The organism is Staphylococcus hominis subsp. hominis (assembly GCF_002901845.1).
GTDB lineage: Bacteria > Bacillota > Bacilli > Staphylococcales > Staphylococcaceae > Staphylococcus > Staphylococcus hominis.
This window is the reverse complement of sequence record NZ_PPQE01000025.1, coordinates 476343-521392: the sequence shown is the minus strand read 5'-3', so window position 1 is coordinate 521392 and position 45050 is coordinate 476343. Positions and strand designations below refer to the sequence as shown.

Here is a 45050-nt window from a genome sequence, read left to right as displayed (position 1 = left end):
AACGTTTTTTACGTTTAGGTGTGTATACATTATTTTCACTTGCTTGAAATTTATGATGATTGATAATAGGAATTTGCATCGTTTGCGCTATATCTTTTTTATGAGTTTCTTCTTCGAGTTTATTTTTTATTTCTTTTTTATCAATGGGTACTGTTTGGGTGGTATCACTTATACGCGTATGCTTTTCTTCATTTAATCTGCTTGTAACAAGCACACTACTCAAATCATTATACATTTCTTCTATCGTTTGATAACGATCTTTAGGATTTTTTTCAGTCGCCTTAAGTACCACATTACTTAAAGATTGTGGAATATTTGGATATTTTTCAGTAATATTAGGAACCGTTTCTTGAATATGTTTAATAGCAATACTTACAGCTGTCTCTCCACTAAAAGGTGGTTCACCAACTAACATTTCATACAACACTATACCAATTGAATAGATATCGGTTGTTTCATTCGTTTTATCTCCTTTAGCTTGTTCTGGAGATAAATATTGAACCGTTCCAAGCACATGATTGGTTTGAGTCATTGATGTCTCACTTAACGCTTTTGCGATGCCGAAATCAAAAATTTTTAAAATTTTATCTTTATTAATTAGCACATTTTGAGGTTTAATATCTCTATGTATAATACGTTGCTCATGCGCTTGTTTTACTCCATTTAAAATTTGCTTAATAAAATCAATAGCTGTTTCTATATTCAATGGACCATGACTATGTATATACTCAGATAGTGTCGGCCCATCAATATATTCCATAATAAGATAGAAATTATCATCATCTTCTTCAACATCATATACTTCCACGATATTTTCATGAACAATTTGTGTAGCACTATTTACCTCTCTGTAGAAACGTTTCATAGTTTCATCTTTTTCGCTTTGGGGAATAGAAATTGCTTTAATAGCCACTTTACGTTCAAGTATAGTGTCTTCAGCAAGATAAACCATACTCATTCCTCCGCCACCAAGTTTATCTAAGAGTTGATAGCGATCATTAATTAGCTTGCCATTCATACATTATTACCCTCAATTTCAGCTAATAGTACACTCACATTATCTTTAGATTGATGATCTAAGGCAGCTTGTATCAGTGCTTCTCCAAGTTCATTTAATGATGTAGACTGATTCATTAACGTTTCTATTTCGTGATTTCTTACATAATCTGACAGTCCATCAGAATTAAGTAATATATAATTATAGTAACTGATGCGTTTTGTAAAAATATCAGGACTTACTCGGCGATCGGTACCCATTACTTTAGTAATTATATTACGTTGAGGATGATTAAACGCTTCTTCTTCAGTAATTTGTCCTGTCATAAGCAAATGATTAACAAATGAATGATCATAGGTAATCTGTTCAATTTCTCTTGAATTAATCACGTATGCTCTAGAATCACCAATATTTGCTACTACAATTTTATTATCAAATATGAGGGCACATACACACGTTGTGCCCATACCACGATATTCTTCATTCGTTGTAGCATATTCAAATAATTCGAGATTAATATCTTTTAATGTTTGACTTAACCATGATTCAGCTCGGTCTAATTCAATAAAATTTTCTTTTTCAAAATAGTCTTGTAATTGATTAGTAACAAATTGACTTGCAACTTCACCTGCTTTATGACCACCCATTCCATCACACAACACTAACAATTGTTGATGTGTTTGGTTATAAAATATACCTCCCGCGTCTTCGTTCTTTTCTCGATGTTGTCCAGTATCTGTGAAAAACTGTGCGTTAAGCATGATGATTACCTCGTTTCTACTTGTCGTTCCTTAGCTCTTAATTGTCCACATGCTGCATCTATATCTGAACCTTGTTCTCTTCTAATTGTTGCATTGATGCCTAAACGTTTCAATTCTTTTTCAAATTTAAAAATATCATCTTTGGGTGTTTTAACATAATTACGTTCAGGAACATGATTGACTGGTATAAGATTCACATGACAGTTTAAATCTTTAATTAAATGTGCTAAATCTCTTGCATGTTCAAGTTGATCATTTACGCCTCCAAACAATCCATATTCAAATGTAATTCGACGATTCGTTTTTTCTTGATAATATTTAATTGCTTCCATTAATTTTCCAACATTATACGCTCTATTAATTGGCATTAATTTTGAACGAATTTCATCTTTAGCAGCATGTAAACTTACTGCAAAATTAATTTGAATTTGTTCATCAGCAAAGTCATAAATACGTGGGATAATTCCTGACGTTGATACTGTAATATGTCGCGCTCCAATGTTTAAACTATTATCATCATTGACTATTTTTAAAAAGTCCATCATTTCATCATAATTTTCGAAGGGTTCACCAATTCCCATAATAACAATTTGTGATACACGTTCATTAGTAGCATCAAGTGCTTTTTGAACTGTAAGTACTTGAGATACAATCTCGCCAGCCTCTAAGTTACGCTTTAAACCACCTAAAGTTGAAGCACAAAATGTACAACCAATTCGACAGCCAACTTGAGTCGTTACACATACAGAATTACCGTAATCGTGTCTCATTAATACCGTTTCAATAGTATAACCATCTTGTAATTCAAATAAAAACTTAATTGTTCCATCTTTACTTTCTTGTTTAACTACGGTAGTTAACGTTGTCATAACAAAGTTATCTTTTAACAATTGTCTTAAGTCTTTAGATAAATTAGTCATCTCATCAATAGTGTCTACACGCTTTTGATATAACCATTCAAAAATTTGTTTAGCTCTAAATTTTTGTTGTCCGTGCTCAACTAACCAATTTTGCATTTCATCATATCTTAACGAATATATTGATTGTTTTTCAAAATTTGGTAAAAATTTATTTTTTTTCTTTTTTTCAGCAGTTATCATCTTAACTTTCCTTTCTTTTTATTTTAGTAATGAAAAAGCCATCTGAATTAAAGTCTTGTGGCAAAATTTGTAGTGTTTTTACTTTTTCACCAGTAATAGGATGCGTTATTAATTCAAATTCAAAATCTTTATTTTCCTTTAAAAATGTATAAATTACATTTTCATTTTCCATTTGTTCAATTGTGCAGGTTGAATAAATAAGTGAACCGCCTGGTTTCAAGTTATGTTTAACATTATCTAATATACTTAATTGAATTTCTACAAGATTATTAATACTATCCTTAGATTGTACATATTTAATTTCAGGCTTATGTTTTAATACACCTAATCCACTACAAGGTGCATCTACTAAAATTTTGTCATATAGTTCTGAATATGGTTTTGTTGCATCATGGTCGAAAGTGGACACATTCTTTAATTTTAACTTTTTGATATTTTCTTTAATTAAACCAATTTTATGCTTATGAATATCTGTAGCATCTACATGGCCAGTGGATGCTAGTAATTCTGCCATATGACAAGCCTTACCGCCAGGAGCACTGCATGCATCTAGTATGGTATCGTCTTTTTGAACATCCATTAAATACCCTACTAACATTGAACTTTTATCTTGGATGGAAATAAGTCCATCTTTAAAAGCTCGAGATTCAATCACTGGTTTACCTGTAAGATGTAAACAATATGGAATGAGTTGATCGATATCCACATGATAGCCTTCTTGTAAAAGCGCCTTACTTATTGTTTCAACATCCGTACGACTTGTATTCACTCTTACTGTACTTGCAGATTGTACTAGAAATGATTTTGCAATCTTATGTGTCGTTTCTATTCCGTAATGTGTAATCCAATGCTCAATAATCCATCTTGGTATACTATACTCAATCGTCATGCGTTGCTTTTCATTCTTAATTGTTTCCAATGTCGGTAAGTCACTTTTAAATATATGACGAAGTATAGCATTAACAATGTTCCCATTATGCTGGCCACCACGACGTTTAGCAATATTAACTGCTTCATTTATAATTGCGTGATTAGGTATTTTATCTAGGAAGACATATTGATATAAACTCATCCATAATAATTGACGTACCCAACCTTTAATTCTAGTCTTAACAAAGGGTTTTAAATAAAAATCTAAAGTCATTTTACGCTTTATTGTTCCATAAACTAATTCTGTAAACAATGCTTTATCGACAGTTGCAATATTATATTGGTTAATGACTTCGTTAATTTTTAAATTGCTATAAGCATTATCGTTTAAAATATCTTGAATAGACTGAAATGCAAGGTCTCTTACTGATTGTGTCATACTAATTTAGTCCCCACTAATGAATCTTGTACACCACTTAAATATTGAGCAGCAAGCATTCGTTTTTTCCCAGATAATTGAATATCTGTTAATGCAATAGCATCCAAAGAACCAGTTCCTACAATAATTGCAGTCTTAGTGATTTCTATAATTTCACCTGGTTCTCCGTTTTTTCCTTTTTCAATATGAGATTGATATAGTTTTAAATTTTTATTATTCATAGTTGTATAAGCCACTGGCCATGGTGATAATCCGCGAATATGATTGTGTATCTCTTTAGCACTTTTAGTCCAATCGATACGTTCGTCTTCTCTGCTAATATTAGACGCAAACGTTGCTTTTGAATCATCTTGTGGAATACTTTCATTTGAACCATCTATAATAAAAGGTAATGTTTCTTTTAATAAATCTGCACCTAAAAAGCTTAATTTATCGTGCATTGATCCTACATTATCATCATCTTCAATGTCGATGGCCTTTTGAGAAATAATATTACCTGCATCTAACTTTTTCACCATATACATGATTGTAATACCCGTTTGTACTTCCCCATCTATAATGGCTTGGTGAATAGGTGCTCCACCGCGATATTTTGGTAATAATGAGGCATGTACATTTACAGCACCTAACTTAGGGAGCTTTAATAGACTTTCAGGTAATAATTGTCCAAATGCTGCCGTTACAATTAAATCAGGATTTAAATCCATAAGTTCATTTAACTCATTAGAATCTTTTAAATTTTCAGGTTGATATACTGGAATGTGGTATGTTTCTGCCACTTTCTTTACAGGAGGAGGCGTTAATACACGCTTACGTCCTACTGGTCTGTCTGGTTGAGTAACTACTGCGATGACTTCATGTTCAGCGATTAACATCTCTAGTACTTTTGTTGAAAAATCTGGTGTTCCCATAAAAATTATCTTACTCATTGTCAAAATATGCCTCCACTTCTTTTTCAGTCAATATTTTTATAGCACGTTCGGTAAATGGAATACCATCTAATTGATCAATGATGTGTAGTATCATCCTAGCTACATCATCATAAGCAGTTAATTCAATCTCGTGACCTTCTAAATCATTTGCTTCTACAGTTATCATTTTACTACGTTCTACCTCACCAAATACATTAGGAAGATTAACCGAACCTTCTAAGTCAATGATTTTCTCATTAGATTCTGTTTTGATTTTAGGATTGATTAATTGCAAAAGTCCTTCTGCTTCCATGTCAATCATAGCAACACGTTGACTTACACCAATTTGTGGCGCTGATAAAGCTGATGCTTCTTCAGAATATAAAGTGTCTTCAATATCTAATAATAAACGTTTTAAATTTTCATCAAAAGTTGTTATCTTTTTTGCTTTTTTAAATAAAACAGGATGAGTCGATGGAACTAATTTCTTTATTGCCACTTAGAACGCCTCCCGAAAAAAATTCATCATATTATTATAACGTAATTCAAATTAAAATGCGACCTTAGTCTTACCTTCACTCTTCTTAGATAACTTTAATTGCTTTTAATTTTTTTCATATCTAAAATAATCATGAAGACATTAATATATTAAATAGACTAAGGAGGTATAAAGAATGGAAGTCAATAAAGTGATTTACATTATCCTAGCTGTCTTTTTAGGTGGCTTTGGCGTACACAAATTTTATGCTGGTAAAATGATGTCTGGTCTTCTTCATTTATTATTTTGTTGGACAGGAATTCCTCATATTATTGCAATCATCAGTGCGATTCTGACATTACTAAGACCAGCAGATGAAAATGGAAACGTAACAATGTAACCTGTAAATACAAAAAGAGTTACACCACGCAGCTAAACGCAAATGGTGCAACTCTTTTTTTACATTAATATTTGAGGATTGATATCAATCTTTAATGATAATTTATTTTTAATATATGCTTCATGATAATAATCATCTAAGTACTGTAATGCATGAATTAATTCTGGCTCTCGCTTGTATTTAACCAATATTTGAAAACGATGTTCGTTATTAATTCTAGCAATTGCCGCTGGAGAAGGTCCAAGTACGAGTGCTCTTTCTGAAAGATGTTGCAGTAAAATTTGATGTACATGTTTAGCAGCTTCCATTACTTTTTTCATATTTTTATGCGCAATAGTAAAATTAATTAAATAATAATAAGGTGGATATTTACCTAATTTTCTAAATTGCATTTCTTTATGATAAAACGTTAAATAATCATTTTTTTGAACATCTTCTATTGCATAATGAGTTGGATTATATGTTTGAATAATCACTTTACCGGGTTTTTCATGACGACCAGCACGACCTGAAACTTGTGTAAGTAACTGATACGTTCTTTCACTCGCTCTAAAGTCGGGCAAATTTAACATTGTGTCGGCATTAAGCACACCAACTAATGTTATATTTGGATAATCTAAACCTTTTGCAATCATTTGTGTGCCTAATAAAATATCGCCTTTTCCATTTTCAAAATCAGTCAATAGCTTTTCATGTGCACCTTTTCTTGACGTCGTATCTACATCCATACGAATAATACGTGCCTCTTCAAATTCTTGTTGTAAAATTTCTTCTACCCTTTGTGTACCTGTTCCAACCTGTCTGATATGTGGGCTTTCACAATTAGGACACAGGTTAGGAGGCAAGTCTTGATAGCCGCAATAGTGGCATTTTAGTTGGTCTGTCGTCTTATGATAAGTTAACGAAATATCGCAATGTGGACATTGTGGGACATATCCACAATCTCGACATAACATAAACGAAGCATAACCCCGTCGATTTAAAAATAAAACGATTTGTTCATTTTTATTCAGTCTATCTTGAATCGCTTGTCTTAATTCTTCAGAGAACATGGAACGATTACCTGAACTTAGTTCTGCTCTCATATCAATGATATCTATTGAAGGTAAAGCTTGTTGATTCACTCTTTCAGGTAAAGTAAGTAATTGATATACATTTTTTTCTGCCCGTGCATAAGATTCAAGACTTGGTGTCGCACTTCCTAATATTAATGGGCATTGATGAAATTGACTTCTCCATTCTGCTATGTCTCTAGCATGATAACGTGGATAATCTTCTTGTTTATATGTTGATTCATGTTCTTCATCAATAATAATAATGCCTAAGTTTTTAAATGGTGCAAAGATACTTGATCTAGCACCTACACTTACACGTGCTCTGCCATCTCTAATTTTTTGCCATTCATCATATCGTTCACCATTTGACAAACCTGAATGTAAGACAGCTACATCATCACCAAAACGTCGCTTAAAGCGTAAAACCATTTGTGGTGTCAGCGCAATTTCTGGAACAAGCATCATGGCTTGTTTATCCTTTTTTAATACTTCTTCAATGGCTTGCAAGTAAACTTCAGTTTTTCCTGAACCTGTGACGCCGTGTAATAAAAATGTACGTTGTGCATTGTGATCTATTTTTTCTTTAATTTGTTGAAATGCATCATTTTGAGCAGAGGTTAACGTTCGTTTTTCTTCTTTTTCAAAGATACGATTTGCAAAAGGATCTCGTTCAATTTCTGCATCATATTTTTCTAGGAAACCTTTTTTAACTAGACCATCTATACTTGATTTAGAAAATCCCATATCTTCAAGTTCTTTTAAAAATACATTTCTATGATGTTCTTCTAAAAGATAAGCATACACATCATATTGTTTTAATTTCTTTTCTAGTAAAGCTAATATATCATCTGGATTGTATCCTTCAACAACTCGTACTGCACGCTGTGTTTTTCTTTTTGTATGTTGAGATAATATTGTTTCTTCTTCTATTAAGTGTTGTTCCAGTAAACGATTTAATAGATTTAAATGATTATTTTTTTGCGCATCTTTATACTTATAATATCCGTTGTTATCAAAGTATTTTAATATATCATCTTCAATATCATTGTGACGGACTATTTTAAATACTTTAGTATATTTTGCTTTAATCGCACTTGGAAGCATTGCTTCTAACACAGAAATACGTTTTGAAATATGATAATGACTCAACCATTCACTTAATTGAATAAGTTCAGGTGTTAATTCTGGTCGAATATCTCGAATTTCTTTAATTGCTTTCAATCTATCTATATTGACATCTTCACTTGGTTGTTGTTGTATATCCATAACATATCCTTGAATTGTGCGTGGACCAAACGGTACAACAACTCTTACACCCACTTTTATAAAATCTTTTAAATGGTCAGGTATGAGATAATCGAATTTAAAATCAACACTCTTAGAAGGAATATCTACAATGACCTTCGCAATCATTATTGCCACCTAGTTTCCAGTTCATCTAAAATTTGTTGTGCAAGTTGCACTTTCTTTCCTTTTTTTATATTAATACGTTGTCCATCTTTAAAGTGCATAGTGAGTTCATTATCATCAGATTGAAATCCAATGGTTTGATCTCCTACATTATTCGAAATAATGACATCAGCATTTTTACGTTTTAATTTATCTTGTGCATAAGCATTAATATTTTGGGTTTCAGCTGCAAATCCGACCAAGTATTGATGCGTTTTATGTTCACCTAAATATTTCAAAATGTCTTTTGTTCGTTTAAAAGTGACAGAAAGATTGCCATCTTGTTTCTTCATTTTATGATTCAATACATCGGCCGGCGTATAATCTGAGACGGCTGCTGCTTTAACAACAATATCTTGTTCTTCATATCGACTTATAACTGCATTAAACATTTCTTCTGCACTTTCTACATGAATGACTTCTACATTCTCTGGATTATCAAGTTGCGTTGGTCCTGCCACAAGCGTCACCTTTGCACCTCTTTTAGCTAAAGCTTCTGCAATTGCATACCCCATTTTTCCAGAGGAACGATTAGATACAAACCTTACTGGATCAATCACTTCAATTGTAGGGCCTGCAGTAACTAAAGCATGTTTCCCTTCAAAAGAAGTATGAGATCTATGTGATAGTTTATTCTTATTTTTAAAATAATCATTGATTATTTTGACAATTTGAAGAGGTTCCTCCATACGTCCCTTTGCAATGTACCCACATGCTAAAAAACCATCTCCAGGTTCAATGAAACGATATCCATCGTTTTTTAATACAGAAATATTATGTTGCGTACGTTTATTTTCATACATATGAACATTCATAGCTGGAGCAATAAATTTAGGGGTTTCTGTAGCAAGTAGCGTTGATGTGACGATATCATCAGCAATGCCTACACTTAATTTGGCAATAGTATTAGCAGTAGCAGGTGCAACAACGATGCAGTCTGCCCAATCACCTAATGCTACATGTTGAATTTCTTCAGGATTTTCTTCAATAAATGTATTGGTATATACAGGGTTTCTACTAATGGCTTGAAAGGCTAAAGGTGTAACAAATTCTTGTGCATGATTCGTGAGCATTACTCTTACATCATAATTCGCTTGAGTAAGTTTACTAGTTAAATCAATTGCTTTATAAGCAGCAATGCCTCCTGTAACAACTAATAGAATGTTCTTCATGATTCGACTCCTTTAGTTATATTTATAGTCTTCACTTTTAAATTTATTATACACAACTAAGATGAAAAACTAAAAACACGGGAGTAGAACAGATTTTTAATTCACTGTTCTACTCCCGCAAGATTAACTGATTCTAAAAACGCTTATATAAGTATATTTTCAATTGAATCAGAGATTGCAAAAATGTTTAAAAGTCTGAAACACATGATAACTTATATTTCAGAACAACATCTTAACTGATAACGAAATAATTTTATTTATGCTTGAAATTCTTCAGGTACAACAGGTGAAATTTTTCCGCTTGCGATTTCTTCTAGTGCTTCACCTACAGGTTTTGCTGAATGATAACCATTTAGTAATGCAGTTTCAGGCTTTTCGTCTAATTCACGTGCACGTTTAGCAGCTGTTGTTGCAATTAAATATTTTGAATTAATTTGTGATTGTAATTGATTTAACGGTGGGTTTAACATTATTTTTTTGCCTCCAATAACATTTTTCTATATATCGCTTCAACGCGTTCTCTTTTTAAGTGCTCGGCTTCTACAATTGATTGAATTCTTTCTTTAGCTAAATGAACTTCATCATTAACAACGACATAATCGTAAAGATTCATCATTTCTACTTCTTTACGTGCTTCATTTACTCTGCTTTGAATCTTTTCATCTGTTTCTGTACCGCGACCAATAAGACGTTCTTTCAAATGATCTAAGCTTGGCGGTGCAAGAAAGATAAATAATGCGTCAGGAAATTTTTTTCTTACTTGTTTCGCACCTTCAACTTCAATTTCTAAAAATACATCATGACCTTCAGCCATTGTATCTTTAACATATTGTACGGGTGTCCCATAGTAATTTCCTACATATTCGGCATATTCAATAAATTGATCTTCTTGAATTAATGCTTCAAATTCTTCTTTCGTTTTAAAAAAGTAATCTACACCGTTAACTTCTCCTTCTCGCATTTGACGCGTAGTCATCGAGATTGAGTATTTATATGATGTAGTTGGATCGTCAAATATCTCTTTACGAACAGTTCCTTTACCTACTCCTGAAGGACCTGAAAGAACAATTAGTAATCCTTTTTCATTATCCATGCCTTACGACCTCTCTAAGCTATTCTTCTATTATTTAAATATGATATCACATTGTTGTTTACATTGTATAGAGTGTACTAGGATAAACTTAACTCATGACGCTCTATTGTTACCATGTTACAATATAATGAATGACAAAACTGAAGGTGGAAAAAAATTATGGCTTATGATGGCTTATTCACAAAAAAGATAATAGAATCACTACAATTTTTAGTAACAGGTAGAATTCACAAAATTAATCAACCTGAAAATGACACGATCATTATGATTATTCGTCAAAATCGTAAAAACCATCATCTATTATTATCCATTCATCCCAACTTTTCAAGAATGCATCTCACCAATAAAAAGTACGACAACCCCTTTGACCCACCAATGTTTGCACGTGTCTTTCGTAAGCATTTAGAGGGAGGTATTGTTAAATCAATACGACAAATAGGTAATGATCGTAGAGTAGAAATTGACATTGAAAGTAAAGATGAAATTGGCGATACGATATATCGAACAGTGATATTGGAAATTATGGGTAAACATAGTAATTTAATACTAGTAGATGATCAATATAAAATTATAGAAGGCTTTAAACACTTGACGCCAAATACAAATCAGTATCGTACAGTGATGCCTGGTTTCAAATATGAAGCTCCTCCTACTCAAAACAAACGAAATCCATATGATATTTCAAGTGATGAGGTGCTCAAATTCGTTGACTTTAATGCCGGAAAAATTGCTAAACAATTACTCAATGCGTTTGAAGGCTTTAGTCCTCTAATTACAAATGAAATTACAAATCGTTACCCATTTATGAATCAAGATACGCTTCCTCAAGCTTTTGAAGAAGTCATTGACCAAACATTAAAAGTACCCGTGCCAGTATTTCATAAAAATCATGAAACAGGTAAAGAAGATTTCTATTTTATGAAATTAAAACAATTCTCGGATGATATTGTTATCTATGATTCTTTACATGATTTATTAGATCGTTATTATGATGCTAGAGGTGAGCGAGAGCGTGTAAAGCAACGTGCGAATGATTTAGTACGCTTCGTACAACAACAATTACAAAAATATCAACACAAGTTAAGTAAACTTATAGACGAATACGAAAGTGCTAAAGATAAAGATACACAACAATTATACGGTGAACTCATTACTGCTAATATTTATCGTATTCAACAAGGTGACGCGTCTATAAACGTTCTAAATTATTATACTAATGAAGAAATAACGATTCCATTAGACCCTACTAAATCACCATCTGTGAATGCTCAATACTACTATAAGCAATATAACCGAATGAAGACACGAGAAAAAGAACTCGATCTTCAAATTGCTCTTACACGTGAAAATATTGACTATTTTGCCAATATTGAACAGCAATTAGAACATATTACAGTTGATGAAATTGATGACATTCGTGATGAATTAGCAGAACTAGGATTTATGAAACAACGTAAAAATACTAAAAAGAAAAAACAAGATAAAATCCATTTACAAACATATATATCTTCAGATGGTGACACGATTTTAGTAGGTAAAAATAATAAGCAAAATGATTATTTAACAAATCGTAAAGCTCAAAAATCACATCTATGGTTCCACACTAAAGATATTCCAGGTTCGCATGTTGTCATTTTAAATGATGCACCGAGTGAGACTACGATAAAAGAGGCAGCAATGCTTGCGGGCTATTTCTCTAAAGCTGGAAATTCTGGTCAGATACCGGTAGACTATACAGAAATTAAAAATGTCCATAAACCTTCTGGCGCTAAACCAGGATTTGTCACATATGATAATCAAAAAACGTTATATGCAACACCTGATTATGACCAAATCCAGCATATGAAGCAGGATAAAAATTAAAAAAATAAAAATCCGTAGATGCTTTTTTCAAGTCATCTACGGATTTTATATATCATAGCGTCTATTTTTCTGGTAATGCAAGTTGGAAACTTACTCCAAATTTATCTTGCACCCATGCAAACTCACGAAATGGTGGCATAGGAGTTTTAGGCATAAGTATAGCGCCTTCTTTTTTTAGACCATTAAATAAACGTTCCATTTCCATAACATCTTCAACAGTGACATATAAAGAGATGGAAGGATTCATTGGTAATTCTTCACCATTATCGGCATCTATCGCCATGAAGACTTGACCATTTAATGTGAAAATAGAATGTTGAACTGTCCCAGGTTCTCCAGGACCGTCTTCTCCGTATTTTACCATTGTTAAAATCTCACTGTTTTTAAATAAGCTCGTATATAAATTGACTGCTTCTTCAGCCTGATTATTAAACATTAAAAATGGTGTCACTTTAGGTATTTCCATTGTAATCCTCCTATAATTTATAATTAATGTCTATTTTAAACTATTTTTAAAAATAATAAAAAGTTAGCTATTAAGAACTTTGAATTAAAAGTAGCTTTAATTTTGAAAACTTTCCATAAACAGTTAAAATTAAATAAAAGTATAATAGGAGGCACTTAATATGATGCATTATATTCTACCACTATTAGCAATGGTCATCGTTTTATTAATCGGATGGGTGTTAATTAAAATCTTTATACGTTAAGTTAATTATAGATTGATATAAAAAGATACATATAAACATGTTGATTCATTATTTATATGTATCTTTTTTCTATATTTAGATTTTATCTTTTTGACGTAAACGTGCTTTGGCTTTTTTAAAGAAGTCACTTGTATGCTCAAAAGATTCCATTTGTGCGTGATGCATATGTTTAATACTTTCTTTAATAGTTAATACATGTGCTGTTTGTTTAAATTCTTTTTCACTGTATAAAAATTGATTCACATGTTTTAAATGATTATAAAATGCATTATTATCTTTGTCTTTAGCCAACTTTATCACCCTTTAAGCGATACTTAGAGATTATCGCGCCAATCCACTAATGTTTGAATATCATTTTCTGAAATTTTGCCTTCTTCTTTAGCTACTTCAATAAGTTCATTATAATTACTTAGCGTATAGAATGGTAGATTCGCTTGTTTGAACATGTCGTCTGCTTTAGCTAGACCATAAGTAAAGATTGCAACTACACCTACGACTTCAGCCCCTGCTTCTTTTAAAGCTTCCACTGCAGTAATTGATGACCCCCCTGTTGAAATTAAATCTTCAACGACAACGACTTTTTTATTTTTACTTTGTGCGCCTTCAATTTGATTTTGTTTACCATGACTTTTACTTTTAGATCGTACATAGTTCATTGGTAAGTTTAGTTTTTCAGAAATATAAGCAGCATGTGGAATACCAGCAGTGGCTGTTCCTGAAATAACCTCTACATTACCAAAATGTTCTGTAATAAGTTCACTTAATCCATCACGAATGTCTTGACGTACTTTAGGGTAACCTAATGTAATACGATTATCACAATAGATAGGTGATTTTATGCCTGAACTCCATGTGAATAAGTCATTGGGTGATAAACTTACTGCTTCAATATCTAATAATGATTTTGCTATGTGTTTTGACATATTAACCTAACCAACTTTCCTTTATTTTTGTATAACTCTCTTGTGGATGCTCACTTTGAGTTATTGGACGACCCACTACAATGTGTGTTGAACCTAATTGTTTCGCGTCTTCTGGAGTTGTAATACGTTTTTGATCATTCACCGCTGCACCTTTAGGTCTGATACCAGGCGTCACTTTTAAAAATTCAGAACCCAGGGACTTTGTCAGTAATTTAGCTTCTAATGGCGAACATACTACGCCATCTAATCCTGACTCTTGCGCTAATTTTGCATAATTCAACACTGCTTCTTCAATAGACGTTTGGATATTTTGTTCTTGATGAAGCATTTCTTCAGTCGTTGATGTTAATTGAGTCACTGCTATTATTTTAGTAGTTTCATTATATTTACGTAACCCTTTTACAGCATGTTTCATCATTTCAGTTCCACCAGCAGCATGCACGTTAACTAAATCAACATTTAACTTACCTAAACCCTCCATAGCTTTTTGAACTGTATTAGGAATATCGTGTAACTTAAGGTCTAAAAATATATCATGTCCACGTTCTTTTATTTTCTTAATTAAAGCTGGTCCAGTTTGATAATATAATTCCATTCCTACTTTTACAAAAAGTGGTTCATCAAATTGATCTAAAAAATCAAGAACATGATTCTCAGAATCAAAATCTAAAGCTATAATTGGTAAATCTCTCATTCATTAAACTCCTTTAAATAACTCACTTTTATTTTAAAAAGAAGCGACTTGTGCTTAAACATAAAGCAAGTTAACACATAAGTCGCTTATAATTATGGCATTACATATTTCTCATTGAAAATGTCATACTTTCAATGACATTTGTTAATGCACTTGCAGTATCTAATGAAGTTAAACATGGCACTCCGTTTTCTACAGTAGTACGTCGAATTTGGAAGCCATCTCTTTCAACTTCTTTACCTTTTGTCATTGTGTTAATAACAATTTGTACATCCCCATTTTGAATACGTGTTAATAAATCATCTTCTCCACCGATTTTACCCACAACTTCAACAGGGATATTGTGCGCTTCTAATTTTTGTGCAGTACCTTGTGTAGCTAAGATTTTATAACCTACTTCATTTAAACGGTGAGCAATATCAACGATTTCTTCTTTATCTTTATCGCTTACTGTCATTAATACTGTACCATGATCTTTTACTTCTACCCCACTACCTGTTAAACCTTTATATAAAGCTTTTTCAAGTGTTAAATCTTTACCCATCACTTCACCGGTAGATTTCATTTCAGGTCCAAGTGTAATGTCAACATTTTTTAATTTATTAAAACTAAATACCGGTGCTTTAACAAACACACCCTCTGAATATGGTTGAATACCTTGTTGATAGCCTAAATCTTTAAGCTTTGTGCCCATTATCGCTTGCATGGCAAGTTGTGCCATTTGAATATCAGTAATTTTACTTAAGAAAGGCACTGTACGACTTGCACGTGGGTTAACTTCTAATACATACACACCATCATGTGCAATAACGAATTGAATATTGATGAGTCCTACAATGTTTAATCCTTTAGCTAATTTAATTGTATAATCTTCGAGTGTTTTTATTTCTTCATCGCTCAATGTTTGTGGTGGATACACTGCAATTGAATCACCGCTATGAACACCTGCACGTTCAATATGCTCCATAATACCAGGAATAATAACTGTTTCACCATCAGAAATTGCATCGACTTCTATTTCTTTACCTGTTAAATATCTATCCACTAATACTGGATGTTCTGGACTTGCTTTAACAGCTTGCTCCATATAATTTTCTAATTCTGCATCACTATTTACAATCTCCATGGCACGACCACCTAATACATAAGAAGGTCTTACAACTACTGGATAACCAATTTCACGTGCATTTTCTAATGCTTCTTTAGGAGAAGTTGCTGTTTTACCTTTAGGTTGTGGAACATCAATTTTTCTTAAAAGTGCTTCAAATTCTTTTCTATCTTCTGCACGATTTAAATCTTCTAGTGATGTTCCTAAGATTTTCACACCATGTTTAGCTAATTTATCAGCTAAATTGATTGCTGTTTGACCGCCAAATTGAACTACTACACCTTTAGGTTGCTCTAAATTAATAATATTCATTACATCTTCTTCAGTTAGCGGTTCAAAATATAATTTATCTGAAATTGAAAAGTCTGTTGATACTGTCTCTGGATTATTATTAACAATAATCGCTTCATATCCGGCATTTTGAATTGCCCAAACGGCATGTACTGTCGCATAATCAAACTCTACACCTTGTCCGATACGTATTGGTCCAGAACCTAATACTAAAATTTTCTCTTTATCTGTAACTACAGATTCATTTTCTGTTTCATATGTTCCGTAATAATATGGTGTAGATGATTCAAATTCTGCTGCACACGTATCTACCATTTTATATACAGGTTTAATATCATTATCTTGACGTAATTGATATACTTCTTCTTCTGTCATATCAAAGCGATGAGCAATCACTTTATCACTGAAACCATAATCTTTTGCATATTTAAGATATTCTAAGTCTCCTGGATGCGCTTTAAGTTCATGTTCAATATGAATAATATTAAGGAATTTATTTAAGAAGAAATAATCAATTTTAGTCATGTCATGAATTTCTTGTAATGATGTGCCACGTCGAATCGCTTCACCAATAAAGAATAAACGCTCATCATCTTGATGACTGATACGTTCTTTAATGTAATCTAAGTCATAATTTTCACCATTTGGTAAACCAAGATGATGAACACCATATTCTAATGAACGAATCGCTTTTAATAATGATTCTTCATATGTACGACCAATAGCCATCACTTCACCAGTAGCCTTCATTTGCGTTCCTAATTCACGTTCCCCTTTTTCGAATTTATCAAATGGAAAACGTGGAATTTTTGAAATGACATAATCAAGTGTTGGTTCAAAAGCAGCATAAGATGTTCCAGTTATAGGATTTAGCATCTCATCTAATGTTAAACCAACCGCAATTTTAGCCGCCAATTTAGCAATTGGATAGCCTGTTGCTTTTGATGCTAGTGCAGATGAACGAGACACACGTGGATTAACTTCAATGATGTAATAATTTAAGGAATATGGATCTAAAGCCAGCTGTACATTACAACCACCTTCAATACCTAAAGCACGAATCACTTTAAGCGATACATCACGTAACATTTGGTATTCAACATCTGATAGTGTCTGACTAGGAGCTACAACCACTGAATCTCCAGTATGGATACCTACTGGGTCAATATTTTCCATATTACATACTACAATGGCATTGTCATTTTTATCACGCATAACTTCATATTCAATTTCTTTATATCCTGCTATTGATTTTTCAATTAAACATTGAGTCGCTGGACTATAATGTAATCCATTACTTACAACTTCTTTTAATTCTTCATCATTATGACAGATACCACCACCAGTACCTCCCATTGTAAAGGCAGGGCGTACAATTAATGGATATCCCACTTGTTCTTTGAATGCAAATGCTTGTTCCACAGTATTTACTATATCACTTTCAGGTACTGGAACATCTAAATCATTCATCAATGATCGGAATAATTCTCTATCTTCTGCTTGTTGTATAGATTCTAATTTTGTACCTAATAACTCTACATTATTTGCTTTTAATACACCGCTATCATGTAATTGTATTGCCATATTCAAACCTGTTTGTCCACCTAATGTAGGTAATAATGCATCAGGTTGTTCTTTACGAATGATACGTGCAATAAAGTCATGAGTTAAAGGTTCAATATATACTTTATCTGCAATTTCTTTATCAGTCATAATGGTTGCAGGATTTGAGTTCACTAAAATAACACGGTATCCTTCTTCTTTTAAAGCAAGACACGCTTGTGTTCCAGCATAGTCAAATTCTGCAGCTTGTCCAATAATAATAGGACCTGAACCAATTACTAAAATCGTTTTAATATCGTCACGTTTAGGCATTCGTTTTACTCTCCTTTTTATTATCTTTAAAATCTCTCATCATATCTAAGAACTCATCAAATAAGTAATTTGAGTCACTTGGGCCTGGTCTTGCCTCTGGATGATATTGCACTGAAAAGGCTGGTAATGTTTTATGTCTTAATCCTTCAACCGTACCATCATTTAAAGCAATATGTGTCACTTCTAAATCTGTATTTTTTAAAGAATCTTTATCAATAGCATAACCGTGATTTTGACTTGTGATATCTACTTTACCTGTGCGTAAATCTTTTACAGGATGATTCGCACCACGATGTCCGAACTTCATCTTAAATGCTTTGGCGCCTTGAGATAATGCAAATAACTGATGACCAAGACAAATACCAAAGAATGGTATATTTCCTAAAACACCTTTAATCATATCTAAAGCAACATCAACTTCTTCTGGATCTCCAGGTCCATTTGAAAGCATGACACCATCTGGTGACATTGCTAATATTTCCTCTGCTGAAGTATCATAAGGTACTACAGTAACATTACATCCTCTTGAATTAAGCTCTCTAACAATATTTTGCTTTTTACCAAAGTCTAATAACACGACGCTTAAATCTGAGCCTGTTGATACATACGGTGTTTTTGTTGACACAGTAGTCACCTCATCACGAGGTAACTCTGCAGTTTTTAAGTTAGCTGCAAGCGATTCAATTTCCTCTTTATTGTCGGTAAATCCTGCTTTTAATACACCATATTTTCTAATTTTTCTAGTAATACTACGCGTATCTACCCCTGAAATACCAGGAATATGATATTGAACAAGCACTTCATGTAATGTTTTTTGTTTTCTAAAATTACTTGGATGCGTACTTGCTTCCTTAACTACTACCCCATTTAATGTAGGTGTAAGTGATTCAAAATCGTCTCTATTAATACCATAATTTCCAATTAAAGGATAAGTAAATGTAACAATTTGACCAGTATATGATGGATCAGAAATCGTTTCTTGATATCCAGTCATCGCTGTATTAAATACAATTTCACCGATTGATAATTGATCTGACCCTAATTTATATCCTTCATAATATGAACCATCTTCAAATACGAGATATCTACGTTCAAACATTTTACTTGTCCTCCTTAAATTTAACTTCACCCTCAACCATTGTTAAAACAGGGTTACCATATACTTTATATCCTATAAATGGTGTATTATCTGCTTTAGATAAGAAATCTTCACCACGAATTTCTCTTTCTTCATCTAAATTGATAATTGTTAAATCTGCATAGCTGCCTTCTTCTAATTTTCCATAAGGTAAATCAAATATTTGTGCTGGCTTAATTGTTAAGTAATCAACAAGTTGTTGTAATGACCAGTCTCCTTGTTTAACAAAATGAGTATATAATAATGGGAAGGCCGTTTCACTTCCTACAATACCAAATGGTGCTTTTGTCATTGGCTGAGCTTTTTCTTCTTTGGCATGAGGCGCGTGATCTGTAGCAATACAATCAATGGTACCATCTAGTAATCCTTCTAATAATGCATCTCTATCTTCTTTACTTCTTAATGGTGGATTCATTTTAAAAATGGCATTATCGCCTGGAACATCATCTTCAGTTAATAACAGATGATGTGGTGTCACTTCAGCTGTAACATGAATGCCTGCTGCTTTAGCATCACGAATTGCTCTTACACTTTCTTTTGTTGAAACGTGGCACACGTGATAGTGACAATTAGCTGCTTCTGCTAATAAAACGTCTCGTGCAATTTGTACAGATTCACAAATATTTGGAATGCCAGGAATACCTAATTCTTCACTACGTTTACCTTGATGCATTGCACCACCATAAATTAAGCTATTATCTTCACAATGAGCAACAACTGCTTTATTTAATTTTGCTGCTTGTTGCATCGCTTCATACATCATTGCTGATTCCTGAACACCCACACCATCATCTGTAAATGCAAATGCACCCTCTTTTGCAAGTGCTTCAAAATCAACATGCTCTTTACCAGCTTGACGAATGGTAATTGATGCATAAGGCAAGACACGGACTTGTGCATTTTCTTTAATTAATGATTGCAACTGATCCATGTGTTCTACTGTATCAGGTACAGGACGTGTATTAGGCATTGGACATACTGTTGTAAATCCTCCACGTGCAGCTGATTTTGTTCCAGTTTCAATTGTTTCCTTATGTTCCCCACCTGGTTCTCTTAAATGTACATGCACATCTACTAGACCTGGTGCTACAAATTGACCATTTGCATCAATGACTTCAGTACCTTCATCAATATTAATATTTTCATTCATTTCCTTGATATATTGTCCATCAATTAAAATTGACGTTGATTTAAGTTCACCATTGTCTAAAATTTTAGCATTTTTTATAAGTTTCATAATTATTCTCCTTTTCTTGATAAAAGTTTATCTATTACAGCCATTCTTAAATACATTCCATTTTCCATTTGTTTAAAGATTCTTGACTTAGGTGCTTCAACTAGTTCACTATCGATTTCTACGCCACGATTTACTGGAGCAGGATGCATCACTATCGCATCCTCTTTTAAACGACGATACCTTTCTTTAGTTAACCCATATTGTTCATGATAATGATCAGCTTTAAAGTTTGCTTCATCAGTAATACCATGTCTTTCATGTTGAACTCTTAAAAGCATAATAATATCAACTTTATTAATCACATCATCAATATTTACATAAGGAGCATCTAATGTTTCATCTACCCATTCATTTGGACTTGAGAACATCACCTTAGCACCAAGCGAAGTTAAACTTGTATAATTACTTCTCGCTACACGAGAATTTTTAATATCTCCACATATTAAAATATTTAATCCTTCAAATGTTTCATATTCTTCATAAATCGTCATTATATCCAATAAGCTTTGAGTAGGATGCTGACCACTACCATCTCCAGCATTTGCAATCGGAATATTTAAATTTTCTAGTTCTTCGTAATATGCATTTTGAGGATGTCTAATAACTAATAAATTGACGCCAATACTCTCTAACGTTTTACAAGTGTCATAAAGCGATTCCCCTTTTTGTACTGAAGAAGTACTTGTTTCAAAGTTAACTTGTTTCAATCCAAGATTAAGTTCAGCTACTTCAAAACTGCATTTTGTGCGTGTTGAATTTTCAAAGAATAAGTTAGATACATATTTCCCTTCATACTGAGGGACAGTTTCTTTTCCTGATTTAAAACGACTCGCTGTTTGAATAAGATTAAAAATATCATCGTTTGTTAAATATTCCATTGAAAATAAATGTTCCATGACGTGCCTCCTAAAAGATCCTCTTTTATTTAATGTCTGATTCTTCTTTTTCTTTTGGCAAAATAAGATTTAATATGATTCCTGATAATGCTGCTAAAGCCATGCCTTCAATTTGTAGGTTCACACCAAGACTTTTTAAATTGATAAGTAAATTTCCAATACCGACTACTAGTACTACTGACGCAATAACTAAATTACGATTACTAGCAAAATCAACACGACTTTCTACCAACATTCTAAGTCCACTTGCTGCAATAATACCGAATAATAAGATAGATACACCACCCATCACTGGTGTAGGAATTGATGAAATTAATGCTGAGAACTTACCTATAAATGATAAGATAATTGCAATCACTGCTGCACCACCAATGACATAAATACTATATATTTTTGTAATTGCGAGCACACCAATATTTTCACCATAAGTTGTACTAGGCGGTCCTCCAATAATACTAGCAAACATTGTTGAAACGCCATCACCTATAATTGAACGATGTAAACCAGGATTTTCAAAGAAATTACGTCCTACAATTTTATTAATCACCATTTGATGACCAATATGTTCACTGACTGTTACAAATACTATAGGCAACATGACTAAAATAAGTCCGATATGTATCGATGGAACATAATCTTTAAATGGTAAATATATATCTGGAAAATCTAGCCAACTGGCTTTAGCAATTGGTTTGAAATTAACAATGCCTACAAAAATTGACACAATATAACCTACAATAATTCCTATTAACACAGGAATAAGTGAAAGGAAACCTTTAAAAAATCCTTGAACAATAATAGTTACTAGTAAGGTTACTAATGCGACTAATAAATAGCTTAAATTGTAACCCTTCATATCTCCTGAATTCTCATACATTGCCATGTTTACTGCTGTTGGTGCGAGACTTAATCCAATGACCATAATAACTGGACCAACAACAACTGGTGGTAAAAGATGCATCAACCAACCGGTACCACTTAATTTTATGAAAATACCAATAATGATATACATTACGCCACTAGCAAATAATGCGACAAGCATATCTCCTAAACTGTGCGTACTTAACCCCGTAATAATTGGAGTAATAAATGCAAAGCTTGAACCTAAATAGGCAGGTATTTTTGCTTTAGTAATTAATATGTATAGTAATGTTCCTATACCCGATGCTAATAATGCAGCAGAAATAGGTAACCCTGTTAAAAATGGAACAAGGACAGTTGACCCAAACATTGCAAATAGATGTTGTAAGCTTAAAAACGCCCATTGTGCTGGTTTTGGTTTATCTTTTACATCTAGTACTGGTTTGACAGTACGTTCAAACATTTGCTCATTTTCCATGAAATGTTCTTCCTTTCTAAAAAAGTCTCTTTACACTATGGTAAAGAGACTAAAATAAATTAATGAAATATTATAAAAAGCTTCTTTAAGTTTTTTATAACATGACATAGGAAAAGTATTTAATTTAAGTGAGACATATCATCTATCCATTTAATAAATACATTACACGCTCACCATTACATACTTCACCTTTTTCAGTCTCTCGTACTGGTTTAAAAGGTTAGTTATTCAATTATTACTGCATTTCTATCATCTATTTCTTCAAGATAAACAGATACTGCTTCATCTTTTGCAGTAGGTATATTCTTTCCAACAAAGTCTGCTCTAATTGGCAGTTCACGATGGCCACGATCCACAAGGGCAGCGAGGCCAATCTTTATAGGTCGAGAATGTAATAAAATTGCATCTAAAGATGCTCTAACTGTTCGTCCAGTATAAAGTACATCATCAATAATAATCACTATCTTATCTGTAACATCTTGATCAATTTCAATGGCATCTTTAGTGATAGGCTTTTTCGAGTTTTCAATATCATCTCTAAAATGAGTAATGTCAATCGTACCTGTTGGAACTACATGATGTTCAATTTGTTTAATTTTTTCTTGAATACGACGTGCTAAAAATTCGCCTCTTGTCTTAACACCTAAAAGAACAAGTTGTTCAGTTCCTTTATTATATTCTAGAATTTCATGTGCTATACGTGTAACAGTACGTTGTATAGCCGCTTTGTCCATAATAATACGTTCTGACATGATTACACCTCTTAAAAGAAAAAACCTCATGCCTTTTATAAAGACATGAGGTTTAATGTATATAAAAATATTTTATATGATTAGTCTGATAGTAATCGAACAATTGAAGTTAATCATATTTATATCATTAGTCACCCTGTCTTTTGAGCCTCTCTGGACTCTTTTTAAAAGACACTGTTTTGTTTAATTTTAACTGTTATTAGCTTAAATCTTTTTAGTTCATAAGTCAATATGCTTTCTTTTAATTTACGACTTTATTCTCTAATTTTATGATTCTCTTAATCGAATATCTTCTAATAGCGATTGAAACGCTTGAGGTAACTCAGCATGACGTTCAATATATTCATGAGTGACAGGATGTTTAAAACCAATAACTCCAGCATGTAACGCTTGTCCACCAATATCTAATGTTTTTCTAGGACCATATTTAGGATCTCCAACAAGTGGGAACCCAATATATTTCATATGAACACGAATTTGATGAGTACGCCCTGTTTCTAATTGACATTCAATCAATGTATAGTCATTAAAATGCTCTAATACATTAAAATGAGTCACTGCTTCTTTTCCATCATCAACAACATCCATAGATTGACGGTCTTTTTTGTTTCTGCCTATTGGAGCATCAATTGTTCCATAATCATGAGGAATATTACCATGTACTAAAGCTGTATACTTACGCTTTACTGTTTTATCCATAAGTTGTTCTACTAGACCACGATGTGCTACATCATTTTTAGCTACCATAAGTAACCCAGACGTATCTTTATCAATACGATGAACAATACCAGGACGTATCTCTCCATTGATACCTGATAAATCTTTAATTTGATACATTAATCCATTAACTAATGTACCTGTATAATGACCTGGTGAAGGGTGTACAACCATACCTTTAGGTTTATAAACAATGGCTACATCTTTATCTTCATAATAAATATCTAAATTGAGGTTCTCCGGTAAAATATCGGCTTCAACCACTTCTTTTTCAGTTACTTGAATCTCATCATTTAATTTAACTTTATAATTTGATTTGATTATTTTACCATTAACAGTGACTAAATCATTTTTAATCCAATCTTGAAGTTGACTTCTAGACCACTCACTATTGAAATCAGATAATAATTTATCAATACGCTGACCTACGAGTGCTTCATCTTCTATTTTATATTTATACGTTTCCACTACGTGCCCTCCTATTCTTTTTTGGTTGCATCCTTAACCAATGCAATAATGACAAAAATAACACCAATTGTTAAGCTTGAATCTGCGATATTAAAAATTGGAAAATCATATCCAAAAATATTTGTATCAATGAAATCAACAACTTCACCATTGAATAAACGATCGATAAAGTTACCTAATGCACCTGCAAATAATAAGCTAATTGCAACTTGCATAAACGCATTATATTTAGTTTCTTTAATATAAAATATAATAAGTACAGCTAAAATAATAAGAGTAATAATATAGAAAAATCCCATTTTACCACTTAAAATCCCCCATGCTGCACCATTATTTCTATGTGAGGTAATATTTAAAAAATGAGGAATCACTTCATAAGAATCACCAATGTTCATTGTTGCTGTAATTATTTTTTTAGTTAATTGGTCTATAATTAAAATCACGATGGCTACTATTAAAGATAAACCAATATAATATTTCTTTTTCATTCATGTGCCTCCATTCAGCCCTCAACTCTTTGACAACACTCTACATTATAGCCTACTACTTAGCATAAAAAAAGCTACAATCTTCTATGTCATATTTGTGTTACTTTTAGGATGAATATAATTAAATTGATCGACTTGATAAACATCTACAAAACGTGTTGTAATTTCGTAAGGTTTTCTGAAATTCATATCAGAGACTATTAAAGAGCCATCATTATTGACTTGTTCTACATAAGCAACATGTCCATGTTTTCCTTTTGGATAATGTAAAATAGAACCCTTAGTTGGATTTTCATTGACTGTATATCCTTGTTTCTTAGCCTTATTAGCCCAATATTTAGCGTCACCCCATTGGTTACTTATTAAATGATGATCTTCTTTTACTCGATCAAATACATAGTAAGTACATTGACCTTTAGCGTATGTGTTATATTTCATAGGATTTTTTTCCCAAAAATGAATTGTAGGTTCAGTCATATCTTGATTGTCTAGACCATCAAAAATTGCACCGCCCGTAAATATCATGCATACAAATACCATTAAAAAAATCCATTTTTTCATTTCATCACTCTACCTTTATAAAATTAAATCTAAATTGGATACCATCTGGGCCTTTAATATTGATATGATGTGTTTCTGGATAATGAAAGTCAACGATAGATAGACCATAAGTATGTTCATTATCTATTCGCTTTATTTTTGAATTCCATTGATTCATTGAAAGATGACAATAATATTGTTCAGAAGCTAAATAAAAAGATTCATCATCTAAATATGCAGAAGGTACTAGTCCAAAATAGTTTAGATAATACTCTCTTACTTCATTTAATCGAATGGTTTTTAAACTAATATTCCCAATTTTACTATCATTAGGTAAACCTTGCCATCCGATGGTTGATGCATATGGTAATAATGAAGAAACATCGAGTGGCTTAATATCGAGTCTAATCCATTCACTTTCTTGTTTCCAATCAGAAATCGATTTATCAACATAAAACTTAAACATATGACCTTCTGGATCTTCGACAAAAATAAATGTACATACGTTTTGTTCTCCACCATTAATTGGTAACTCATAGTCATTTAACTTTTCGATTAGATCTGCCAGATGGTGTGTATTGGATAATTGAACTCCTATATAAAATAAACCAGCTTCTTGAGATAAAGGATTTCGTCCAGATTTTATCTCTCTTAAAGTAATATAATGGTGACGATCTCCAATTTGATATTTGACAGCCGTTAATGTCTCTTCCACCTTTTTAAATCCTAATAATTCTTCATAGAACGGTTGTAAAGTACGTAAATCTCTTACATTTAAAGTGATACCATTAATAAAATGTGCATCATTATCATGAAACATAGGGTACCTCCTAAATTTTAAAATCTCTCTTTCAATTTAAAATAGCTACGATTAATGATTATTCTATAATAAAATAATTAAAATTTTATCAGTCTTAATGCGTAATATTCAACTATTTAGGCTAAAAAAAGCTTTCGATAGAAAGAACTTCATGGCTCTTCCATCGAAAACTTTTAAATACATAAAGTATACTATTTTTTAGCTAAAAATTTATTGTATATTCTTGCACCAACAAATGCGCCAATCATTGCACCAGTAGTCATAGCAAGATTAGTAAAAATTTTATTAACAGGATCTTGTTTATCTTCTTCTTCATTAGCTAAATGATTCATATGGTGTTTAAACACATCCATCACAAACTTATGTGCATTGGCTTGAGTAAACTTATAAACTCCCCATGGTAATGTTGGTTCATATTCATGTAATGCTACAATACCTTCATTAGTATCTAATATACGCCTAAATTCAAATCGCGCATTACCGCCGTCTTTAGCCATTGCTAAATCTCCACCAACAATTTTATATACAATCATTTCACTCGTAGAATCATGATTATGTCGTGTCATTTTTAAAATGAATTTCTTTATTAATGGTAATTGAATATTAAATTCATGCTCATTAATGGTACCATCTATTAAATGAAGCGTAATATCATTTATAAATTCTGCATATTCTCTTGTTACATCACGCATTGAATAACTTTCAGGAATTTTAAAACGCGTTATTGCTCTAACATCTTTCACTTCATTTTTCTTATCTTGCTTTGATTTAGGTTTAGACTGTTTTGTAGTTATTGTTTGTTGTTCATCTTGTTCTTCTTTCAGTGCTTTTCTTACACTTTCTTCATAATTCATTTTCCCTAATGATATTTCAGGTTTTATACGCTCAGGCTGTGGAATCATATCATGCACTAAACTATCCATAAGTGGGTATACCATTTCTTTAGGTACTTGCGAAATCAGTCTAACCCAAAATCGACTTAACCAAATAGGAATAATTGGTAAATTCAACATAGGTAAACGTTTATCAAGAATAGCCGCTGTACGTTCAAATAATTCTTGATAATTCATTACCTTAGGTCCTGTAATATCAAATGCTTCATTTTCTTGTGGAGAACGTTCAACTAACATAGCTAATTTATCAATAACATCATCAATAGATACTGGCGCAATCATATTGTGAGCCCAGTTCGGTAGAATCATTGCTGGCAAACGCTCTATCATTCTTTTTAAAATAGGATATGAGCTACCTTTTGAACCTATAATTAGACCAGCACGTAATGTGCTTACAGGGATGTCATAATATCCTAATATTTTTTCACATTCTAACCGACTTTTTAAGTGAGGTGATAACTGAGTATCATTTGGGATAATACCACTCATAAATATAATATGTTTAACACCTTGCTTTTTTGCTGCACGTCCAAAATTATCAGCTAGTAGTGCATCCATATCTTCGAAATTCGCTTGTGTAAGTTTAGCACTTGGCATCATTGAATGAACAAGATATATCGCAGTATCTATACCTTCCATTACCTCAGTTATAGCATCTAAATCAAATAAATCCGCTGATTTCCAAGTTACATTTCTTTCATTTTTTTTATTTTGAGCATTTCTTGATATTGCGATAATCTCATGATTATCTTTTAATTTATCTTTTAAATGACTACCGATATATCCAGAAGCCCCAGTTAGTAAAATCTTGCCCATAATTTTATCCCTCTTCCTATATCTATCATAAACATACGAGAAATATTCCATCACTTATTATGTGTTATAACCTAGTTCCTCTTCATCTAAACTTGAAACTCTATTCAGCTATATTTTCAAACTATTATTATTTAATATTTATATACTTTAAAAAAAACGCTCGTAATCCTTAATTAGGTTACAAGCGTTCTATCTTTATTGAATTAAACTAAAGTTTTTACGACTTCTTGACAACGTGGACATAAATGATCAAGTTCACCAACAGATCCTAATGCTTCACTATAATTCCAACATCTTTCACATTTTTCACCTGAAGCATGGTCAATACGAATGTCACCATGTTGATATTCATTTCCATTGTCTACTTTTTCAGTCACTTCAACTTGAGAGACGATAAATAATTGTTGTAAGTCATTAAATTGTTGTAAAAATTCTGCAGCTTTAAAGTGATCATTGTTTCCAATCACTACTTTAGCTTCAAGAGATTTACCGATAACTTTTTCATTACGTGCTGCTTCTAATGCACGGTTTACATCATCACGTAATGACATAAATTGATTCCATTTATCTAATAACTCTTGATCAACGTCCACAACTTTTGGCATATCTGCTAAATGAACACTTTCTTCTTTAACATGTGGTGTATGAGACCATACTTCTTCGGCAGTGTGTACTAAAATAGGAGCGAGTAATTTGGTCATATCTACTAAAATTTGATACAACACTGTTTGCATGCTACGACGTTTATGTGCGTCTTTTTGTTCAATATACAGAATATCTTTACCATAATCTAAATAGAAGTTACTTAATTCAACATTGATAAAGTTTTGAACTTCTTGATAAATATTTAAGTAATCAAAGTTATCATAGTGATTAATAGTACTAGCAGTGAATTCACGTAAGCGATTCAATAAGTAGCGATCTACTTCTAATAATTCATGTTCAGGTACACTGTCTGTTTCAGGATTAAAGTCGTTAATATTACCTAACATAAATCTTAAAGTATTTCTGATTTTTCTATAAACATCAGACGTTTGTTTTAAAATTTCATCTGAAATACGTACATCTGCTAAGTAGTCTGTACTACTTACCCATAATCGTGCAATATCTGCACCTTTTTGTTTTACTACTTGATTAGGTACGATAACGTTACCTAAAGATTTACTCATTTTTTTACCTTCGCCATCCATTACGAAACCATGTGACAATAAGAATTTATAAGGCGCTTGTTCTCTAGTCGCAACTGCTGTAGTAATTGAAGAGTTAAACCAACCACGATATTGGTCACTACCTTCAAAATATAAATCGGCTGGGAAATGCAATTCTGGACGAGTTTCTAACACGCCTCTATGAGATGAACCAGAGTCAAACCAAACATCCATAATATCTGTTTCTTTAGTAAATTCTCCATTAGGGCTTCCAGGATGTGTGAATCCTTCAGGTAATAAATCTTTAGCTTCTCTTTCAAACCAAACATTTGAGCCATATTCTTCAAATAAATCAGCTACATGATTGACTGTTTCTTTTGTCATAATAATATCGCCATTTTCAGCGTAAAATACAGGCAATGGTACACCCCATACACGTTGACGAGAAATCACCCATTCACCACGATCACGAATCATATTATAAATACGTGTTTTACCCCAATCTACTTTAAAATCAGTTTCTTCAATCGCATCTAAGATATCTTGTCTCACTTTATTAATTGAAGCAAACCATTGAGGTGTTGCACGGAAAATAACTGGTTTTTTAGTACGCCAATCATGCGGATAACTATGCGTAATAAAGTCTAACTTTAATAAGGCACCTTTATCAGTTAAAAGGTCTGTTACAGCTTTATTTGCTTTATCATAGAACATACCTTCAAATTGTCCGCCTTCCTCGGTGAAGACACCTTTATCATCCAAAGGACTGATAACAGGTAAATCGTATTTTTGACCTACAACATAGTCATCTTCCCCGTGACCAGGGGCAGTGTGTACACAACCAGTACCAGCATCAGTTGTTACATGACCACCATTAATGACTAAGGATACTCGATCTATGAAAGGATGTTGTGTTTCAACATACTCTAACTCTTTCCCTGTAAATTCTTTTTCCAATTGAATAGTATCTTTATCCCAACCTAATGCTTCAGAAACGCTTTCAGCTAAAGCTTCAGCAATCACATATTTCTTACCATTTACATTATATTGACCATATTTCAAGTCTGGATGAACTGTAATTGCTACGTTAGAAGGTAATGTCCAAGGTGTAGTTGTCCAGATAATAAATTGAGCATCCTCATCGATAGTACCTTTTGAATCTTTAACATCAAAGGCTACATAAATAGATGCTGAACGTTTATCATGATATTCAATTTCAGCTTCAGCAAGTGAAGATTCACTTGATGGTGACCAATATACCGGTTTTTTACCTTTATAAATTAAACCTTTATCAGCCATTTCGCCAAACAAACGAATTTGAGCTGCTTCATATTCAGGTTTAAGAGTAATATATGGATTATTAAAGTCCCCACGTACACCTAAACGCTTAAAATCTTGTTTTTGAAGTTCAACTTGTTCTAAAGCAAATTCTTTACATTTTTCTCTAAACTCAGCAATTGACATTTTTTTGCGATCAACGCCTTTTTTAGTCAATGCTTGTTCAATTGGTAAACCATGTGTGTCCCATCCTGGAACGTAAGGTGAGTAAAATCCTTGCATCGTTTTATAACGTACAATAATATCTTTAATAATTTTATTTAATGCATGTCCCATGTGAAGATTACCATTTGCATAAGGTGGGCCATCATGCAAAATAAATGATTGATTTCCTTCATTTTTCTCTAAAGCTTTTTGATAATGATTATTTGCTTCCCATTGCTCTTGAATTTTTGGCTCTTTATTAGGTAAACCTCCTCGCATTGGAAAGTCAGTTTTAGGCATTAATAAAGTTTCTTTGTAATTCATATTTTCCACTCCTTAAATATAAAAAGAACTCTAAGTTCAATTAATAGGGACGAGAAACCCGCGGTACCACCCTTCTTAACTCAACTTAGAGTTCTCTTCTTAATATTATAAAATTTTAATTTGCCAGTGATATAAAAAATAGACTTATATTAGGCTTGCACCGTGTCCTAACTCGCTGTGAAAAGTTTATTATTTTTTACGTGTCTGACATTTTATTAACTATTTATTTGATGATGATTCGCTACTTGAAACATCCTTATTTTCAGAAGTAGACTTATTTGTATTAGTTGTTTCATTAGAATTGATTGACTGATTTTCCTCATTTGATACTGTCTCAGTTGTTTCACTCGTTGGAGTTTCACTATTCGCATTTGGATTTACATCTTGTGGATTTAAATGCTGTATGTTTTCTTGTGTCACTTGTTCTGCATCAAAATCATAATTTAATAAGTAATCCCAATCATCATTTTTCAATAAATCCAGCTGTGCTTCTACAAGCATACGAAATCTTGATCTAAATATTTTAGATTGACGTTTCATATCTTCAGTTTGGAAAGATAAATGACGTGCTTTTTCAATAGCATCATTTACAATCACATCAGCTTTCGCTTTTGCTTTAGAGATAATTGCTTCTGATTCTTTTGTGGCAGCAATTTTTGTTTGTTCTCCAGCTTGTTGAGCTTGAATAAGCGCATCACTTACTGATTGATGAACATCTTGATAAGATTTAATATTAGTATCTCTCTCTTCAAGCACTTTTTCAAGTTGTTTTTTTTCTTCTTTAAGTCTTTCAATCTCATTACTTAATTGAGTTAAAAAGTCGCTAACTTCAGCAGGCTCCAAACCATTTTTCACTCTTGTAAATTCCTTATTTCTTATTTCATTAGGTGTAAAAGCCATCTATTATCCTCCTTAAAACGAACCATCATAAAGGTGTTTTTATTATTTATCAATCAATATCATTTACTTAAATAGTGTTTGATACGTTATATGAACTTTTTCTTTTTTAGTTTTGCCACCTATATCAACAATTCGAGCACGTCCAAATCCTTGAATAGAGAGCAAATCATTGTTTTGAAGTTGAAAATCGGGAGAATCGATTAAAGTATGATTCACTTTTACCCGTTTTTTTTCAATTAATTGTTTAGCAATTGATCTAGATTTTCGAATCATTTCTTTTAAAACGACATCTAATCTTAAAGCACTGACTGTACTATGATGAATATTCCAATTCTCTTTTGATTGTATCATATCTTTAAATGGAATAGAATCAAGTTTGACTGTAGCACCTTTAATCTTTGTTAATTCCATCATAATATATGATTCCAATTGCTTTGTCAAAACAAACTGAATCGTATCACCAACAAGTATATCTCCTACTTGTTCTCTTTCTATACCTAAAGACATTAAAGTTCCAAGTACATGTTGATGTTGAATAGACACAAATTTCTCAGGATAATTAATTTGGATTAATACTTCTTCAAAATCACCTTCAGTAGGTTCAAAATAACTAGGCGCAATAATTGCTCTCTTTCTTTCTGCCGATTGACCACTGAAATAGCTCACTTTCATATCTTCAAAACTACCGACGATGACTTCTAATATATATTGTTCTCTAGGATCTAAAAATGAAGTCAATACAGGTGCATATTGTTGATTAACTTGTTCACATTTATCTAATAATTGATTAATAAGTGGTTGTTCTTCATTTCTAAAGTGCTGATAAATATCGATGATTAACGCCTCCTCTTTTAAGTGTTAAAGAGCCTGAGACATTATGCATATCACAGGCTCTACTAACTTATTATAAAATTATTTTAGTATTAAATAATTTAATATCATATCAAAAATACTTTGCAATCCATATTGAAATAATACAAGTACAAATAATGCTACAATTGATGAAATATCAATCATACCAATGGGTGGAATAATCTTTCTAAATGGCTCTAAGAAAGGTTCATATATCTTACTTAAAAATGATCCAAATTTAGATTCTCTAATTGTTGGAACCCATGAAGTAAAGAAATAAATAATCATTCCCCAATAATAAATTTGAACTAGTAATATTATAAAGTTAAATATACTAGCTAATATACCAACATCCATATATTATATTCTACTCCTTAAATTATTCGTAATGTTGTTGTGTATTCATCTGTTCAAGGTGATCGGTAATACTACCTGCCACCTCAACATTATCAGGTGTACAAAGGAAGATATCAGCACCTACACGTTGTATATCTCCGCCAATGGCATAAACTGTTCCGCTTAAGAAGTCAATAATACGTTTCGCTGATACTTTATCAATACGTTGTAAGTTAACTAATGTCGCACGACGATTTTTAAGTTCATCTGCAATGTCTTGAGTATCTGAAAATACACGAGGTTCAAATAAGCACATTTTTGAATTTTCGTAATTACTATAACCTGTACCAGCTGATTGATTCATAGTAACAACATTTTTTGAATTAGACTTATTTGATGTATTTCCCATACGATAATTCCTTTCTTCAGTATTGTAATTTTTTGATACTTTCTTTTGAGGTACAGTTTTTAAGTGATTTTGATTATTCTGTGTTCTTTCAATAGGTTGCTGTTGCATATTACGATTTTGATTTTCTTCATTTTGTGTTACACGCTGTTGTCTTTCAGCAGGGCTTTCGACTTCTTCTTCATCTTCCATTAGGAAAAAATTATTAAATAAATCCTTGATAGCCACGGGGCTCACTCCTCTTCTCCAACAAGTTTAGTCCCTATTCTTATAAATGTAGCACCTTCTTCTACAGCAATAGTATAATCATTACTCATTCCCATAGATAAATATTCACATGGTGCATAATTCAATTTAAGGTTTTTAATTTCATCTCGTTTTAATCTCAATTGTTTAAATAACTGATGTATGTAGTCCTTATCATCGGTATAAGGCGCCATTGTCATTAATCCAACAATTTTAATATTGTCGAATGCTTTAATTTGTTCAATAAAATCATTAACTTCACTAAGCGCAATACCATGTTTAGTTTCTTCACCAGAAACATTCACTTGGATAAAGCATGAAATAGTGTGAGTTGCTCTTTTATTAATTTCTTTTGCTAAACTCAAACGATCTAGTGCATGTAAATAATCGATGTCATTAATCACATCTTTTACTTTTCTAGACTGCAGTGAACCGATAAAATGCATTGTAACATCTTTAGGTAAGGCTTGTTTTTTTTCTAGAAAACCTTCTACTCTATTTTCTCCAAAGTGTCTTAAACCAGCATCATACGCTTCTTTTGCTCGGTCTATTGTAACATATTTTGTTACTGCAATCACGTTTGGAGCGGTCTTAATTACACTTTTTTCAAGATGATGATTAATTTCCGCTTTTATTTTTTCTAAATTTTCTGTCACTTTCATTATATATCAACCTCTTAACTTTGTAATGACATAAAGGATTATAGTGATATAACTGCATTACACTACACTTCTCCTTTTTGACCTATAAATGCTAGCATCCTGCCAGTTTTACCTTTTTCAACACGATAAGAGAAAAAAAGCGATAAGTCTTCTGATGTAGTGTATTTTGTAATATTAATATTTTCAGCTGGTACGCCACTATTTTTTAATAATAAAGCGTTAGCTAATTTTAAATCAATACCATGTCGATCAGTATCTCGTGTTTCAATATATTTGTCAGAATTAATAGGCAATGTTTCAAATTTATTTTTAATATCATCATTTATTTCATAGGTTGAAGAAGTCGCTGGACCTATGACTACATTTAAATCTTGATAGTCAAATTCTACATATTTAAGCATTTCTACTACTATTTGACCATATGTTCCTCTCCACCCCGCATGAGCTAGAGCGATAAAATGATGTTTTTCACTATAAAAATATACAGGTACACAATCAGCATAACACATCGTTAATAATATATCTGAATCATAAGTGTACATACCATCAATTCCATATAATTCATTACCTAATGCCTTAATATTAGCGCCACAATGTGCTTTAGTAATGTGAGCGATATTATTTTCGTGTGTTTGAATAGGAAAAACCCATTGTTGTGTAGGAAAGTTGATAGCATTAGCTAATATCTCTTGATGATGCGTCACATGACTAGGTTCATCATCAATATAACGTGCCATATTAAATGCATCTCTTGGATATGGACTTTTTCCATCTTCACGTGTAGTAAAACCAAGTGTTAACTGATCATATTGTGATGTATAACTCAAATAATGTGGCTGTTTTATAAATTTTTCCACGTTGTGAAAACCACCCTCACTTTTAAGAATAATCATATCTAGACTATTGTTTTATATTTTATCTGCATTTCGATTAAAAGATGTATATAAATGTATTATATAACATATTTCTTTTTAAATTAAACAAAATAAAAAGAGCAGCATTCTCCTCAGAAATCACTGCTCCTTATTTTATATTTATGCTTTAATATTAGCGTCTAGTTCTTCTAGAACGTCTTTCTTCTCTATTACGAATAAAGCTAGGAATATCATCATCTTTAGTAGTATGACTTCTTTCGCTTAGACCATCAGAAGGACGTGAATTAGATGTACTATGTGTGAATGAGTCTTCTTTTGGTGCACTTTGAGTTGATGGACTAGAAGTTGCACTTGAACCAAAACCAGTACTTGACGCTTTACGTCCTTGAGATGTTGGTTTGTCTTCAAATCCAGTTGCGATTACTGTTACAACAATTTCATCTTGTAATTCTGGATTAATTACAGTACCGAAAATCATATTTACATCTTCATCTGCTGCATCTTGTACAATATCAGCTGCTTCTTGAGCTTCGAATAAAGATAAAGATTCGCCACCTGTAATGTTCATTAACACACCTTGAGCACCAACAATTGATGTTTCAAGTAATGGAGATGAAATAGCTTTTTTAGCAGCTTCCACTGCTCTATTTTCGCCTGAAGATACACCAATACCCATTAATGCAGAACCTTGGTTAGACATAATTGTCTTAACGTCAGCAAAGTCTAAGTTCACTTCACCTGATACAGCGATTAAATCAGAGATACCTTGAACACCTTGACGTAAAACATTATCTGCTTCTTTAAATGCTTCCATCATAGGAGTTGATTTATCAACAATATCTAATAAACGATCGTTAGGGATAACGATTAATGTATCAACTGCCGCTTTCATAGCTTCAACACCTGCTGCTGCTTGTGTAGAACGTTTACGTCCTTCAAAGCCAAATGGACGAGTTACAACACCCACTGTTAATGCTCCCATTTCTTTAGCAATTTTAGCAACTACTGGTGCAGCACCTGTACCAGTACCGCCGCCCATACCAGCAGTAACGAATACCATATCAGCGCCTTGAATAGCATCTTCAATTTGTTCACGTGATTCTTCAGCAGCTTTTTTTCCAATTTCTGGATTTGCACCTGCACCTAAACCACGTGTTAATTTTTCACCGATTTGTATTTTAGATTCTGCTTTAGATAAGTTTAAAGCTTGCCCATCAGTGTTAATAGCAATAAATTCAACATTGTTCATTCCATGATCAATCATGCGGTTAACAGCGTTGTTACCGCCGCCACCTACACCGATGACTTTTAATGTCGCCAAATGATTAAATCCTTGTTCAAATTCTAACATTTATTTTTCCTCCTAGTCTTAATGGCCAATTATTCAAATAGAGATTTCATAAGCTTTTTAAATTTGCTTTCTTCTTTATCAGATTTTTCATGTTCATCATCATAATGATGTGTTCCATCTTGATGGTTGTTTTCGTCATACGTTTCATAATCATCATGTTTCTCCGCTTTTTCACGTACTTCTGGCTGATGATTTTCGTCAGGGTCTTCGTTTTTATTAGATTTACGTTTAAACCAGTCAAAGCCACCTGATTTTGAAGTATGATTGTGTTCGTCATTTTCAATGACTTCTTCTTCAAATTCATCATTATCTTGATAATTTATTGTAACATAATCTAATAATTCATCAAATGTGATACTACTAGATATTGTAGAAATCGCTGAAGTAAATTCAGGTTTTCTAATTCCCATTTGAGAAGGTGTATGGATTCTTATTTTTTCATTAACCATTGTACTTAGTAATTCTTTAACGCCCAATAAGTTTGAAGAACCACCTGTAACAATGAATCCACCATTTACTTTAGTTAATCCTAAATCTACCAACACATCAAATACTTCATCAAAGATATCTTGCACTGTTCTTTCAATAACTGCACTTAAATCTTTTTGAGTATACTCTACTAATTCGTCACTATCTACCTGATCAACACTGAAAACGTCTTGATCAGACGCTGATTGTGTATAAGCATGTCCATATTGATGTTTAATTTTTTCAGCTGTTTCATATGTAGTGTTTAATTCTTCTGCGATATCATCTGTAATATCACGTCCAGCTAATTCAATTGAATCGGCATCTACAAGTTCACCGCGTTCATAAAAGGCGATTTGAGTGAGATCTTCACCAATATCAATTACACATGCACCTAATTCTTTTTCAGTTGCAGATAAAATAGAGCCATAGTTATAAGCATCTGAATAGACGTCCAATACATCTACTCCACAAGATTCTACACATTTAATCATATTAATTAGAATTGACTTGTGAATTGCAATAACACCTGCTTCTACTTTTAACGAGTGTCTTGCAATGAGTTCTTTAGGATCCGAAACCTCGTTATCTCCATCTACAATGAATCTAATCGGAAACACATCAATAACTTCTGTATCAGGTACATCATTTTTTTGACGTATACCTTCCAATACTGTTTCAATATGTGATCCACTAATTTCTGTATCTTCGTAAAAATCAATTTCGTTTTCTTCATCGTACACTTCAGTACCAATGATAGGTAATTTTAAGAAAACTTCTTTTATATCCACACCTGATGCGATAGAAGCTTTTTTAATTGTATCTTTAATTGCTTGTTTCGCAATATCAAAATCATCAATCAATCCATTCTTAATACCGCTAGTGTAGGTTTGCCCTGTACCTATCACATTAATACCATTGTGAAATTTTTCGCCTACTATTGTTTTAACACTTGATGAACCAATATCTATGCTTACATAGTAATGTTCCTCCATAGATAGGCACCTCCTGACAAAATACTATTAAAATACACTATATTTAGTTTACAATACGTCGTTTAGCTTGTGAACTATAAACACATATTATTATCGAAATTTTTTAATTATTTGTATCCGATTGTTCGCTTATTTTATTTAATGCACTTTGTAATTCATTTTTTGCTTCTGTTTCTTGCTGTGTTTTTTGACGAACATTTTGATCGGACTTAGAATTAATACTGCTATTTTCATTATATGGAATAAATGATGCTCCTACAGATAAATCAATATATCCTTGTGTTTTTAATTGACCTGAACTATCTTTTGCAAGAGATTGAGACATTTGAGGATAATACTCGATTTTGTTAGCTAGAGTATTGATGTCTCCTACTACTTGCATGCCATCTTTCATATATAAAAGGACTCGATTTTGTTGATTCTGTAAAGGTGCATATTTTATTTCTGAAATCATATCTCTCGTTTCATTAGACATTTTAGATAATGCTTTCGTGATACTATTTAAATTGTCACCTTTAAAATCTTCTAACACAGGTGCACTATTCGCAATATCACCATTATAATTGTCTAATTTTTTATTTCCTTCAATTATTGGCACATATTTATTTTTATCTTTTACAATACCTACTAAATTATTTTCAATAATTTTAACATTTAAAGTATTAGGCAACTGTTTATTAATCTGAACATCTTTGATTAATGAATTTTTCTTTAAATTATTGATAGCTTTGCTTTTACTAAAAGTATAAATGCGTGATCCTTTTTTGATATTTAATTCTTTTTCAACTTGACTATCACTTACATTATGATTACCACTAATATTAACATGAGAAATTCTACTTAATGGTGTAAACATATATAGTAGAAATAATATAATTAAAAGTATTAAAGTAGTAACAATAATATATTGAATACGTTTTTGTCGCTTTCTTTTATCTATCTTTTGTTGTTCTCGTTTTTCAGCTACCGTTAAGTGACTATATTTATCATTTTGAAATTTATTGCGTTTTTCTCTTAACCTTGTTTTTACTTCTTTCTTTAAATTTTCACCTTTATTTTTCGAAGAATTTAAAGATTTATTTGACCTTCTATCATTTGAAAGATTCTTTTCTTTTTGGAGTCTATCTTTTGATTTAACATCATCTTTAATTTTTTTATTTTTATCATTTTCTAATTCAGTTTTGTCTTTATCAAATGAACGCTTGATAGAACGAATCTTTTTATTTCTATTGCCCCTTGTATCATCCAATTACTTCACATCCTTTAATTAAGATGGTAGGTATGCACGGAAACTTTCAATAAATCTTTCGCCACGTTCTTCAAATGTTTTATATTGATCCCAACTTGCACATGCTGGTGAAAGTAAAACAACATCATTAGGTTCAATGACATCTTGAACTTTTTTTACTGCATCTTCTATATCAACTGCTTTGATTACTTCTTTACCTTGACTATTACCTAATTTAGCGAATTTATCTTGAGTTTCACCGAAAACTACCATTACTCTAACATGTTTCATGTAAGGAATTAATTCATCAAATCCATTACCTCGATCTAAACCACCACATAACCAGATAATAGGTTGTTTAAATGAATTTAAAGCAAACTGTGTTGCTAATGTATTGGTTGCTTTAGAGTCATTATAGTATTTATTTGTTCGATTCGTTCCAATATATTGTAATCGATGTTCAATACCTGAGAATGTTGTTAAACTATCTACGATAGCCTTAATTGGCACGCCTGCAAGTATTGCAGCTAAAACAGCAGCTAAAATATTTTCTAAGTTATGTTCTCCCGGTAAAACTAAGTCATCAATATTAATAAGGTTAACATTATTATAAACGATATAATTATCTTTAATATAGATGCCATCTACTTCTTGTTGAGTAGAAAAATATAATGTTTTAGCTTTTAAATTTTCAGTTTCAATTAAATGACGTTGATGATAATTACAAATCAAATAATCATCTTCTGTTTGATTTTTGTAAATACGTCGCTTCGCATTTTGATAATTTTCTAATGACTCATGATAATCTAAATGAGCAGAATAGATATTTGTAATGATGGCAATGTGAGGTCTGTAATGTTCAATGCCAAGTAATTGGAATGAAGATAATTCAGTGATTAGATATTCATCAGGTGACGTTTCTTGAGCTACTTTAGAAGCAACATACCCAATATTTCCTGAAAGTCTTCCAGTTAATCTACTTTTTTTAAACATATCTCCAATGAGAGAAGTTGTTGTTGTTTTACCATTTGTACCAGTTACGGCGATAATTGGAGCTTCAGAAATTAAATAACTTAATTCTACTTCAGTTAAAATTTTAAGACCTCGTTGATATGCTTCATCAATAATTGAAACTGTATAAGGTATACCTGGGTTTTTAACAATAATTGGGTTGCTATCAAGTAATGATAATGGATGACCACCATCAACAATTTTCACCCCTAATGTTTCTAAGTCTTTTGCATGGGGATCTTTAGATAAATCTTTCCCATCATTTACAGTTACATTTGCACCTAATTTAACTAATAACTTAGCAGCTTCATAACCACTTTTTGCTAATCCAACTACAAGAACATCTTTATTCTCTAATCCTGTATAATTTAGCATTCTAATGCACTCCTATCCATAATCCAATTAATCCTGAAATTAACCCCACAAGCCAAAATACTGAAACAACTTTCCATTCACTCCATCCGCTAAGTTCAAAATGGTGATGAATTGGTGTCATTTTAAAGATTCTTTTTTTAGTTAATTTATAAGATGATACTTGCAACATTACTGATAATGTTTCGATAACAAATACTAAACCTATAAAAAGTAATGAAAATTCTTGGTTTAACATGATTGAAATTGTAGCAAAAATACCTCCTAATGCTAAGCTTCCTGTATCTCCCATAAATACTTTGGCTGGATTTAAGTTATACGGTAAGAAACCGAGTAATGCAAAAATCATAATAATACAAAAAGTACCAATTGCAGGGGCATTTAACATGAAACTCATAATTGCATACATAGTGAATCCAATAATTGATAAGCCAGTTGCTAATCCATCCAATCCATCAGTTAAATTAACTGCGTTTGAAAACCCAACTTGCCAAAAAACAATAAAAATAACGTACGCAAACGACAATGGAATTCCAAAATTAGTAAATGGAATATTTATACTTGTTGAAAATTCTATTAAATGAAAAACATCACTTAGAATGAAAAATATAATTGCTATTGCAATTTGAGCTAAAAATTTCTGCTTACTTGTAAGTCCTTGGTTATTTTTTTTAACTACAATAATGTAATCATCAATAAAGCCAATGAGTCCAAATCCTATTGTGACAAAGAGTAATAGAATAATGGGATTAGAATGATCTGTGAAAAATATAGCAATCATAGATGTAATAATAATACTAATTAAAAACGTTAAACCACCCATGGTTGGTGTACCCGTTTTTTTCATATGGCTTTGAGGACCTTCTTCGCGGATACTTTGACCAAATTTCATTCGTTTAAGTGTCGGTATAAGTACAGGAACTAAAATAAATGTGATAAGTAATGCGATAATCGCAAATATAAAAAGCATGGTAATCTCCTTTATGTATTTTAAATTTATTCGTTTTTCACTTTATTTCCTTTATAATCTTATCAATTTTCAAACTAATTTTATATATATTATGTAAGAAATTGAGATTATAAATAAGGTATCCATAATATATGACACCTTATTTATAATCATTTAAAATGACGTCATTTGTTCTTATGAATCGTTTTTATCATTAGACGTTGTATCAGTTGAATTATCTGAAGTGTTATTTGAATCAGATCCACTCGAATCAGTTAAAGATGTATTATCATTAGGATCATCAGTAGATAATTCTATTTCAATTTTCTTATTACTTTTGAGTGTTGACCCACTCGCTACAGATTGATTTGTTACGTATCCACTGCCTTTAGTCGTAACATTGATTCCAGTTAATTCTTGGAAGGCTAGGACATCGTCTGTTGTCCAACCTTTCATATTTGGCATAGTAATATCGCCATCTGTCACTGCTAACACTTTACTATTCGGTAATAATTTTGTATTAGCTCTAGTAGATTGAGCTTTTATTGTATTACCATTACCAATAATGACAGGTTGTAAATCTTTTCCTTTAAGACTATCTTGTGCTTTTTGACTTGATTGCCCTACAACATTTGGCACTTTACTATACTGTGCTGATTGAGTCTCATCTTTTTTAGAGCCTACATTTAAATACTTAAGTGTATTTTCCATGATAGGTTTAAAAGCTTTACTTACCCCTAATTCATATGCTTCTTGATCATTTTTCTGAGCAAGACTCATACCGGCATAAACAATAACTCTTGGATGTTTTTTTGGCGCATCTCCCATAAAGCTTACAAAGTAGGGATTTGCTCCTTTAACGTATCCACTACCATTTTCATTAACGACCTGAGCAGTACCTGTTTTCCCTTCAATATCATAACCATCAATACGATAATTGGAAGCATGACTTTTATCACTATTTACTACTTTATCTAATTCTGTTTCAACTTTATCCGCAGTTTCTGAAGTAATAGGTTTTCCAACTATATTCTTTTCACCTTTATAGAATGTTTTCTTTGAAATTGGATTATCTATACTTTGAACAAACCAAGGTTTTAACATATTTCCTTTATTAAAGAAAGCTGATTGTGCTTGTATCATTTGTACAGGCGTCACTGTGGTCGATTGACCGAATGCTGATGTTTTTTGTTGTAATTCATTTGACCAAGCAATATTTCCTTTTAATTCTCCGTCAAACATACCATTTGTAGATTTACCAAAACCAAAGCGCTCGTACCAAGATTTCATTTTATCAGCACCAACTAAATCTTGAAGATGCATCATCAATGTATTAGATGAATATGTGAAACCTAATGACATTGGTATTTCTCCCCAACCGGTTTTATTCCAGTCAGAAATTCTTGAACCCATAATATCACGATGACCAGATTCATATTTTTCTTTAGGATTAAATTTACCTTCTTGAATGGCGGCTGCTAATCCATATGATTTAAATGTTGACCCAGGCTCATATGCATTTTGATATAAATCATTAGCCCATTTTTTTCCAAAGTCTTTACCCGTTTCGGGGTTGAATGTTGGACGTTGACTATATGCAAGAATTTCTCCTGTTTTAGCATCCATAACCACTGCAAATAAATCTTTTGGTTCATATCGTTTCACCATATCATCAAGAGCCTCTTCGACAAATACTTGTATATTTGAATCAATGGTTAAATGAACATCATCACCACGTTTTGGCGCTTTTTCATTTTTACTGTTTGGTGCAATATAACCCCAAATGTCATGTATATAAGATAGCGAGCCTTTCTGTCCATTTAGATAACTATTAAAAATCTTTTCTACACCTAATGCACCATTTAATTCCCCAGTATCAGGATTTTTTTGAGCCATACCAATTAAATGAGAAGCAAAATTACCGTTAGGATAGAATCGTTCAGTTTCTGGATATAAGGTGATTCCTGGTAAGTCCATTTTATCGAGTTTAACTTTATCTTGATATGTTAAATTTGTCCCTTTCTGTCCAAATTCAACTTGAAAGGCTTTCTTTTGATTAAGACGTTTTTCAATTTCATCAGGTTTCATATCAATAATTTTTGATAATTGTTTTGCTGTTTTCTTTTTATCTTTAACATACCTTGGTGTATCACCAACTTCTCCAGCATTTTTATCAATAATAGCAACTAATTTATATCGTTGAACATCTTCGGCTAAAATTTTACCGTTTCTATCGTATATTTTCCCTCTTTCAGGCTGTTCTTGCGTTTTTACGAGATATTTTTCATTAGCGCGCATCACTAAATTTTGTCCATCTGAATGTCCAGTTATCATGATATATGAATATCTTAAAACCAATACAAAAAAGAGCAGTCCGAATAATCCAACAAGGAGGACTGCTCCTAATTTATTTTTTCTAATTTTAATTTTTCGCTTCGCCATTAGTACGCACTACCTTTACATTATCGTTCTTTAGGCTCATACCTTGTTTTTTAGCCTGATCGTAAATGCGCTCATAAGAAGAATTTTTCTTAATTTCAGATTGAATTGCATTATTTTCATTAGATTGTTGTTCAATCTTTTGATCTAGCTCGGCAATTTTATCATTTGTATCGTACGCATCCATTTTTAAAGATAGCATATAGATTGCTAGAACAGCAATTGCTGTGACAAGCGTTATGTATAAAAATTTCTCAAATCGCGTAAGTTGAACAACAACCTTTTTAGTTACTGTTTTCGTCTCAGTTTGTGTCTTTGGTTGTTCTTTCGGTATGCTAGTGTGCTGAATGTGTTCATATGGTTCGTAAATTTTTTCTACAGCCATCCTCAATTACTCCTTATTTTAATATTTCAGCAACACGTAATTTTGCACTACGTGCTCTATTATTTTCGTCTAAATTCTCTTCTGTAGCAGTAATTGGTTTACGATTTACTCGTTTTAACTTAGGTGTATAAGCTTCAGGAATAATTGGTAACCCTCTAGGCACATCAGGTCCTTTTTCGTATTCTTGGAAAATTTGCTTGCACAATCTATCTTCCAGAGAATGGAAAGTAATGACTGAAATCCTACCTTTTACTTTAACATGCTCAATGGCTTGTTCAATTGAATCTTCAAACGCAGATAGTTCATCGTTCACTGCTATTCTTATCGC

Annotated in this window: 42 protein-coding genes (1 of these 42 only partly in view); 2 read left to right on the top strand and 40 right to left on the bottom strand. The window is 32.1% G+C overall.

Annotated elements, in window-relative coordinates; all coding sequences use genetic code 11:
* From CD034_RS11375 to CD034_RS04160, 6 genes are all read right to left on the bottom strand, one after another.
* Positions 1–1018 (bottom strand): protein kinase domain-containing protein (locus CD034_RS11375; RefSeq protein WP_373364496.1); only part of this gene is annotated, 1018 nt, incomplete at its 3' end.
* On the bottom strand, positions 1015–1758 hold the full coding sequence (locus CD034_RS04180) for a Stp1/IreP family PP2C-type Ser/Thr phosphatase (protein WP_002448792.1): 744 nt from the start codon (positions 1756–1758) through the stop codon (positions 1015–1017). The genes CD034_RS04180 and CD034_RS11375, both read right to left, overlap by 4 nt.
* 5 nt (positions 1759–1763) lie before the next feature.
* A complete protein-coding gene (gene rlmN / locus CD034_RS04175) occupies positions 1764–2858 on the bottom strand; it encodes a dual-specificity RNA methyltransferase RlmN (RefSeq protein WP_002448746.1) in 1095 nt (364 codons plus the stop codon).
* A gap of 1 nt (position 2859) precedes the next feature.
* The gene (gene rsmB / locus CD034_RS04170) at positions 2860–4167 is read right to left on the bottom strand and encodes a 16S rRNA (cytosine(967)-C(5))-methyltransferase RsmB (RefSeq protein ID WP_077700426.1); all 1308 of its coding nucleotides are present in this window, start codon (positions 4165–4167) and stop codon (positions 2860–2862) included.
* Positions 4164–5096, bottom strand: coding sequence for a methionyl-tRNA formyltransferase (gene fmt / locus CD034_RS04165; protein ID WP_077700545.1), 933 nt, complete (start codon positions 5094–5096; stop codon positions 4164–4166). Before fmt ends, rsmB begins: the two co-directional genes overlap by 4 nt.
* Positions 5089–5577: a peptide deformylase gene (locus CD034_RS04160; protein WP_002448820.1), complete on the bottom strand. Its 489-nt coding sequence runs from the start codon at positions 5575–5577 to the stop codon at positions 5089–5091. Before CD034_RS04160 ends, fmt begins: the two co-directional genes overlap by 8 nt.
* Before the next feature lie 175 nt (positions 5578–5752).
* On the opposite strand from CD034_RS04160, the gene CD034_RS04155 reads away from it, so the two are divergent.
* Entirely contained in the window at positions 5753–5956 is a 204-nt protein-coding gene (locus tag CD034_RS04155) for a TM2 domain-containing protein (RefSeq protein WP_002448731.1), read from the top strand.
* A 59-nt stretch (positions 5957–6015) separates the two neighbouring features.
* On the opposite strand, the gene priA is transcribed toward CD034_RS04155, so the two are convergent.
* The 4 genes from priA to gmk all read right to left on the bottom strand — a co-directional run bounded on the left by priA (position 6016) and on the right by gmk (position 10725).
* Positions 6016–8424: a primosomal protein N' gene (gene priA, locus CD034_RS04150; RefSeq protein WP_077700425.1), complete on the bottom strand. Its 2409-nt coding sequence runs from the start codon at positions 8422–8424 to the stop codon at positions 6016–6018.
* Positions 8424–9632, bottom strand: a complete 1209-nt coding sequence (gene coaBC / locus CD034_RS04145) for a bifunctional phosphopantothenoylcysteine decarboxylase/phosphopantothenate--cysteine ligase CoaBC (RefSeq protein WP_077700424.1) — start codon at positions 9630–9632, stop codon at positions 8424–8426. Before coaBC ends, priA begins: the two co-directional genes overlap by 1 nt.
* A gap of 257 nt (positions 9633–9889) precedes the next feature.
* Complete coding sequence (gene rpoZ, locus CD034_RS04140) at positions 9890–10102, bottom strand: DNA-directed RNA polymerase subunit omega (RefSeq protein ID WP_002448867.1); 213 nt, start codon at positions 10100–10102, stop codon at positions 9890–9892.
* Complete coding sequence (gene gmk / locus CD034_RS04135; RefSeq protein WP_002448723.1) at positions 10102–10725, bottom strand: guanylate kinase; 624 nt, start codon at positions 10723–10725, stop codon at positions 10102–10104. The genes rpoZ and gmk overlap by 1 nt, the downstream gene beginning before the upstream one ends.
* Positions 10726–10884: 159 nt before the next feature.
* Between gmk and CD034_RS04130 the strand changes: the two genes are divergently transcribed.
* Positions 10885–12588 carry an Rqc2 family fibronectin-binding protein gene (locus tag CD034_RS04130; RefSeq protein ID WP_002488677.1) on the top strand — a complete coding sequence of 568 codons (1704 nt, stop codon included), beginning with the start codon at positions 10885–10887 and terminating at the stop codon, positions 12586–12588.
* Positions 12589–12649: 61 nt separating this feature from the next.
* Here the strand turns inward: CD034_RS04130 and CD034_RS04125 are convergent, their stop codons facing one another.
* From CD034_RS04125 to rsmH, 30 genes are all read right to left on the bottom strand, one after another.
* The gene (locus tag CD034_RS04125; protein WP_002448810.1) at positions 12650–13054 is read right to left on the bottom strand and encodes a VOC family protein; all 405 of its coding nucleotides are present in this window, start codon (positions 13052–13054) and stop codon (positions 12650–12652) included.
* A gap of 319 nt (positions 13055–13373) precedes the next feature.
* On the bottom strand, positions 13374–13598 hold the full coding sequence (locus CD034_RS04120) for a hypothetical protein (protein WP_002455445.1): 225 nt from the start codon (positions 13596–13598) through the stop codon (positions 13374–13376).
* Positions 13599–13612: 14 nt separating this feature from the next.
* Positions 13613–14221, bottom strand: coding sequence for an orotate phosphoribosyltransferase (pyrE, locus tag CD034_RS04115; RefSeq protein ID WP_002448722.1), 609 nt, complete (start codon positions 14219–14221; stop codon positions 13613–13615).
* 1 nt (position 14222) lies between these two features.
* Positions 14223–14915, bottom strand: a complete 693-nt coding sequence (gene pyrF, locus CD034_RS04110) for an orotidine-5'-phosphate decarboxylase (protein WP_002448794.1) — start codon at positions 14913–14915, stop codon at positions 14223–14225.
* 100 nt (positions 14916–15015) lie between these two features.
* A complete protein-coding gene (carB, locus tag CD034_RS04105; RefSeq protein WP_002488664.1) occupies positions 15016–18189 on the bottom strand; it encodes a carbamoyl-phosphate synthase large subunit in 3174 nt (1057 codons plus the stop codon).
* Positions 18182–19288: a carbamoyl phosphate synthase small subunit gene (locus CD034_RS04100; RefSeq protein WP_002455448.1), complete on the bottom strand. Its 1107-nt coding sequence runs from the start codon at positions 19286–19288 to the stop codon at positions 18182–18184. The genes carB and CD034_RS04100 overlap by 8 nt, the downstream gene beginning before the upstream one ends.
* Position 19289: 1 nt before the next feature.
* Positions 19290–20564 (bottom strand): dihydroorotase, encoded by a 1275-nt coding sequence (gene pyrC / locus CD034_RS04095; RefSeq protein WP_103288159.1) that lies wholly within the window; start codon positions 20562–20564, stop codon positions 19290–19292.
* A gap of 2 nt (positions 20565–20566) precedes the next feature.
* Positions 20567–21460, bottom strand: a complete 894-nt coding sequence (locus CD034_RS04090; protein WP_002455450.1) for an aspartate carbamoyltransferase catalytic subunit — start codon at positions 21458–21460, stop codon at positions 20567–20569.
* Between the two features lie 25 nt (positions 21461–21485).
* The gene (locus tag CD034_RS04085) at positions 21486–22799 is read right to left on the bottom strand and encodes a uracil-xanthine permease family protein (RefSeq protein WP_002448743.1); all 1314 of its coding nucleotides are present in this window, start codon (positions 22797–22799) and stop codon (positions 21486–21488) included.
* 224 nt (positions 22800–23023) lie between these two features.
* Positions 23024–23551, bottom strand: a complete 528-nt coding sequence (gene pyrR / locus CD034_RS04080; protein ID WP_002448721.1) for a bifunctional pyr operon transcriptional regulator/uracil phosphoribosyltransferase PyrR — start codon at positions 23549–23551, stop codon at positions 23024–23026.
* A gap of 267 nt (positions 23552–23818) precedes the next feature.
* Entirely contained in the window at positions 23819–24736 is a 918-nt protein-coding gene (locus CD034_RS04075; protein WP_002448828.1) for an RluA family pseudouridine synthase, read from the bottom strand.
* An 11-nt stretch (positions 24737–24747) separates the two neighbouring features.
* Complete coding sequence (lspA, locus tag CD034_RS04070) at positions 24748–25224, bottom strand: signal peptidase II (RefSeq protein WP_002448847.1); 477 nt, start codon at positions 25222–25224, stop codon at positions 24748–24750.
* 84 nt (positions 25225–25308) lie between these two features.
* Positions 25309–25785, bottom strand: a complete 477-nt coding sequence (locus CD034_RS04065) for a CHAP domain-containing protein (RefSeq protein WP_002455452.1) — start codon at positions 25783–25785, stop codon at positions 25309–25311.
* Between the two features lie 4 nt (positions 25786–25789).
* The gene (locus CD034_RS04060) at positions 25790–26584 is read right to left on the bottom strand and encodes a VOC family protein (RefSeq protein WP_002448857.1); all 795 of its coding nucleotides are present in this window, start codon (positions 26582–26584) and stop codon (positions 25790–25792) included.
* Positions 26585–26775: 191 nt separating this feature from the next.
* A complete protein-coding gene (locus tag CD034_RS04055) occupies positions 26776–28293 on the bottom strand; it encodes an NAD-dependent epimerase/dehydratase family protein (RefSeq protein WP_064206887.1) in 1518 nt (505 codons plus the stop codon).
* A 203-nt stretch (positions 28294–28496) separates the two neighbouring features.
* Positions 28497–31247 (bottom strand): isoleucine--tRNA ligase, encoded by a 2751-nt coding sequence (ileS, locus tag CD034_RS04050; protein ID WP_002448848.1) that lies wholly within the window; start codon positions 31245–31247, stop codon positions 28497–28499.
* A 219-nt stretch (positions 31248–31466) separates the two neighbouring features.
* The gene (locus CD034_RS04045) at positions 31467–32147 is read right to left on the bottom strand and encodes a DivIVA domain-containing protein (protein WP_103288158.1); all 681 of its coding nucleotides are present in this window, start codon (positions 32145–32147) and stop codon (positions 31467–31469) included.
* Between the two features lie 63 nt (positions 32148–32210).
* On the bottom strand, positions 32211–32984 hold the full coding sequence (locus CD034_RS04040) for a YlmH family RNA-binding protein (protein WP_103288157.1): 774 nt from the start codon (positions 32982–32984) through the stop codon (positions 32211–32213).
* A 75-nt stretch (positions 32985–33059) separates the two neighbouring features.
* Entirely contained in the window at positions 33060–33356 is a 297-nt protein-coding gene (locus tag CD034_RS04035; protein WP_002448805.1) for a YggT family protein, read from the bottom strand.
* A gap of 22 nt (positions 33357–33378) precedes the next feature.
* On the bottom strand, positions 33379–33969 hold the full coding sequence (locus CD034_RS04030) for a cell division protein SepF (RefSeq protein WP_002455458.1): 591 nt from the start codon (positions 33967–33969) through the stop codon (positions 33379–33381).
* Between the two features lie 5 nt (positions 33970–33974).
* Positions 33975–34649: a YggS family pyridoxal phosphate-dependent enzyme gene (locus CD034_RS04025; RefSeq protein WP_103288156.1), complete on the bottom strand. Its 675-nt coding sequence runs from the start codon at positions 34647–34649 to the stop codon at positions 33975–33977.
* Between the two features lie 62 nt (positions 34650–34711).
* Positions 34712–35542 carry a peptidoglycan editing factor PgeF gene (gene pgeF, locus CD034_RS04020; protein ID WP_049418217.1) on the bottom strand — a complete coding sequence of 277 codons (831 nt, stop codon included), beginning with the start codon at positions 35540–35542 and terminating at the stop codon, positions 34712–34714.
* 154 nt (positions 35543–35696) lie between these two features.
* A complete protein-coding gene (gene ftsZ, locus CD034_RS04015; RefSeq protein ID WP_002448818.1) occupies positions 35697–36875 on the bottom strand; it encodes a cell division protein FtsZ in 1179 nt (392 codons plus the stop codon).
* Positions 36876–36904: 29 nt separating this feature from the next.
* Positions 36905–38338 (bottom strand): cell division protein FtsA, encoded by a 1434-nt coding sequence (gene ftsA, locus CD034_RS04010; protein WP_002448732.1) that lies wholly within the window; start codon positions 38336–38338, stop codon positions 36905–36907.
* A gap of 103 nt (positions 38339–38441) precedes the next feature.
* Entirely contained in the window at positions 38442–39587 is a 1146-nt protein-coding gene (locus tag CD034_RS04005) for a cell division protein FtsQ/DivIB (protein WP_002455461.1), read from the bottom strand.
* An 18-nt stretch (positions 39588–39605) separates the two neighbouring features.
* Positions 39606–40952: a UDP-N-acetylmuramoyl-L-alanine--D-glutamate ligase gene (gene murD / locus CD034_RS04000; RefSeq protein WP_002448780.1), complete on the bottom strand. Its 1347-nt coding sequence runs from the start codon at positions 40950–40952 to the stop codon at positions 39606–39608.
* A 1-nt stretch (position 40953) separates the two neighbouring features.
* Positions 40954–41919 (bottom strand): phospho-N-acetylmuramoyl-pentapeptide-transferase, encoded by a 966-nt coding sequence (gene mraY, locus CD034_RS03995; protein ID WP_002448868.1) that lies wholly within the window; start codon positions 41917–41919, stop codon positions 40954–40956.
* A 174-nt stretch (positions 41920–42093) separates the two neighbouring features.
* Complete coding sequence (locus CD034_RS03990) at positions 42094–44340, bottom strand: penicillin-binding protein (RefSeq protein ID WP_002448727.1); 2247 nt, start codon at positions 44338–44340, stop codon at positions 42094–42096.
* Entirely contained in the window at positions 44321–44722 is a 402-nt protein-coding gene (ftsL, locus tag CD034_RS03985; RefSeq protein WP_002448811.1) for a cell division protein FtsL, read from the bottom strand. Before ftsL ends, CD034_RS03990 begins: the two co-directional genes overlap by 20 nt.
* A 13-nt stretch (positions 44723–44735) precedes the next feature.
* A protein-coding gene (gene rsmH / locus CD034_RS03980; RefSeq protein ID WP_103288155.1) for a 16S rRNA (cytosine(1402)-N(4))-methyltransferase RsmH crosses the window boundary here: on the bottom strand, positions 44736–45050 show its end. The gene runs 621 nt beyond the window's last position; only the last 315 of its 936 coding nucleotides appear in the window; the start codon falls outside the window, past its right edge; the stop codon is at positions 44736–44738.

Bases quoted from the DNA above. Each gene is read 5' to 3' on its own strand.
- CD034_RS04180 (WP_002448792.1), bottom strand. From the start codon at position 1,758: ATGCTTAACGCACAGTTTTTCACAGATACTGGACAACATCGAGAAAAG.
- rlmN (WP_002448746.1), bottom strand. From the start codon at position 2,858: ATGATAACTGCTGAAAAAAAGAAAAAAAATAAATTTTTACCAAATTTT.
- rsmB (WP_077700426.1), bottom strand. From the start codon at position 4,167: ATGACACAATCAGTAAGAGACCTTGCATTTCAGTCTATTCAAGATATT.
- fmt (WP_077700545.1), bottom strand. From the start codon at position 5,096: ATGAGTAAGATAATTTTTATGGGAACACCAGATTTTTCAACAAAAGTA.
- CD034_RS04155 (WP_002448731.1), top strand. From the start codon at position 5,753: ATGGAAGTCAATAAAGTGATTTACATTATCCTAGCTGTCTTTTTAGGT.
- priA (WP_077700425.1), bottom strand. From the start codon at position 8,424: ATGATTGCGAAGGTCATTGTAGATATTCCTTCTAAGAGTGTTGATTTT.
- coaBC (WP_077700424.1), bottom strand. From the start codon at position 9,632: ATGAAGAACATTCTATTAGTTGTTACAGGAGGCATTGCTGCTTATAAA.
- rpoZ (WP_002448867.1), bottom strand. From the start codon at position 10,102: ATGTTAAACCCACCGTTAAATCAATTACAATCACAAATTAATTCAAAA.
- gmk (WP_002448723.1), bottom strand. From the start codon at position 10,725: ATGGATAATGAAAAAGGATTACTAATTGTTCTTTCAGGTCCTTCAGGA.
- CD034_RS04130 (WP_002488677.1), top strand. From the start codon at position 10,885: ATGGCTTATGATGGCTTATTCACAAAAAAGATAATAGAATCACTACAA.
- CD034_RS04125 (WP_002448810.1), bottom strand. From the start codon at position 13,054: ATGGAAATACCTAAAGTGACACCATTTTTAATGTTTAATAATCAGGCT.
- pyrE (WP_002448722.1), bottom strand. From the start codon at position 14,221: ATGTCAAAACACATAGCAAAATCATTATTAGATATTGAAGCAGTAAGT.
- pyrF (WP_002448794.1), bottom strand. From the start codon at position 14,915: ATGAGAGATTTACCAATTATAGCTTTAGATTTTGATTCTGAGAATCAT.
- carB (WP_002488664.1), bottom strand. From the start codon at position 18,189: ATGCCTAAACGTGACGATATTAAAACGATTTTAGTAATTGGTTCAGGT.
- CD034_RS04100 (WP_002455448.1), bottom strand. From the start codon at position 19,288: ATGTTTGAACGTAGATATCTCGTATTTGAAGATGGTTCATATTATGAA.
- pyrC (WP_103288159.1), bottom strand. From the start codon at position 20,564: ATGAAACTTATAAAAAATGCTAAAATTTTAGACAATGGTGAACTTAAA.
- CD034_RS04090 (WP_002455450.1), bottom strand. From the start codon at position 21,460: ATGGAACATTTATTTTCAATGGAATATTTAACAAACGATGATATTTTT.
- CD034_RS04085 (WP_002448743.1), bottom strand. From the start codon at position 22,799: ATGGAAAATGAGCAAATGTTTGAACGTACTGTCAAACCAGTACTAGAT.
- pyrR (WP_002448721.1), bottom strand. From the start codon at position 23,551: ATGTCAGAACGTATTATTATGGACAAAGCGGCTATACAACGTACTGTT.
- lspA (WP_002448847.1), bottom strand. From the start codon at position 25,224: ATGAAAAAGAAATATTATATTGGTTTATCTTTAATAGTAGCCATCGTG.
- CD034_RS04065 (WP_002455452.1), bottom strand. From the start codon at position 25,785: ATGAAAAAATGGATTTTTTTAATGGTATTTGTATGCATGATATTTACG.
- CD034_RS04060 (WP_002448857.1), bottom strand. From the start codon at position 26,584: ATGTTTCATGATAATGATGCACATTTTATTAATGGTATCACTTTAAAT.
- CD034_RS04055 (WP_064206887.1), bottom strand. From the start codon at position 28,293: ATGGGCAAGATTTTACTAACTGGGGCTTCTGGATATATCGGTAGTCAT.
- ileS (WP_002448848.1), bottom strand. From the start codon at position 31,247: ATGAATTACAAAGAAACTTTATTAATGCCTAAAACTGACTTTCCAATG.
- CD034_RS04045 (WP_103288158.1), bottom strand. From the start codon at position 32,147: ATGGCTTTTACACCTAATGAAATAAGAAATAAGGAATTTACAAGAGTG.
- CD034_RS04035 (WP_002448805.1), bottom strand. From the start codon at position 33,356: ATGGATGTTGGTATATTAGCTAGTATATTTAACTTTATAATATTACTA.
- CD034_RS04025 (WP_103288156.1), bottom strand. From the start codon at position 34,649: ATGAAAGTGACAGAAAATTTAGAAAAAATAAAAGCGGAAATTAATCAT.
- pgeF (WP_049418217.1), bottom strand. From the start codon at position 35,542: ATGATTATTCTTAAAAGTGAGGGTGGTTTTCACAACGTGGAAAAATTT.
- ftsZ (WP_002448818.1), bottom strand. From the start codon at position 36,875: ATGTTAGAATTTGAACAAGGATTTAATCATTTGGCGACATTAAAAGTC.
- ftsA (WP_002448732.1), bottom strand. From the start codon at position 38,338: ATGGAGGAACATTACTATGTAAGCATAGATATTGGTTCATCAAGTGTT.
- murD (WP_002448780.1), bottom strand. From the start codon at position 40,952: ATGCTAAATTATACAGGATTAGAGAATAAAGATGTTCTTGTAGTTGGA.
- mraY (WP_002448868.1), bottom strand. From the start codon at position 41,919: ATGCTTTTTATATTTGCGATTATCGCATTACTTATCACATTTATTTTA.
- CD034_RS03990 (WP_002448727.1), bottom strand. From the start codon at position 44,340: ATGGCGAAGCGAAAAATTAAAATTAGAAAAAATAAATTAGGAGCAGTC.
- ftsL (WP_002448811.1), bottom strand. From the start codon at position 44,722: ATGGCTGTAGAAAAAATTTACGAACCATATGAACACATTCAGCACACT.